Annotated in this window: 58 protein-coding genes, 1 pseudogene and 1 riboswitch (2 of these 60 only partly in view); of the genes and pseudogenes, 30 read left to right on the top strand and 29 right to left on the bottom strand. The window is 70.1% G+C overall.

Features of this window, described 5'->3' with window-relative positions; all coding sequences use genetic code 11:
- Window positions 1–450 carry the 3' portion of a TetR/AcrR family transcriptional regulator gene (locus tag HHX35_RS24095; protein WP_182900993.1) on the top strand. It extends 129 nt beyond the left edge of the window, so only the last 450 of its 579 coding nucleotides appear in the window; the start codon falls outside the window, past its left edge; its stop codon occupies window positions 448–450.
- Between the two features lie 197 nt (window positions 451–647).
- Here the strand turns inward: HHX35_RS24095 and HHX35_RS43715 are convergent, their stop codons facing one another.
- The 3 genes from HHX35_RS43715 to HHX35_RS24080 all read right to left on the bottom strand — a co-directional run bounded on the left by HHX35_RS43715 (window position 648) and on the right by HHX35_RS24080 (window position 2,109).
- A complete protein-coding gene (locus tag HHX35_RS43715) occupies window positions 648–776 on the bottom strand; it encodes a hypothetical protein (protein WP_259405359.1) in 129 nt (42 codons plus the stop codon).
- Between the two features lie 557 nt (window positions 777–1,333).
- The gene (locus tag HHX35_RS24085; RefSeq protein ID WP_182900992.1) at window positions 1,334–1,582 is read right to left on the bottom strand and encodes a hypothetical protein; all 249 of its coding nucleotides are present in this window, start codon (window positions 1,580–1,582) and stop codon (window positions 1,334–1,336) included.
- Between the two features lie 188 nt (window positions 1,583–1,770).
- Complete coding sequence (locus tag HHX35_RS24080; RefSeq protein ID WP_182900991.1) at window positions 1,771–2,109, bottom strand: HAD family hydrolase; 339 nt, start codon at window positions 2,107–2,109, stop codon at window positions 1,771–1,773.
- A 183-nt stretch (window positions 2,110–2,292) separates the two neighbouring features.
- On the opposite strand from HHX35_RS24080, the gene HHX35_RS24075 reads away from it, so the two are divergent.
- Together HHX35_RS24075 and HHX35_RS24070 are read left to right on the top strand one after the other, a co-directional pair.
- Window positions 2,293–2,559, top strand: coding sequence for a Tn3 family transposase (locus HHX35_RS24075; RefSeq protein WP_182900990.1), 267 nt, complete (start codon window positions 2,293–2,295; stop codon window positions 2,557–2,559).
- Window positions 2,556–3,185: a Tn3 family transposase gene (locus HHX35_RS24070; protein ID WP_182900989.1), complete on the top strand. Its 630-nt coding sequence runs from the start codon at window positions 2,556–2,558 to the stop codon at window positions 3,183–3,185. The genes HHX35_RS24075 and HHX35_RS24070 overlap by 4 nt, the downstream gene beginning before the upstream one ends.
- A 51-nt stretch (window positions 3,186–3,236) precedes the next feature.
- Here the strand turns inward: HHX35_RS24070 and HHX35_RS24065 are convergent, their stop codons facing one another.
- Window positions 3,237–3,404: a hypothetical protein gene (locus HHX35_RS24065; protein ID WP_182900988.1), complete on the bottom strand. Its 168-nt coding sequence runs from the start codon at window positions 3,402–3,404 to the stop codon at window positions 3,237–3,239.
- A 38-nt stretch (window positions 3,405–3,442) separates the two neighbouring features.
- Window positions 3,443–3,868 carry a MarR family winged helix-turn-helix transcriptional regulator gene (locus HHX35_RS24060; RefSeq protein WP_182901067.1) on the bottom strand — a complete coding sequence of 142 codons (426 nt, stop codon included), beginning with the start codon at window positions 3,866–3,868 and terminating at the stop codon, window positions 3,443–3,445.
- A 104-nt stretch (window positions 3,869–3,972) separates the two neighbouring features.
- Between HHX35_RS24060 and HHX35_RS24055 the strand changes: the two genes are divergently transcribed.
- Window positions 3,973–4,392: a heme-binding protein gene (locus HHX35_RS24055; protein WP_182900987.1), complete on the top strand. Its 420-nt coding sequence runs from the start codon at window positions 3,973–3,975 to the stop codon at window positions 4,390–4,392.
- Between the two features lie 313 nt (window positions 4,393–4,705).
- Here HHX35_RS24055 and HHX35_RS24050 read toward each other — a convergent pair whose 3' ends face one another.
- Together HHX35_RS24050 and HHX35_RS24045 are read right to left on the bottom strand one after the other, a co-directional pair.
- Window positions 4,706–5,011, bottom strand: a complete 306-nt coding sequence (locus HHX35_RS24050; protein ID WP_182900986.1) for a hypothetical protein — start codon at window positions 5,009–5,011, stop codon at window positions 4,706–4,708.
- A 124-nt stretch (window positions 5,012–5,135) separates the two neighbouring features.
- Window positions 5,136–7,952 (bottom strand): immunoglobulin-like domain-containing protein, encoded by a 2,817-nt coding sequence (locus HHX35_RS24045; protein ID WP_182900985.1) that lies wholly within the window; start codon window positions 7,950–7,952, stop codon window positions 5,136–5,138.
- A gap of 895 nt (window positions 7,953–8,847) precedes the next feature.
- Between HHX35_RS24045 and HHX35_RS24040 the strand changes: the two genes are divergently transcribed.
- Window positions 8,848–9,855 carry an RNA polymerase subunit sigma-70 gene (locus HHX35_RS24040; protein WP_182900984.1) on the top strand — a complete coding sequence of 336 codons (1,008 nt, stop codon included), beginning with the start codon at window positions 8,848–8,850 and terminating at the stop codon, window positions 9,853–9,855.
- A gap of 314 nt (window positions 9,856–10,169) precedes the next feature.
- Here HHX35_RS24040 and HHX35_RS24035 read toward each other — a convergent pair whose 3' ends face one another.
- On the bottom strand, window positions 10,170–10,754 hold the full coding sequence (locus HHX35_RS24035; protein ID WP_182900983.1) for a dihydrofolate reductase family protein: 585 nt from the start codon (window positions 10,752–10,754) through the stop codon (window positions 10,170–10,172).
- A gap of 423 nt (window positions 10,755–11,177) precedes the next feature.
- Window positions 11,178–11,603, bottom strand: coding sequence for a hypothetical protein (locus HHX35_RS24030; protein ID WP_220505781.1), 426 nt, complete (start codon window positions 11,601–11,603; stop codon window positions 11,178–11,180).
- A gap of 334 nt (window positions 11,604–11,937) precedes the next feature.
- Here HHX35_RS24030 and HHX35_RS24025 point away from each other — a divergent pair, with 334 nt between their 5' ends.
- Window positions 11,938–13,293 carry an FAD-binding oxidoreductase gene (locus HHX35_RS24025; protein ID WP_182900982.1) on the top strand — a complete coding sequence of 452 codons (1,356 nt, stop codon included), beginning with the start codon at window positions 11,938–11,940 and terminating at the stop codon, window positions 13,291–13,293.
- A gap of 44 nt (window positions 13,294–13,337) precedes the next feature.
- On the opposite strand, the gene HHX35_RS42715 is transcribed toward HHX35_RS24025, so the two are convergent.
- Window positions 13,338–13,922 (bottom strand): PLP-dependent aminotransferase family protein, encoded by a 585-nt coding sequence (locus HHX35_RS42715; protein ID WP_220505780.1) that lies wholly within the window; start codon window positions 13,920–13,922, stop codon window positions 13,338–13,340.
- Between the two features lie 29 nt (window positions 13,923–13,951).
- Window positions 13,952–14,770 carry a PLP-dependent aminotransferase family protein gene (locus HHX35_RS42710; RefSeq protein WP_220505779.1) on the bottom strand — a complete coding sequence of 273 codons (819 nt, stop codon included), beginning with the start codon at window positions 14,768–14,770 and terminating at the stop codon, window positions 13,952–13,954.
- 841 nt (window positions 14,771–15,611) lie between these two features.
- On the opposite strand from HHX35_RS42710, the gene HHX35_RS24015 reads away from it, so the two are divergent.
- Window positions 15,612–16,031 (top strand): nuclear transport factor 2 family protein, encoded by a 420-nt coding sequence (locus tag HHX35_RS24015; protein ID WP_220505778.1) that lies wholly within the window; start codon window positions 15,612–15,614, stop codon window positions 16,029–16,031.
- 738 nt (window positions 16,032–16,769) lie between these two features.
- On the opposite strand, the gene HHX35_RS24010 is transcribed toward HHX35_RS24015, so the two are convergent.
- Window positions 16,770–17,510: a TetR/AcrR family transcriptional regulator gene (locus tag HHX35_RS24010; RefSeq protein ID WP_182900981.1), complete on the bottom strand. Its 741-nt coding sequence runs from the start codon at window positions 17,508–17,510 to the stop codon at window positions 16,770–16,772.
- A 101-nt stretch (window positions 17,511–17,611) separates the two neighbouring features.
- Here HHX35_RS24010 and HHX35_RS24005 point away from each other — a divergent pair, with 101 nt between their 5' ends.
- Entirely contained in the window at window positions 17,612–18,331 is a 720-nt protein-coding gene (locus HHX35_RS24005; RefSeq protein WP_182900980.1) for a DUF2306 domain-containing protein, read from the top strand.
- A gap of 342 nt (window positions 18,332–18,673) precedes the next feature.
- Here the strand turns inward: HHX35_RS24005 and HHX35_RS24000 are convergent, their stop codons facing one another.
- Both HHX35_RS24000 and sigJ read right to left on the bottom strand, forming a co-directional pair.
- Window positions 18,674–19,957: a serine hydrolase gene (locus tag HHX35_RS24000; protein WP_182900979.1), complete on the bottom strand. Its 1,284-nt coding sequence runs from the start codon at window positions 19,955–19,957 to the stop codon at window positions 18,674–18,676.
- A 145-nt stretch (window positions 19,958–20,102) separates the two neighbouring features.
- Complete coding sequence (sigJ, locus tag HHX35_RS23995) at window positions 20,103–21,041, bottom strand: RNA polymerase sigma factor SigJ (protein WP_182900978.1); 939 nt, start codon at window positions 21,039–21,041, stop codon at window positions 20,103–20,105.
- A gap of 170 nt (window positions 21,042–21,211) precedes the next feature.
- Between sigJ and HHX35_RS23990 the strand changes: the two genes are divergently transcribed.
- From HHX35_RS23990 to HHX35_RS23975, 4 genes are all read left to right on the top strand, one after another.
- The gene (locus HHX35_RS23990; protein ID WP_259405313.1) at window positions 21,212–21,829 is read left to right on the top strand and encodes a lactate utilization protein; all 618 of its coding nucleotides are present in this window, start codon (window positions 21,212–21,214) and stop codon (window positions 21,827–21,829) included.
- 263 nt (window positions 21,830–22,092) lie between these two features.
- The gene (locus HHX35_RS23985) at window positions 22,093–22,542 is read left to right on the top strand and encodes a helix-turn-helix transcriptional regulator (RefSeq protein ID WP_182900977.1); all 450 of its coding nucleotides are present in this window, start codon (window positions 22,093–22,095) and stop codon (window positions 22,540–22,542) included.
- 5 nt (window positions 22,543–22,547) lie between these two features.
- On the top strand, window positions 22,548–22,958 hold the full coding sequence (locus HHX35_RS23980; RefSeq protein WP_182900976.1) for a VOC family protein: 411 nt from the start codon (window positions 22,548–22,550) through the stop codon (window positions 22,956–22,958).
- A 148-nt stretch (window positions 22,959–23,106) separates the two neighbouring features.
- Entirely contained in the window at window positions 23,107–25,491 is a 2,385-nt protein-coding gene (locus HHX35_RS23975; RefSeq protein ID WP_220505777.1) for an excinuclease ABC subunit UvrA, read from the top strand.
- On the opposite strand, the gene HHX35_RS42705 is transcribed toward HHX35_RS23975, so the two are convergent.
- Window positions 25,476–25,733: a hypothetical protein gene (locus HHX35_RS42705; RefSeq protein ID WP_220505776.1), complete on the bottom strand. Its 258-nt coding sequence runs from the start codon at window positions 25,731–25,733 to the stop codon at window positions 25,476–25,478. The genes HHX35_RS23975 and HHX35_RS42705 overlap by 16 nt on opposite strands.
- A gap of 92 nt (window positions 25,734–25,825) precedes the next feature.
- Between HHX35_RS42705 and HHX35_RS23970 the strand changes: the two are divergent.
- Window positions 25,826–26,398, top strand: a pseudogene (locus HHX35_RS23970) (pyridoxal phosphate-dependent decarboxylase family protein); the annotation flags it as partial.
- A 55-nt stretch (window positions 26,399–26,453) separates the two neighbouring features.
- On the opposite strand, the gene HHX35_RS23965 reads toward HHX35_RS23970, so the two are convergent.
- The 4 genes from HHX35_RS23965 to HHX35_RS23950 all read right to left on the bottom strand — a co-directional run bounded on the left by HHX35_RS23965 (window position 26,454) and on the right by HHX35_RS23950 (window position 29,776).
- The gene (locus HHX35_RS23965) at window positions 26,454–26,801 is read right to left on the bottom strand and encodes a helix-turn-helix transcriptional regulator (protein WP_182900975.1); all 348 of its coding nucleotides are present in this window, start codon (window positions 26,799–26,801) and stop codon (window positions 26,454–26,456) included.
- Window positions 26,802–26,915: 114 nt separating this feature from the next.
- Entirely contained in the window at window positions 26,916–27,602 is a 687-nt protein-coding gene (locus HHX35_RS23960) for a CHAP domain-containing protein (protein ID WP_182900974.1), read from the bottom strand.
- Window positions 27,603–27,616: 14 nt separating this feature from the next.
- A riboswitch (cyclic di-AMP (ydaO/yuaA leader) is annotated at window positions 27,617–27,750 on the bottom strand.
- Between the two features lie 206 nt (window positions 27,751–27,956).
- The gene (locus HHX35_RS23955) at window positions 27,957–29,126 is read right to left on the bottom strand and encodes a HAMP domain-containing sensor histidine kinase (RefSeq protein WP_310739265.1); all 1,170 of its coding nucleotides are present in this window, start codon (window positions 29,124–29,126) and stop codon (window positions 27,957–27,959) included.
- Window positions 29,123–29,776 (bottom strand): response regulator transcription factor, encoded by a 654-nt coding sequence (locus HHX35_RS23950; protein ID WP_139572543.1) that lies wholly within the window; start codon window positions 29,774–29,776, stop codon window positions 29,123–29,125. Before HHX35_RS23950 ends, HHX35_RS23955 begins: the two co-directional genes overlap by 4 nt.
- Window positions 29,777–29,931: 155 nt before the next feature.
- On the opposite strand from HHX35_RS23950, the gene HHX35_RS23945 reads away from it, so the two are divergent.
- The 4 genes from HHX35_RS23945 to HHX35_RS23930 are packed head-to-tail and all read left to right on the top strand — an operon-like array spanning window position 29,932 to window position 33,519.
- Window positions 29,932–30,477, top strand: a complete 546-nt coding sequence (locus HHX35_RS23945) for a hypothetical protein (RefSeq protein ID WP_182900973.1) — start codon at window positions 29,932–29,934, stop codon at window positions 30,475–30,477.
- Entirely contained in the window at window positions 30,474–31,538 is a 1,065-nt protein-coding gene (locus HHX35_RS23940) for a peptidoglycan-binding protein (protein WP_310739264.1), read from the top strand. The genes HHX35_RS23945 and HHX35_RS23940 overlap by 4 nt, the downstream gene beginning before the upstream one ends.
- Window positions 31,535–32,326 carry an ABC transporter ATP-binding protein gene (locus HHX35_RS23935; protein ID WP_182900972.1) on the top strand — a complete coding sequence of 264 codons (792 nt, stop codon included), beginning with the start codon at window positions 31,535–31,537 and terminating at the stop codon, window positions 32,324–32,326. The genes HHX35_RS23940 and HHX35_RS23935 overlap by 4 nt, the downstream gene beginning before the upstream one ends.
- Window positions 32,323–33,519: an ABC transporter permease gene (locus HHX35_RS23930; RefSeq protein ID WP_182900971.1), complete on the top strand. Its 1,197-nt coding sequence runs from the start codon at window positions 32,323–32,325 to the stop codon at window positions 33,517–33,519. The genes HHX35_RS23935 and HHX35_RS23930 overlap by 4 nt, the downstream gene beginning before the upstream one ends.
- Window positions 33,520–33,523: 4 nt before the next feature.
- Here the strand turns inward: HHX35_RS23930 and HHX35_RS23925 are convergent, their stop codons facing one another.
- From HHX35_RS23925 to HHX35_RS23915, 3 genes are all read right to left on the bottom strand, one after another.
- Complete coding sequence (locus HHX35_RS23925) at window positions 33,524–34,876, bottom strand: serine hydrolase (protein ID WP_182900970.1); 1,353 nt, start codon at window positions 34,874–34,876, stop codon at window positions 33,524–33,526.
- Window positions 34,877–34,992: 116 nt separating this feature from the next.
- A complete protein-coding gene (add, locus tag HHX35_RS23920; protein WP_182900969.1) occupies window positions 34,993–35,940 on the bottom strand; it encodes an adenosine deaminase in 948 nt (315 codons plus the stop codon).
- Window positions 35,941–36,075: 135 nt separating this feature from the next.
- Window positions 36,076–36,639 (bottom strand): TetR/AcrR family transcriptional regulator, encoded by a 564-nt coding sequence (locus HHX35_RS23915; RefSeq protein ID WP_182900968.1) that lies wholly within the window; start codon window positions 36,637–36,639, stop codon window positions 36,076–36,078.
- Window positions 36,640–36,715: 76 nt separating this feature from the next.
- Between HHX35_RS23915 and HHX35_RS23910 the strand changes: the two genes are divergently transcribed.
- The gene (locus HHX35_RS23910; protein WP_182900967.1) at window positions 36,716–37,981 is read left to right on the top strand and encodes an MFS transporter; all 1,266 of its coding nucleotides are present in this window, start codon (window positions 36,716–36,718) and stop codon (window positions 37,979–37,981) included.
- A gap of 33 nt (window positions 37,982–38,014) precedes the next feature.
- On the opposite strand, the gene HHX35_RS23905 is transcribed toward HHX35_RS23910, so the two are convergent.
- A complete protein-coding gene (locus HHX35_RS23905) occupies window positions 38,015–38,866 on the bottom strand; it encodes an alpha/beta fold hydrolase (RefSeq protein WP_182900966.1) in 852 nt (283 codons plus the stop codon).
- The gene (locus tag HHX35_RS23900; RefSeq protein WP_182900965.1) at window positions 38,863–39,300 is read right to left on the bottom strand and encodes a MarR family winged helix-turn-helix transcriptional regulator; all 438 of its coding nucleotides are present in this window, start codon (window positions 39,298–39,300) and stop codon (window positions 38,863–38,865) included. Before HHX35_RS23900 ends, HHX35_RS23905 begins: the two co-directional genes overlap by 4 nt.
- Window positions 39,301–39,336: 36 nt before the next feature.
- On the opposite strand from HHX35_RS23900, the gene HHX35_RS23895 reads away from it, so the two are divergent.
- Together HHX35_RS23895 and HHX35_RS23890 are read left to right on the top strand one after the other, a co-directional pair.
- On the top strand, window positions 39,337–40,299 hold the full coding sequence (locus tag HHX35_RS23895) for a helix-turn-helix domain-containing protein (RefSeq protein ID WP_220505775.1): 963 nt from the start codon (window positions 39,337–39,339) through the stop codon (window positions 40,297–40,299).
- A gap of 73 nt (window positions 40,300–40,372) precedes the next feature.
- Entirely contained in the window at window positions 40,373–40,984 is a 612-nt protein-coding gene (locus HHX35_RS23890; protein ID WP_182900964.1) for a dihydrofolate reductase family protein, read from the top strand.
- Here HHX35_RS23890 and HHX35_RS23885 read toward each other — a convergent pair.
- Complete coding sequence (locus HHX35_RS23885; protein ID WP_259405348.1) at window positions 40,981–41,463, bottom strand: helix-turn-helix domain-containing protein; 483 nt, start codon at window positions 41,461–41,463, stop codon at window positions 40,981–40,983. The two genes, HHX35_RS23890 and HHX35_RS23885, sit on opposite strands and share 4 nt — an antisense overlap.
- A gap of 90 nt (window positions 41,464–41,553) precedes the next feature.
- On the opposite strand from HHX35_RS23885, the gene HHX35_RS23880 reads away from it, so the two are divergent.
- Both HHX35_RS23880 and HHX35_RS23875 read left to right on the top strand, forming a co-directional pair.
- Window positions 41,554–42,255 (top strand): SDR family oxidoreductase, encoded by a 702-nt coding sequence (locus HHX35_RS23880; protein WP_182900962.1) that lies wholly within the window; start codon window positions 41,554–41,556, stop codon window positions 42,253–42,255.
- A 36-nt stretch (window positions 42,256–42,291) separates the two neighbouring features.
- Window positions 42,292–42,717 (top strand): tautomerase family protein, encoded by a 426-nt coding sequence (locus tag HHX35_RS23875; RefSeq protein ID WP_182900961.1) that lies wholly within the window; start codon window positions 42,292–42,294, stop codon window positions 42,715–42,717.
- 98 nt (window positions 42,718–42,815) lie between these two features.
- Here HHX35_RS23875 and HHX35_RS23870 read toward each other — a convergent pair whose 3' ends face one another.
- Together HHX35_RS23870 and HHX35_RS23865 are read right to left on the bottom strand one after the other, a co-directional pair.
- On the bottom strand, window positions 42,816–43,760 hold the full coding sequence (locus HHX35_RS23870; protein ID WP_220505774.1) for a chlorophyllase/cutinase-like alpha/beta fold protein: 945 nt from the start codon (window positions 43,758–43,760) through the stop codon (window positions 42,816–42,818).
- A gap of 15 nt (window positions 43,761–43,775) precedes the next feature.
- Window positions 43,776–44,621, bottom strand: coding sequence for an LLM class flavin-dependent oxidoreductase (locus HHX35_RS23865; RefSeq protein WP_259405312.1), 846 nt, complete (start codon window positions 44,619–44,621; stop codon window positions 43,776–43,778).
- A gap of 245 nt (window positions 44,622–44,866) precedes the next feature.
- Between HHX35_RS23865 and HHX35_RS23860 the strand changes: the two genes are divergently transcribed.
- Both HHX35_RS23860 and HHX35_RS23855 read left to right on the top strand, forming a co-directional pair.
- Complete coding sequence (locus HHX35_RS23860) at window positions 44,867–45,457, top strand: TetR/AcrR family transcriptional regulator (RefSeq protein ID WP_182900959.1); 591 nt, start codon at window positions 44,867–44,869, stop codon at window positions 45,455–45,457.
- Between the two features lie 89 nt (window positions 45,458–45,546).
- A complete protein-coding gene (locus HHX35_RS23855) occupies window positions 45,547–47,808 on the top strand; it encodes an ATP-dependent RecD-like DNA helicase (protein WP_182900958.1) in 2,262 nt (753 codons plus the stop codon).
- Between the two features lie 43 nt (window positions 47,809–47,851).
- Here HHX35_RS23855 and HHX35_RS23850 read toward each other — a convergent pair whose 3' ends face one another.
- Complete coding sequence (locus tag HHX35_RS23850) at window positions 47,852–48,946, bottom strand: hypothetical protein (protein WP_182900957.1); 1,095 nt, start codon at window positions 48,944–48,946, stop codon at window positions 47,852–47,854.
- A 320-nt stretch (window positions 48,947–49,266) separates the two neighbouring features.
- Between HHX35_RS23850 and HHX35_RS23845 the strand changes: the two genes are divergently transcribed.
- The 5 genes from HHX35_RS23845 (at window position 49,267) to HHX35_RS23825 (ending at window position 53,852) form a co-directional block, all read left to right on the top strand.
- Window positions 49,267–50,289: a cytochrome P450 gene (locus HHX35_RS23845; protein ID WP_182900956.1), complete on the top strand. Its 1,023-nt coding sequence runs from the start codon at window positions 49,267–49,269 to the stop codon at window positions 50,287–50,289.
- Entirely contained in the window at window positions 50,286–51,095 is an 810-nt protein-coding gene (locus tag HHX35_RS23840; protein ID WP_182900955.1) for an isocitrate lyase/phosphoenolpyruvate mutase family protein, read from the top strand. Before HHX35_RS23845 ends, HHX35_RS23840 begins: the two co-directional genes overlap by 4 nt.
- A gap of 187 nt (window positions 51,096–51,282) precedes the next feature.
- Window positions 51,283–52,437, top strand: a complete 1,155-nt coding sequence (locus tag HHX35_RS23835; protein WP_310739262.1) for an Ig-like domain-containing protein — start codon at window positions 51,283–51,285, stop codon at window positions 52,435–52,437.
- A 58-nt stretch (window positions 52,438–52,495) separates the two neighbouring features.
- Entirely contained in the window at window positions 52,496–52,828 is a 333-nt protein-coding gene (locus HHX35_RS23830) for a helix-turn-helix transcriptional regulator (protein WP_182900954.1), read from the top strand.
- A 106-nt stretch (window positions 52,829–52,934) separates the two neighbouring features.
- Complete coding sequence (locus HHX35_RS23825) at window positions 52,935–53,852, top strand: TIGR03620 family F420-dependent LLM class oxidoreductase (RefSeq protein WP_182900953.1); 918 nt, start codon at window positions 52,935–52,937, stop codon at window positions 53,850–53,852.
- A 15-nt stretch (window positions 53,853–53,867) separates the two neighbouring features.
- Here the strand turns inward: HHX35_RS23825 and HHX35_RS23820 are convergent, their stop codons facing one another.
- Complete coding sequence (locus tag HHX35_RS23820; protein WP_182900952.1) at window positions 53,868–54,047, bottom strand: hypothetical protein; 180 nt, start codon at window positions 54,045–54,047, stop codon at window positions 53,868–53,870.
- Between the two features lie 132 nt (window positions 54,048–54,179).
- Here HHX35_RS23820 and HHX35_RS23815 point away from each other — a divergent pair, with 132 nt between their 5' ends.
- Window positions 54,180–54,276 carry the 5' portion of a helix-turn-helix domain-containing protein gene (locus tag HHX35_RS23815; protein ID WP_182900951.1) on the top strand. Its footprint extends 335 nt past the window's final position, so only the first 97 of its 432 coding nucleotides appear in the window; its start codon is at window positions 54,180–54,182; the stop codon falls past the right edge of the window.

Here is a 54,276-nt window from a genome sequence, read left to right as displayed (position 1 = left end):
AAAGCGGCCTTGTACCGGCGCTGGTCCACCCCGGCCGAACTCGTCCTCGCCGCGCTGAGCGACCCCGCGACCGGCTTCGGCGACCCGCCGGCGCCGCCCGGCACGGGCACACTGCGCGATGACCTGATCGCCCTGCTCGAGCACCTCGTACGGGCGCTCGACGAGCCGCGCGGCCGCGCACTGCTCCCGCTCATCGCCCACCGCCACCGCCACCCCGAGCTGTTCGAGCAGGTCCACCGGCTGGTGATCCGCCCGCACCAGGAAGTACTGCTGTCCGTCCTGCGCCAGGCGGTCGAACGCGGCGAAGCCTCACCCCGCAGCCTCACCCCGCGCATTGTCTCAGTCGGGCCACGCCTGATCCTCCTCCAGGCATGGGAAGGCGGTCTCGTGGACTCCGGCGAGATCGCCTCCACCGTCGATGAGGTGCTCATTCCGCTGGTCAGGCCATGACCCGCTGGCCTGCATCCCGCAGGGCGGCAGCGCGAGACGAAAGGTGCACGTTGTGGGTGGATCACACCTCCACGAAACTCGGCGCGGTTCAAGTTGCTCGTGCACAACGGCGCCGGCAAGCGCCCGAAGATGCTCGAAGAGTGCGCCGGCTACCTGCGGCACCGCTGGGAGCAGGGCTGCACCAACGCCGAGCAGCTCTACCAGGAGATCACGGCCATGGGCTTCCGCGGCACACGCAGGTCCGTGCGCGAGTACGTCCAGCCCTGGAGGTCCAAGACCACCATCGCCCTGCCGCCGCCATCACCGCCTACCGTCCGCCAGGTCACGGGCTGGTTCCTCCGCCACCCCGACAGCCTCGACGCCGACGAACACCAGCACCTGCAGGCCTTACAGCTCAGGCAAGGTCGAAGGCCACGTCAACCGCGTCAAGATGCTCAAGCGGCAGATGTATGGCCGAGCCAACCCCGACCTCCTGCGCAAACGCATCCTCCTCGCCGACTGAGACGGGTCAACGCACGAAATCAGTGCCAGAGCACTATCGGGAGTCCGTTGACACCGGGCTGCTCGTAGAACTCTGCCGACCAGAAAACGACCCCATCCGGCATCACGACGGAACCGTCAGCGTCCCTACAAGGGGAGCTGGGGTGTCGGTAAGGCTGCTGGCACCAGGTACACGCGGTCGCATCGGGCCTGGTCAGCGGTTCCTCCTGCCGACCGGGCAGACTCGGCAAGGTGGCTGCGCCATCCGGTATCGCCATGGCTGCCACCTGTACTGACGCGATCGCGTGTGCCTGGTGACGTGAGTCTTACCGACACCCCGAACACGAGCGGCCCGGCGCGCAGGTCGCGGCCCGTTTCCTCAGGGCCATGCGGACGGCCCTGGTCAGTTCACGTACGCCCACAGGTCGTAGGTGGGGTTCCAGGGGTCGTTCTGCGGCTGATGCGTGCTGCACCACCAGGTGCCCCACTGGCCGTTCTGGTAGCCCGACTGTCCCCACGTGATGCACAGCGAGTAGGGCAGGCTGGAGTAGACGCGCTGGAGGGTCGAGGCGCTCGCGGGGGCGGCCGAGGCCATGGCCGGGACGACGACGGCCGTGGCGAGGATCAGCAGGGCTGCGAGTCGGTGACGCACGTGATCTCCTCTGAAGAAGGTCGTGATCAGACACTCGCATTGCACGTTGCGGAGGAACGCCTGGCAACCCCCCGCGCGCCGGCGGCCGGCATGCAGCGCCGATGCCGGACGCCGTGGCACGCGACGTGTAACTTTCACCCGGCGGAGCCCGCGGAGACCGGCCTGCCCGCCCCGGGCCCGGAACCGCGTCAGCGGGCCGCGCGGTCGGCCGGGGTGGTGAGGCGGGCGACGGCGGCGACGACCTCGGAGGGGTTGGATAGGTCGGGCAGCACGATGTCGGCGCCCACCTCCTGCAACTCGGCTGACGTCGACCTGCCCGACGCGACGGCGATCATCGCCGCTTGGACGTCGCGGGTGGAGTCGCCGATCAGCACGGTGTTGCCGGCGGTGAAGACGGCGCCGTACCGGGCCTTGGCCCGCCCCTGGGCCACCTGGAGCAGGGTGGCCTTCGGGTACACCTCCTCGCCGTAGCCGCCCACCTCAACGTCGATCCACTTGTCCAGCCCGAACGCCTTGAGCTTGTGCACGGCGTTGCTCTTACGAGTTGGCCGGGGAGATCATCGGCTACCTGGCGGCCCAGCCCCGCGGCTGAGCCGATGACGGAGCGGCATCTGCGGCTCGTCCGCCCCGACGACGGCGGGCCGTTGCCCGGCCTGGCCGAGTACCTCGATGCTCCACTATCCCTTTCTCCCGTACTTGGTCTGCCCCCCATGAACGTCGGGTACCGGCCGATCGCCAAGCAGGGTGTGCCCGCGTTGGAGCGGTCGCGGCTGTCTCGCGTGTTCCAGAACTACTTCCGGCCCGAGACTCTCGCCCCGGCTAACCTTCCCCTGGTCGCCCGCCAGGCCGGGCTCCCGCTGGCGCAGGTGTGGGGCGGCGGGATGGTCGCCGCGGTCGACGGGATGCGGTTCATCGTCCCGGTCCCTGCCGCCTTCGCCCGCCCCAACAGGAAGTTCTTCGGATGGGGCGCGGCATGACCTGGCTGAACGCCGTTAACGACCAAGGAATCGGGCGGGGCGCGAAGGTCATCTCCGGGACGATCCGCGGCTCGCTGCACATGGTCGACGTCATCTTCGGCCTGGACGGCGGGGAGCTGCCCGAGATCGTGGTCACCGATACCGGCTCCTACTCCGACGTGGTGTTCGGGCCGCTGGAACTGCTGGGCATCTCCTACCGGCCCGCGCTGGCCGACCTGCCCGACCAGAAGGGCTGGCGGATCAACACCGACGAGACCTACCGCCGCGACATCAAGCACATCCGCAACCTGCAGGAAGGCCGCCACGCCCTGGCCCGCAAGATCTGCCACGGCAAGAAGGGTGAGCTGTACCACCGCTATGAGCGGGGCCTGGAGAACCAGCTCGGCGTGCTCGGCCTGGTCCTGAACTGCGTCGTGCTGTGGACCACCGTCTACCTGGACGCCGCCGTCCGACAGCTCAAGGCCCAAGGCTGCCCGGTCCGCGACGAGGACATGGCCCGCTTGTCACCATTCGTGAACCGGCACCTGGGGGTCCACGGCGCCTACAGCTTCGTCCTGCCCGAGCTGGCGCCCGGCATCATCCGCGACCTGCGCGACCCCGACGCCGCCGAGGACGACGACCTTTGACACCTGGCAGGCGCCGGGAGCGCATCGGGGCAGGTCAGGTCGCTGGGCTGGTCACCAGCTCGATCTCGATGGCCAGCACGCCGAGGGCGTCCTTCTCCGGCCCGAAGATGCGGCGGCTGTTGGCGAGCTGCTGGTCGCGGGGCTGGCCGGGTTGACCTTCTCCAGGCCCTTGGTGTCCAGGAGTTCCTCGAACGAGCCGTACTGGGCGACCCTCTTCACGGATGTTGATCTGCCGATCTCCCGAGAGGAGGCGAAGGCTAGCCGAGGATACGGGTGAGCAGGCTGGTGAGCGTGTCGCGCTCGGCGGCCGACAGGGCGTCCAAGATGTCGTGTTGAACCCCCGTGAGTGTCGTATCCAGGTCTTCGAGCCGTCGTCGCCCGGCGGCGGTCAGGGTGATCAGGTTGCGGCGCCGGTCGGCGGGGTCTGGGGTGCGCGCGACGTGGCCTTGTTCTACCAGCTCATTGAGCATCGTGTGCATGTCACTCTGGTCGATTCCGCATCGTTGGCCGATCTGCACCTGGCTGTCCGGGCCGAACTCGTCCAGTGCGGCGAGGATCGCGAAGTGATAGGCGTGCCCACCGGCAGCGGCCATCGTTTCTTTTATGAGTCGATGCGCCCGAGCGGAAGCCCTGTTGATCAGCCAGCTGGGTTTGCAGCGCAGACGGGCCGGCGCTCCGTTCATCTCCACGCACGAAGTTTAAGCCAATCCCTTGGTCCATCCAACGAATCCGGTGTACTCTTGGCCCGACCAAGATTGGTCGACCCAAGAGATTGAAGGTAGGAACGATGTCGCTCACCTTGGACGAAGCTCGGGCCGTCAGCGACCGCGTGCGCGAGCACGCTGCCGCAATCGGCGCGACAGTTACGGTCGCAATCGTCGACGGCGGCGGGCACCTGCAGGTTCTCGATCGCATGGACGGCGCGTCTCCGATGTCGGCCCGTATCGCCCCGGCGAAAGCATCCAGCGTTGCGCTGTTTCGTCGCGACGACAGTGACCTGATGGGCCTGCAGCAGGCCTACCCGGCGGTGTTCGCGCAGATAGTTGACGTGGCGGGAACACCCATCGTGGCCGGCAGGGCCGCTCGGCTGATCCGGCGCGGCGATGTCGTCGTCGGTGCGATCGCGATCGCCGGAGGGACGCTCGAACAGGATGACCAGTGCGCCGATGTCGGGGTCCGCTCCCTGTCACCCTCCGCGTCAGCATAAGCCTGTCCACCTGGTTAGGAGCTCCGCGTAGCCGCGCCTCTCGTCGGAGCCCCTTTGCTGGCGGCCGGGACCGACCCCCAGGCCGCATGCCCGGCCGCCGAGCGGGCGCAGGGCCGTGAGGCGGCGCGCAACGCCGCCATTGATCTCCTACGAGCGCAATTCGGCGGGGGACGCTCAAAAATCTAACCAGACAGAAACTTCATTCCTTCGAATATGAGCTGTTGCCGGATCTGGAGGCCGGAACCTTGCGGCTTGCCCGATTGCCAGCTGCAGGCTTGCCTGCGGCCGCCGCTGCGGCGGGATCGAGCGTCCGCTATGCGGCCTTTCGATACCTCCGCGTAGGCAGGGCGCCGTCGAGGCGCTGCGCCAGATCGAGGGCGACGACCAGGCCCGCGCCTGGCTCGAAGGTATACGGGCGAATGAGCCCACTGTGCTCTTTAGCTTCGCGGCCATCGTTGACGCCGTAGCCGCCGGCGAGCTCGCCGAGGTCGGCTTCGGCAGCCACTACTGTCTCGACGACCTGCACCTCGACGGCGAGGCCACCAGCGTCGCGGCCGGGTTCTACCCCGGTGATCCGGTTGGACCTCTCCAGGTCACCGGTCGGCATCATCGACAGCACCGGCAACGAAGCCGGGGCCGATGCCTTACAACTGGGCGGGCGGACGAGGGTGAGCTCACCGACCCATACAGGCCGCTCGTGGCGGGCCGGACGAGGATGAGCTCGCCGGCCCGCCACCTGTCGGCTACCGCACCGTCAACTTCTGGTAGTTGGCGGCGTGGGGCTGGTAGGTCGGGTTGCCGGAGTAGGCAACGTGGACCGTGTACGCCCCGGGCTGCAGATCGGCAGTCTGCAGTGTGACGACGGCCTCACCGTCCGCCAGTGGCACGACCTGTACGGTGCCGCCGAAGGTGATGGTGACCTCGCCGGTCGGGGTCGGAGCGGCCTGCTTCTGCCCGCGCGCCGGCCCAACAGTCACGTTCAGCTTGAACGTGTCCCCGCGGACAACCGACGCCGGCGCGGTTTTCGCATGGACCTTGACGGCGTCCGGGCCGGAGGGAACCTCGAACGACGCCGTACCTTCCGACGCCTTCAGGTAGTCGAAGCCGAGGTACTCGGCCTCGACCGTCCGGGTACCCGCGGGCAGACCCGTCGGCAGCGTGACCGTGGCCGCGCCGTCCTTCAGGTAGGCGAGCTTCGACCACGAGCCGATGCTGAACCGCACCTGACCGCCGGTCTCGAACCCGTCGGCAGCCTTGACCGTGGCGGTGGCCGTGGTCGCCTGGGCCCCGCTCGCGTACGGCTCGGCGGCCACCTCAGTGGTGGTCGTGACGTCGCTGTTCGGGATCTTGCGGATGTCGTTCCACTCGCGGAGGGTGATCGGGGTCACGGTGCCGTGACGCGGACGGACGACGCCCGCGTTGGTCATCGTGATCGCCTTGGCGTTCCAGGTCGGAGCCTCGATGTTCTCGTGGCATGCGGCCTGGTATCCACCACCGTTCGTGTACCGGTCGGCCCAGAGGTAGAACTGGCCGGGGCAGGAGGTGTCACCGGGGTTGGCCTTGAAGATGATCGGACCCTCGTACCCCTGGTTGGCGACCCACGTCGTGCGCCCCAGAGCCGGAGCGACCAACGTCCAGTTGTTGACGTTGCTGTCCAGGAAGTCGGTGTGCTTCTCCGAGAAGATGTCCGAGCCCTGGTTGCCGGCCTCGTTCTTGGTCACGCGGTAGTAGTAGTCACCGACCCGGATCGCGGTCGTGTCGATCCGCGACAGAGGGGCCGGGTTCTGCCAGACCTTGGGAGCGGAGAACGTCTGGAAGTCGCGCGTGGTCGTGTACCACAACTGCGCGTTCCCCTGACCGGTGCGGTTCACGGGGTCGTTCCACAGCGACTGTGCCCAGAACACCGCGTAGGCGCCGATCTCCTTGACCCACAGCGACTCAGGGGCGAAGGCGTTGCCCGCGTTGTCGGGCGCGACTTTCACGTGCCGCTGAGGAGTCCAGTGCACGAGGTCGTGCGACTCGAACACCTCGATGTACTGGGTGTCGTTGATGGCGTATCCGCCCTGGTCGTACCAGTTCAGGTCGGTGGCGATCATGTAGAACGTGTCGCCGTCGGGCGAGCGGACGATGTGCGGGTCACGAAGGCCCTGGTCGCCCAGCTGGGAGATGAGCGACGGCCGGCCTCCGGTCAGACCGGTCCAGTCCAGAGCGGTGTTTCCGTTGGACGTCGCGAACATGATCTGCTCGCCGTCGGCGATCCCCTCGCCCTTGAAGTACCCCAGGAAGTACCGCTCGTACTCCTCAGAACGGGGCATGGCGGTGATGGTCACCGGGAACGACTTCGTCTTCGAGGCCGAACCCTTGGTGATGGTCGCCGTCAGGACGGCGTCGACATCCGGACGGCCGAAGGCCGGGCGGGTCACCTCACCCGTCGGGGTGACGAGGTCGCTGGTCGACTTCCAGGTGATCGTGGATCCGAACTCGCCGGTTGCGGGGAGGTCGATGTTTCCGCGCACGTGGTCGGTGGCGTGCAGGGTCAGGTCGAACGTGTCCCGGTCGACCGCCTGCGCGTCGTCGAACTCGGCCTTCACCACGATGGGGATCTCGCGTGTGGTGACCTCTTGTCCGCCCTTGCGGACGGTCGCGGTGAGCGTGGCCGTCGCGTCGGGCTGCCCCTTCGCGGGTCGGGTGATCCTGCCGGTCACCGCGACCTTGCGTGCGCTGGGCACGGCCGGTGGGGTGTAGACGTCGACGACCGACGGGTCCGAACTCGTCCACGTGATGGTCGAGCCCGCCACGGAGCCCACCTTGGGCAGGACGATGTCGCGTACGACCGCATTGGTCAGGCCGAGGTCGATGGCGTCGGCGTCGGCGCGAACGCCGCTCGAGACGGTCTTCTTCGCCAGGGCGAGCGTCTCGTCGACGCTCACTGCCCGGTCGTAGACCCGGAAGTCCCGGATCGTTCCGCGGAACGAGTAGTGGCCCGACGTCTGCGAGCGAGCGAGGAAGTTGCAGTTGGTCCCCGCAGCGTTCACCGACGGCGCCGTGGTCAGGTTCGTCGACGTCGCGTGCAGCATGCCGTCGAGGTAAAGCCTGCCGGTCCAGCTCGTACCGTTCGCGTTCAGCGACTGGGTGTAGGTGACGTGCGTCCACGCTCCCTCGGGCATGCGGACCCGGTTCTGCTGGAGGTTCGCCGAACCCACGGCGATACGGAACCGCTGGGTGTTCGACGCGAAGATGGAGCCCTGGGCGCCGGTGTCGGCGTCGCACGAGCCGGACTTCGCGCCGAAGCTCCACATCTGGTGCTCGCCGACGTTCGCCGGGTCGATCCACACGTCATAGTCGATGGTGAGGTTCGACATGCCGGCGGTGATGTTGTTCGGCAGCGCCACGTACGCACCGTCGAGGGCGCTCTCGTAGGAGCCGGGGTTGAACCTGACTCCATCGCCGGTCAAGGTCGCCTTCTCCGGATGCACGAGCGCGGCGTTCGCCGCCGAGCCCGCGCTACCCGAGTTGACCAGCGTTGTCCCACTGGTCTCATCGAGGGCGAAGTGGTGCACCAGACCCTCGTTCAGCGTCTCCTCGGCAGCCTGCGAGGGCGTCGCCGCGAACGAGACCGAGAGAAGCGCACCCAGTACCAGGCCCGCGACACCTCTACCCTTACGACTCAGCCTGCGGCGTGACCTTGGCTGTCGCACTCTCAATCGATCCTCCATGATGCGGTCGCTGTGGACACGTGAGGCACGGCCCCGTTCGGGGCGGGGCCGACCGCACGCGCGGGAGAGGCGAAGCCCGAAAGGGTGGTCAGCGTGCCGGCGAGGCCCAGCGTGATCAGGCCTTGTTGAGCGCTCCGACGAGACGAGGGCAAAGGTTCACCTCGCTGTGAGATGTGGGGGACGGCGTGAGCTTGGGGGATGGGGCCATATGTCGCAGGTGTCCGGGTCTTGAATGCAGACACTAACCTCCAGCCTCAGCGAAAGGTAGCGTCAATAGAAGCAAGCTTTGTGAGTCAATCGATGAAAGCTACGCTGGACCTGGATAAAGGTCTCACCCGATGCTGGTTGCTGGCTGCCTGCTGCTCGCCGCATCACCTGCTTAGGCCGACGCATACGGCTGGAGCGACGAGTGGAGCGACGTCGGACGGGTCACGGTAAGCATGACCGCCGGCACATCGAGGTATGCCATCTCCGCCGCGACGACGTGACGTTTCACGTCAAGTACGCCACAGATAACCCCTTTACCAAGGACCAGCCATATCCGCCCGATCTTTTCCCCAGTACTACGGGGACCCCACCTCGACATCGAGGGTGTGCCCGACCCGAACACGTTCCCTGGATCGACCCGGCCCATCCGGCCTGACGAACGGCCCGGTGTCAGCGGCTTCACCGCTCAGAAATCCTCCGTAACGTCGTCAGTTCTGGTGGCCCCTCGCCACCTGCGGAAGGATTGACGACCATGACCGACGCCAGACTGCTGGGCGACGACGAGGCCGCGTTCATCGCGGCGGCCCGCTCAAATGACGCAGCGCAGTTCGCGCTCATCACGGAGCGCTACCGGCGTGAGCTGCAGGTGCACTGCTACCGGATGCTCGCGAACTACGAGGACGCCCAGGACATGACGCAGGAGACGTTCCTGCGGGCGTGGAACAAGCGGGAGTCGTTCAAGGGCCACGCTGCACTGCGGACCTGGCTGTACCGGATCGCGACGAACGCCTGCCTCGACTTCCTGGAGAAGCGCAACGACCGCACACCCGTGCCTGCCGAGCTGCCGGGCGCGGGCTCGGAAGTGCACTACCTGCAGCCCTACCCGGACCGGATGCTCCCGGAGGACCCGCAGGAATCGGTGGTGGCGCGGGAGACGATCGAGCTGGCGTTCATCGTCGCCGTCCAGCACCTGCCGCCGCGGCAGCGGGCGGTGTTCATCTTGCGCGACGTCCTCGGCTGGCCGGCGTCGAAGGCCGCCAACGCCCTCGAGCTGACCGTCGCATCGGTGACCAGCGCACTGCAGCGGGCGCGCGTGACGATGCGCGAGCAGCTGCCCGACCGCCGCCTCGATTGGCGGAGCCCTGCCACGCACGAGCTGTCGGATGACGAGCGCGGCGTGGTGAAGTCGTATATGGACGCCCATGAGCGCAACGACCTCGACGGGCTGATGGCCCTGCTGCGCGACGACCTGCGCTTCGCGATGCTGCCCGAGCCGGGCACCTTGATCGTCACGGCCAAGGACGCGGTGGACGGCTGGGTCTCCGGTGGGCTCTTCCAGCGCGGCTACGACGACTGGCGCTGCATCGCCACGACGGTCAACCGCATGCCTGCCGCCGTGCTGTACCTCCGCACCCCCGACGACCCGGAACACCGGCTATTCAACATCGCGGTCCTGCACATCGTCGACGGGAAGCTCGCCGAGCTCACCGGATTCGACGCGACCGACAAACCATGGCTGGGCCTGCCCGCGACGCTGTGATCAGACAAAGGCCCCATCGTCGACGAGTCCAGGGCACGGGCCGCCGTCACCGAAGTCACCGCCGAATGAGCACCCCGACCAGCTGAACACCACCGCGGTAACGCGAACACCACCGCCCCGCCGGCGTTGCCGGCGGGGCATCTTCATGCGCGAAGATCATCGTCACGATCGACGACGCCGTCGCCCTCATCTCCACTGCTCACTTGGAACGCGAGGAGGGGCCCGGGGAAGGGTCCCCTCATCGCGGAGGATCACGGTGAGCACGCCAGGAAGGATTTCGACCTGGTCTTACGAGCCGAGGATTCGGCCCGTGCTCATCGCCTCGTCTCGTATCGGGTCAGCACCACGCCGCCGGGAAATGTCCGCGTCTCGACCAGGTTCAGGTTCACCCAGCTGTCCAGCGCGGTGAAGAACGGCGTGCCGCCGCCCACCAGGACCGGCACGGTGACCAGCGCGTACTCGTCGATCAGCCCGGCCCGCATGGCCGCCCCGGCGAGGGTCGCGCCGCCGATGTTCATCGGGCCGCCGTCTACGGTCTTGAGCCGGGTGATCTCGGCGACCGCGTCGCCGGTGACCAGGCGGGTGTTCCAGTCGACCTTGTCGATCGTCGATGAGAACACCACCTTCGGCGTGTCCCGCCAGTTCCGCGCGAACTCGATTTCCGCCGGGGTGACGTTGGGCTGCTGGTCGCCGGTCGGCCAGTAGGAGCTCATCGTCTCCCACAGCTTGCGCCCGTACAGCGACATCTCGCTCGCCCGCTCCTGGTCGAGCCACCACTGGAACAGCTCGGCGCTCGGCGATGAGTCCGGTCCCTCCCCCCCACTCCAGCCGATGTCGTCGCCGATCGCGGCGATGTAGCCGTCCAGGGTCACGTTCATGCCGAAGATCAGTTTCCGCATCGTGCCAGCCTCCTGTGAGTCGATCTCACACGTACAGACGGGCGCGGCGCGGAAACCTAATCGGTGCGCGATCTGCGTCCGCAGGTAGGCCTCGCGTTCCGGACTCAGCACGGCGTACTCGGCGGGCTCGAGCACCACCGGCCCGATCTCGGTTTCATCCTCGCAAGCGCCTGGTCACCCAGCTGCAGCGCCGGGCCCTCTCACCGCGCTGGAGATCGCCGAGCAGTTCCCGACGCTGGGCATCTCGCTCGGCGACCAGCGGCCGCACGTACGCCGCGAGATTCGCGAGTACCTACCTCTCTACCAGCGCCGACGCAGCTAAGCGTTGCTTTCGGCGCCTGCTACTGAAGGGCCAGTGGGGTCCAGCACCTTTCGCAGGGCCGCCACTGGGCCGCCACTGGGTCACCGCGAAGTCCGGCCCGGTCATCGCCGGCCACCAGCTCCGCGCCCGGCACGGTCGCGTTCGGCCTGCCACCGGCCGAGCGCCTCGGCCGACACCTGGGCGTACTTGGCCAGTGATCGCACCGAGGTGTGCCCGGACAGCATCGGTGTGGAGGCGCCGTCCTCGGGCGGGCGCCGCCCTTTCGGGTCACCACCGCCCGCCGGTCCGCGGTGTCCAGGTCCGGCACGTTCCGCAGCAGTACCTCCTCGGCGCGGGCGGTGGGCTCGTACAGCAGCGTCCACAGCACCCGCTCCCCGCATCGGCACGTACAGTTCGAGCACCGTGGCCACCTGCGGGCGGGTCAGCGCCTTGCTGTTGTCCGGCGGCATCGGCCGGTGCCGCAGCCGCACCAACGGATCCCCGGCCAGCCACTCCTGCTGGCGCCAGAAGCCGCACGCCGAGCCCATGCGGTCAGCCGGGTGTTGAACGTCTTCGCCGAGCAGCCGCCCTATGCGAAGCTGAACCAGCCCGCCACCCGGTCCAGGTCCCCGCAGCGATGCTGAGCACATCGGTGGTGCCGCGCCTACCTGGGGGTTTGAAGCCACCCTCTGATCCTGGCTGCAAGATCGATTGTTACAAGCGTGTTCGCCTCCGGAGGCCATGAGGCGATCTTCGAAGGGCACATGCACGCCCAGAGTGCGAAGTCGATGAGCAGATCTCGACCGGCCTCCGAATTGGTCCTAAATAAGACCACAGAATCGGACCTCATCGAGTGTACCGATTCCTGTCAGGCTGAGTGGCATGACAACGACAGCGACCCGCTTCGACGGCCGGCTCCTCACGCCTGGCGACGTCGGCTACGACACCGCCCGCACCGTCTGGAACGCCATGGTCGACCGGCGTCCACGCATGATCGCCCGCGCGGTGGGCGTCTCCGATGTGGTCGCCGCCGTCCGGATGGCCCGGGAACTGGACCTGGAGATCGGCGTGCGCTGCGGCGGGCACAACGTCGCCGGCTTCGCCGTGCCCGACGGTGGGCTCATGATCGATCTGACGCTCATGGGGGGCGTGCGGATCGACCCGGCCCGTCGCCGGGCTCGGGTGCAGGGCGGCGCGCTGCTCGGCGCGCTGGACCGGGCGTCCCAGGCGTACGGCCTGGCGACCACCGCGGGCAACGTCTCGCACACCGGCGTCGGCGGGCTCACGCTCGGCGGCGGCATGGGCTGGCTGGCCCGCCAGTACGGACTGGCCTGCGACAACGTCGTCTCCTACACGGTGGTCACCGCCGAGGGGGACGTGGTGACCGCGAGCCGCGCCGAGAACCCCGACCTGTTCTGGGGCCTGCGCGGCGGTGGTGGCAACTTCGGCATCGTCACCGAGTTCGAGTTCCAGTTGCATCGCATCGGCACGCGGACGCTGGTCGCCGAGTTCGACTTCCGCGCCGAGGACGCCGTCCCGGTCATCGAGGGCTGGCGGGACTTGAACGCCGTCGCGCCCCGGCAGGCGACGTTCACCGCCAGTGTCGGCAGCGGTCCCGCCGGCCCGATCGCCACGCTGGGGTTCGTGTGGGTCGGCGACCCGGACGAGGGCCGCCGGCTGCTCCCCGCGATGCGGGCGCTCGGGCGCCCCGTCGCCTCCCGCGTCACCACGCCGTCGTACGTCGAACTTCAGCGACGTGACGACTCCACCGGCGGTCACGCCTACCGCCGCTATTCCAAGGGGCACTACCTGCGGAGCTTCCCCACCGCGGCGATCGAGGCGTTTCTGCTGCGCGGCGCCGCCGACCTGAGCGCGAGCCCGGACCTGCCGGGCGTCGGCCTGCAGGCGCACGGCGGCGCGATCGACGACGTCCCGGAAACGGACGCGGCGTTCAGTCACCGCGGCACGATGTTCGAGTTCGGTGCCGGCTCCCGCTGGAGCGACCCGGCCGAGGACGACGCCAGGATGGGCGCCGCCCGCGCCGCCGGTGCGTCGCTCGAGCCGTACGCCAGTGGGGTGTACGTCAACTCGTTGACGGCCGACGAGCTGGCCGATGGGCAGCGCGGCGTACGGCGGGCGTATTCGGCCGCGAAGCTGGCCCGGCTGATGGCGGTGAAGACCGCGTACGACCCGGCCAACGTGTTCCATCTGAACCAGAACATCCGCCCGGCATGCTGATGCGCATGTCCTGGATGTGCCGCCGGAGGAGCGTCTGCGCGGGATCAGGGTCCCCGTACGTCCCGGATGGCCGTCGCCAGCAGCGCGACCCCCTCGGTGATGGCGGCCTCTCCGAGAGTGGCGTAGCCAAAGATGAGGCCACCCGGTCCGGTGTCGGTGATCCGGTATGGGCCGACGCCGTGGATGGCGAGCCCGTGCCGGGCGGCGGCCGTCACCACCGCCGCCTCGTCGAGGTCGGGCGGGAGCCAGGCGACCACATGCTGCCCGGCGGCGATTCCGGCCGGTTTAAGATCGGGCAGGTGGGTGCGCAGGGCGCCCAGCAGCGCGTCGCGGCGGCGGCGGTACAGCGGACGCATCCGGCGCAGGTGGCGGTCGAACTCGCCGCGTGCGAGGAAGTCGGCGAACGTCAACTGGTCGATGACCGGCGAACCGCGGTCGGCGAGAACCTTTGCCGCGGCGACGTCGGCGACCAGCCGGGGAGGCACGACCAGCCAGCCGAGCCGCAGCCCCGGCGCGAGCGTCTTGCTGGCCGTACCGCAGTAGACGACATGATCGGGCGCCAGGCCCTGCATGGCGCCCACCGGCGACCGGTCGTAGCGGTACTCCGCGTCGTAATCGTCCTCGACCACGATCGCACCGCGGCCTTTCGCCCAGCGGATCACCTCGGCCCGCGCCGCGGCCGACAGCACCCCCCGGTGGGCCACTGGTGCGACGGGGTGAGCACGACCGCATCGGCGTCGGCCCGATGGAGCGCATCGACCTGAACGCCGTCCGGTCCCACCGGGATGCCGACCACGTCCAGACCGGCGGCGCCGGCCAGGACTCGGGCATCGTCGTTGGACGACGGGTCTTCCAGGGCGATCCGCCTGGCGCCGTGCTGAACGAGCACCTGGATCAGCAGCGAGATGCCCTGCCCATAGCCGTTGCAGATCACCACGTTGCCGGGGAGGGCCGATGTGCCGCGCACCCGATTGAGGTAGTCGCACAGGGTCTCGTGCAGTTCCGGCACGCCACGCCCGTCGAGGTAGGCGAACCGGTCGTTGGGCGTGGTGGTGAGCACGGTTCGGACCGAGCGCAGCCATGCGGCCCGCGGGAACTGCGAAACGTCGGTGCGCCCGTACCCGAAGTCGACCCTGAAGCCGACACTGCGCGCGGTCGGCTGCGCCGTCGAGGCCGCGGAGCCCGCGGCGGCGGGCGGCATCGACGCGGCGACCTGGGTGTAACCGCCCGATCGGCTGACGAGGTAGCCCTCGGCGACGAGCTGCTGATAGGCCTCCACCACGACCCCGCGGGAAACCCCGAGGCCTGTCGCGAGGGTGCGGGTGGGTGGTAGCGACGCGCCCGCTCGCATCAGGCCAGCCCGGATGCCCGCGCGGATGGACGTCTCGATCTGCCGGTGCAGCGGCACCCCGGCGTCGCGGTCCAGCTTGATGAGCAGGTCCTCGGCCGGCCCGGAATTGGTTCTCAATCGCCCCACAGGATCGGACGTTACCGGCGTGTACCAATTCCTGCCAGGCTGAGTGACCTGCCCGGTTCCTCAGGACACCGCCATGGGCGCATGGAAGGACGGCGCCCGCAGCACCTCCAAGGGGGGCCTACCGGCTGATGACGCCGATGCTGCGCCTGGTGCCCGCACCGCTCTGGCGTAAGGGCATCTCGCCTGATGGAACTCCACCTGGGGATGGCAGCCTCCGCGATTGACCTGACTCCTGTTACGGGGGCCAGGCATCACACCGCGGGGCGCCGAAGGCACGGGCAGGTGGTCAGGACCCGGTGACGGCGCGGCCGTGGTCGGCCGCGTACGCGGTGAGCCCGAGGGTGGCGACCATGACAAGCGACAGGTAGATGGAATCGAGCAGCTCCGGCTCCTGCGACAGTCCGGAACCAGGTGGAAAGGGAACGCCTCTGGCATGTGGGGCCAGTAGACGATGGCCCAGCCCAGGATGATGATGAAGGCCCACATGCCGACCACCGTCACCATGGCGAAGGTCGTAAGCCCGCCCGGCATATTCATCCCTCCCCGCGGCCCTCAATGCAACCGTCCCGACCGCTGAAATATGGTCGATCACCGGTTCCGCGGATGCCGGGGAAGGGCCACTCCGACGGCGGCTGAATGCGCCGGTATGCCCCGCCTCGCGGAAATCATGCTGGTGCCGTTCCAGCACATCAACGCGGGGCGGAGGCCCTGTTCGACCACACCGTACCGGCCCGAAAGCCGGGCCGGGCGCTCCGAGCAGGGCATTTTTAGATACGGGTCGAACAATTTGGCTCGTAGGCTTTCCGTATCCATGGCAGGGAGCATTCCGAGGAGTAGCCGGATGACGAACCAGTACGCCGATGCGACTGTTGAGCACGTTTTCCAGGCGTGGGATGAGGCGTTGGGGGCCAAGGACCTGGATGCGGCGATGGCCCTTTACCACGAGGACGCCACCCTGGAGAGCCCGCTGGTGTGTTATCTGCTCGGCGTTGAGGAGGGGGTGATCCGGGGTCGTGACGAGCTCCGTCAGTTCGTCGAGCGGGTCTTCGCCCACCACCCGCCACAGCGACGCCGATTCCGCACCGGCTTCCTGTCGGACGGGACGACCTTGACCTGGGAGTATCCTCGCCAGACGCCTGATGGCGAGCAGATGGACATCTTGGAGGTCATGGAAATCCGCGGCGGGCTGATCCAGCACCACCGGGTGTATTGGGGGTGGTTCGGCGTCAATATGATCATAAATGGCGCGCTTCCCCGTTAGCAGGGTATTCAGTCCCGGATAGCCCGGAACCTTGTTGGGGTGACGGTAAGAAATGTGTCATGAGCCCCAAACGAGCATGATCGCCGTTCGTCGCGGTCCTCGCCGAGGCGGTCGCCCTGCAGGCGGCCAATATGGGGTTTCTAAGGAGGGCGAGCAGCAACCGACCGGCCAGTGGCGTTAGCGAGCCGTCGGGGCTCGGGTTGTCGCCACCGGCGGTTCCAGTGCTGCTTCGCCTTGACTGGCCCGAACGGCTCCAGCCACCACCCCGACGTGCCCTGAGCTGAACTGTGCGTTCAGTCCAGCAGTTCCTGCGAGCGTTCCCACAGGCGGTGGGCGGCCGGCGTCGGCGGCGGTGCGGGGGCGAGGGCGGCAAGTTCTGTCTGGTCGCTCCTCGGGCTCGCAGCCGGCGGATTCGGCGGCGGGAGTTCCATGCGACCCAAGCGATGAAGCGGTGCTGTCACCGCGCTCTTCGCTCAGGAAGTCGCGAGCAACAAGGCCATGGTGTTCCGGTGACCACGGCCAGCACCACGGGCGCCACGGCGTGGGAGCGGTGGCGCCGGTGTGCAAAGTCGCGGGCGCGGAGATGGAATCCCACTGCGCCGATCAACAGCAGCGTGAGACCGGCCGCGGCTGCGCCGCCTTCGCAGCGGGTCCGCGCTGCCGGTCCACCACGTCGAACTGCTGCCCGAGCTGAAGGTCCGTGCCTCCTGCGGCGCCGCGCCGTCCGGCTGACCCGGCTCAGGCCCGAGCGGCGCGTTCGATCGCCACTCCCACCCCGTCGAGCAGGTGGTCCAGGCCGGCGCGGAAGTCGTCGTCCGGACCGGCCCCCGTGTGGGGGGCGAACACCCCGGCTTCGACGGCGCGGGACAGCGCCGGGAACCGGCCGGGGTCGGCGAGCTCGGTGAGCAGGGCGGCGTACGCCTCGTCGGCCATTTCCTCTGGCTCTGCGGTCGCGGACGTCCGGAGCTGGGCCGCGCCGCGCACGTAGTGCAGCACCAGCATGACCACCGAGAACCGGGCCCGCCAATCCAGTGGGGTGCCGCCGAGGGAGCGCAGCGCGGCGTCCAGCCAGGCGAGCTGGCCTGGGTCCATCGGCGGGGAGCTCACCAGCTGGACGATCCACGGATGCCGCAGGTAGACGCCGAACAGCTCGACGGCCCAGCGGGTGAGTGAGCCGCGCCAGTCGGCCGGCGCCGTGCCGAACTCCGGCGGCGGGCCGGGCGCGGCGTCCAGCATGAACAGCTGCAGGTCGTCCTTGCCTGCCACGTGCCGGTACAGCGACATGGGTGCGCAGCCGAGCCGTTCGGCGAGCCGGGCCATGGACAGCGCGGCCAGGCCCTCCTCGTCGGCGAGGGCGATGGCCGCCGCCACGATCCGCTCCAGGCTGAGCGCGGGCGTGCGTCCCCGCCCCTTCGGCTTGGCCCGCCCCCACAGCACGTTCAGCGCGTGCGGCAGCTCGTCTCCGATGTCGTCCGGCATTCCAGGGAGCTTACCAGTTTGCGTATGGCCTACGCGTTGCGTATATGGTACGCATTAAGCGTATGGCATACGCATCTACTCGACCGCCCCCTGGAGCCGTCATGCACACGACGATCGACAGTCCTCCGCCGATATCCGCCCGCCGGCGTCCGTGGTGGCGGCGCCGCTGGACGGTGCCGCTCGGCCTGGTCACGGCCGGGTTCCTCGCGTTCTCGCTGCCGCCGTACCTGACCGGGGACCCGTCGCTGTCCCGGGTGCCGCAGCCAGAGGGGTTCGGCCTGCACTACCCGCTGCTTGTGGCGCACGTGCTGTTCGCCTCGGTCGCCATGGTCACCGGGTTCTTCCAGGTGTGGCCGTGGTTCCGCCGAAGGCACCCGGTGGGGCACCGGCGCGCCGGGCGGGTCTACGTGTTCGCCGGGGTGCTGCCGGCCGGGCTGACCGGCGTGGTCATCGGGGCGCGCAGCCCGTTCGGGCTGTTCCTCGCGGTCAGCGACGTGCTCCTCGCCTTGCTGTGGCTCGCCTTCACCGTGGCGGGCTGGCGCGCCGCCCGCGCGCGCCGGTACGCAGACCACCGGCGCTGGATGCTGCGCAGTGCCGTGCTGACCTACTCCATCATCACCAACCGGGTGTGGACCGGGATCCTGATCATCGCCCTGCCCCCGCTGCAGGACACCGTCTTCCACGGCGACCCCGACCTGATGGCGTGGACGATCTCCGGGCTGTCCGGCTGGCTCGGCTGGACCATCCCGCTGCTGACCGTGGAGTGGTACCTGGAGCGCGAGGTGGCCCGCCGCGGCCGCCGCACCGCACTCGCGACCTGATCCCGGAGGCCGATCCCGGAACGACCGCCCGCCCCGAAACCGCCGCCGCCGGTTCCGGGGCGTTCGCGTTCGCGGAGAGCCTGAACTGCGCACAGGTTGGCCGACCAGTACGCCGGACGGCAGCTACTCGACCCTGAGGTTCTCGCCCGCCGGCGGTGCTGTGCGTCGACAGCACCGCCGGCCTCGGTCGCCCAGGCCGAGGAGCCGGCCCGGCGGCTGGAGAAACACACCCGATCTCCGCGCCGACGGTGATCAGCGCGGGCGCGTGCACGAGGTCAACACGTACCTGCTCGACGGGACGGTCCCCGCCAAGGGCACACGCTGCGGCTGATCAGGCGAGGGTCACAGGCCGTAGGAGGGGAAGAGGTCCGTGGTCGGCCAATCGGTGATCTTGTTGGCCACCACGTGCAACGGGTAGTCGATGTCATCGGTGAAGCTCCGCTCAGTGGCGTCGTTCCACCGATTGAAGAGCACGACCCAGCTCAGCCCGTCATACCGCCGGACCATGAGGGTGGAGGTGCCGGGATACGTCCCGTCGTGCCAGGTGTTCAGGGCGCCGTTGGTGGGACGGACCGACCAGCCCTTGCCGTAGTACCACTCGCTCCAGGGGACATTGGCGGGGGGCGGGGCGAACATCTGCCCGATCGTCGACGAGGTGAGCAGGCCGGGAGCATCGAAGATCGTGGTGAACTTCGCCATGTCGACGGCCGAGGAGAGCCAGGCGCCGTGCGCGGCCATGTTCTCGAGGTTGAACGTCCCGTACGGCATCGGCACCTGGGCCCCGGAGTTGTCCAGCACGGTCGTGTCGCTGTAGTCCGAGTAGTAGGTGATCTCCGTGGACCGCCGCAGGTTCTGCGCCGTGCGGCCCTGCACCATGCGGGTGATCTTCGCCGGGGCGAGCACGTTCTGCTGGACGTAGGTCGCGTACGGCAGGCCGGTGACCTTCTCGATGACCTTGCCGAGCAGCATGTAACCGTAGTTCGAGTAGACGTACTTCGAGCCGGGGTCGAAGTCCAGCACGCGCGCCGACATGAAGTCCATGATGTTCGCCTGCGTCACCGGCAGCGGCACGTGGAGTGTGCCGCTGATGGTGAAATCCGCCCGGTACATCGGATCGATCCTGGATGCGTCGCGATCCCAGCCGCCGAGGTGGTGCAGCAGGTGGAGCACGGTGACGTTACCGAGGCGGGAGTCGGCGGCCGTGCTGAGCCCCAGCATCGGCGCCACCGCGGCCGACAGGCTGAGCCTGCCGTCCTGGACCAGCTTCATGATCGCGGTGGCCGTGACCGGCTTGCTCACGCTGGCCAGGCGGAACAACGTCGTCGGCTGGGCCAGGGCGGGGCCCGACGTGGAGTTGTATCCCCGCGCGAGCATCAGCTTGCCGTTCCGCACCACGGCGAGCGAGGCGTACGAGATCTTCTGCGCCTCCATGACACTTCTCATCAGGTCGTCGAAGCCCTGTAGCGACGACGAACTCGAACCGGTGACCGTCCAGGGAGGAGGAGTGTCGGTCGCGGTCGCCGAGCGGGCGGGCAGTACGGCGGCGGCCGCCTGCCGGGTGGGCAGTGCGGCGGCTCCCACGACAGCGCCCGCGAGCAGGCGCAGCGAATCCCTGCGAGTCAGCATCAGTCGATCCCCGTTCTCCGGTCAGATGACAATGTGGACGAAAATAAAGACCGAAGATCGGGCTTAAGTGTGACATCCACATCACTTGAAGGTGTTCCGCTGCTGGGTGGCGGCTGTGAGCGGACCGGTGGTATCAAAACGCGCGTCAGCCCGTCGTCCAGCGACGGAGTTTCTCGGGGTTGCGTACGGCCCAGATGTGCTTGATCCGATCGCCCGCGACGTCGAACGCGTACACCGTCACGGTGACGCCGTCTTGCTGAGCCACCAGGCCGGGCTGACCGTTGACCGTACGCTCCAGGAACGTCATGTTGCCGGGCCTCCGGCGGGCGATTTCGACCCAGGCGTGCGCGATCCGCTCGCCGCCTTCGATGGGATGCAGGAAGGTGGTGGCGAGGCCGCCACCGTCGGCGACCGCCGTGGCGTCGGGGTCGAGCAGGCCGATGAGGGCGTGGATGTCTTTGGCTTCCCACGCCTGCTTGAAGTCCCTGACGATGCCCGCGCGCTGGGCTGCCGGAGTCGCGGAAAGCCGCGAGGCCCGGATGCGGCGGCGGGCCGAGGAGGCCAGCTGGCGGCATGCGGCCGGGGTGCGGCCGACGATCTCGGCCACTTCGGCGAAGGAGTGGCAGAAGACGTCGTGCAGGATGAACGCGACGCGCTCGGCCGGGGTCATCGATTCGAGCACGACGAGGAAGGCCAGATTGACCGACTCGTCCAGGGTGACACGGTCGGCCGGGTCGACGGTGGTGCCGCCCGGCCGCCCGGTGCTCCGCTCCGTATGTTCGGGTAGCGGCTCGGGGATCCATTCGCCCACGTAGGTCTCTCGCCGGGCCCGGGCGGAGCCGAGCAGGTTGAGACAGATACGGCTGGCCACCGTCGTCAGCCAGGCGCCGGGGGATTCGATGGCGTCCTGCTGCTGCGGGGACATGGCATACCAGCGGGCGTAGGTCTCCTGGACGGCGTCCTCGGCCTCGGCCAGGGAGCCCAGGAGCCGGTAGGCGATATTGATCAGCTGGTGCCGCTCGCTCGTGATCGCGTCCAGGCCGGGATCGGGCCGGCCGTGTCCTGGCCGGAATCGGGTGGTCATGGTGCCGACGGCTCCCTTGGTCGCATCTGCCCTCACCAGCTCGACAAGACAGCCCCCCGGAATGTGAGGCGACGCACCGGCCTCACATTCCGGGGGGCTGTGTGGTCGAACCGCTGAGACGAACACGACATCCAGCGAACAGGAAGCTCACAGACATCATGACTACCTCAATGCCGACGACGCCGTTCGCCGACCCGGCGCCCGCGCAGCGCCTGGAGCGGGCGGCGGCCGCGCTGACCGCACACGGTTTCACCGTCGAGATCCTGGACGACACCGCCGCCGCGCGTACCCGCGTCAAAGAGCTGATACCGAAGGGTGCCACCGTGTTCACCGGGGCCAGCGAGACCCTCCGCCTGTCCGGCATCGATGAGGACATCAACAGCAGCGGGCGATACGAGTCCGTCAAGGCACGCAGCAGGACCATGGACCGCGCCACCCAATCGGCCGAGATCTGGCGGATGATCGCCTGCCCCGACGTCATTGTGGGCAGCGTCGCCGCGGTCACCGAGACCGGAGCCCTCGTGGCCGCCTCGGCCGTCGGAAGCCAACTGGCCGGCTACTCGGGCGCCGCGGCCCGAGCGATCTGGATCGTCGGGGCGCAGAAGGTGGTACCCGACCTGGGCACCGCGCTGCGGCGCGTCGAAGACCACTGTCTTCCGCTGGAAAACGAGCGCGCCATGAAGGCCTACGGGCAGCCCAGTGCCCTCAACCGCCTTCTCATCCTCAACGCAGAACCCCACCCCGGGCGCGGCACCGTCCTGCTGCTCCGCGAAGCCGTCGGATACTGAATCACCAGCGTTCCTCGCCGCTTCCGACATCGTCGATGCCCAGTGGGTCGCCGAGCGGCGCGGCCTGGAACGGTTCCGCACAGAGCAGCCGCCCTGCTCGATCCTCACCGCGGACGCGAGGTCCTGCCACTCGCGCAACACCACGGGATGGGCACAGGCCTGAGGGCGCGGCGTCACGGTGATCCGGCCGCGCCGCAGGTCAGGCGGCAGGTGTGGGTTGCCCGGCACGCCGAATTGTCGGTGGCGCGACGTACGATTCTCGCGTGAGCAGCAAACCCGCCTCGGAACAGCATCTGCGCGATCTCGCGCTGCTGCGCCGAGTCCGTGACCGGATCGACCGGGAGTACGCCCAGCCGCTGGACGTCGAGGCGCTCGCCCGCGGCGTGAACATGTCCGCCGGGCACCTCAGCCGCCAGTTCCGGCTCGCCTACGGGGAGTCGCCCTACAGCTATCTGATGACGCGGCGGATCGAGCGCGCGATGGCGCTGCTGCGTCGTGGTGACATGAGCGTCACCGAGGTCTGCTTCGCGGTCGGCTGCTCGTCGCTCGGCACCTTCAGCACCCGCTTCACCGAGCTGGTCGGTGTGCCGCCCAGCACCTACCGGCGCCAGGCGGCGAGCGCGACGGCCGGAATGCCACCGTGTGTCGCGAAACAGGTGACCCGGCCTGTCAGGAATCGAGAAGCACGAGTCACCGAGCCGCAGCTAGCGTGACTGCCATGGACGTCACCATTCACTCGACCTTCCTCCCGCACGACGACCCCGACACGGCCCTGGCCTTCTACCGCGACGTCCTCGGGTTCGAGGTCCGTAACGACGTCGGTTACGGCGGGATGCGCTGGATCACGGTCGGCCCCGTCAACCAGCCCGGCACGTCCATCGTCCTGTACCCGCCCGGTGGCAACCCCGGCGTCACCGACGACGAGCGCCGCACCATCGCCGAGATGATGGCCAAGGGCACCTACGCCATGATCACCCTGGCCGTCGACGACCTCGACGGCCTCTTCGAGCGGCTGCAGGCCGGCGGCGCCGAGGTCGTGCAGGAGCCGATCGAGCAGCCTTACGGGGTGCGCGACTGTGCCGTCCGCGATCCCGCCGGCAACATGATCCGTATCAACGAACTGCGCTGAACCGGCCGCGCCGCACCGCTGGTTCCTCATCTCCCGCCCCGGCGAAGAGAACCAGACGTACCGCTCGAAGCTGGTTAGATCGAGCCCGGCGACGCCGACGGAGACCGCGAAGGCGGCCCCGCCTGACCACATGGAGAACACGATAAGCATGGCCACGAGGACGGACGCGCAGTCCCCTGCGCTGCACGTTGCCGACACCCACGACCTGATCCGCGTCTACGGCGCGCGCGAGAACAACCTCAAGGACGTCAGCATCGAGATCCCGAAGCGCCGGCTCACGGTGTTCACCGGTGTCTCCGGCTCGGGCAAGAGCTCGCTGGTGTTCAGCACGATCGCCGCCGAATCGCAGCGGCTGATCAACGAGACCTACTCCGCGTTCGTGCAGGGTTTCATGCCGACGCTGTCTCGTCCCGAGGTCGACGTGCTCGACGGGCTGACTACCGCGATCGTCGTCGATCAGGAGCGGATGGGCCCCAACCCCCGCTCCACGGTCGGCACCGTCACCGATGCCAACGCGATGCTGCGCATCCTGTTCAGCCGGCTCGGCAAGCCGCACATCGGCTCGCCCCAGGCGTTCTCCTTCAACGTCGCCTCGATCAGCGGGGCGGGCGCGGTGAAGTTCGAGCGCGACGGCAAGACCGTGAAGGAGCGGCGCGAGTTCAGCATCACCGGCGGCATGTGCCCGCGCTGCGAAGGCCTGGGCCGGACCTCCGACATCGACCTGTCCCAGCTGTACGACGACTCCAAGTCCCTGAACGAGGGCGCGCTCACGATCCCCGGCTACAGCGTCGACGGCTGGTACGGCCGCATCTTCAGCGGCTGCGGTTTCTTCGACCCGGACAAGCCGATCCGCAAGTTCACCAAGGCCGAGCTCCACGACCTGCTCTACAAGGAGCCGACCAAGATCAAGGTCGACAACATCAACCTCACCTACGAGGGTCTGATTCCGCGCATCCAGAAGTCGATGCTGTCCAAGGACAAGGAGGCGTTGCAGCCGCACGTCCGTGCGTTCGTGGAGCGGGCGGTGAAGTTCACCACCTGCCCCGAGTGCGGCGGCACCCGGCTCAGCGAGGCCGCCCGGTCATCCAAGATCAAGGAGATCAGCATCGCCGACGCCTGCGCGATGCAGATCAGCGACCTGGCCGACTGGGTCCGCGGCCTCGACGAGCCGTCGGTCGCGCCGCTGCTCACCACGTTGCAGCAGCTCCTCGACTCGTTCGTGGAGATCGGGCTGGGCTACCTGTCGCTGGACCGCGCGTCGGGCACACTGTCGGGCGGTGAGGCGCAGCGCGTCAAGATGATCCGCCACCTCGGCTCCTCGCTGACCGACGTCACCTACGTCTTCGACGAGCCCACGACCGGCCTGCACCCTCACGACATCCAGCGGATGAACGATCTGCTGCTGCGGCTGCGGGACAAGGGCAACACGGTGCTGGTCGTGGAGCACAAGCCGGAGATGATCGCGATCGCCGACCACGTCGTCGACCTCGGCCCCGGCGCCGGCACGGCGGGCGGCATGGTCTGCTTCGAGGGCACCGTCGAGGGACTGCGGACCAGCGGCACCATCACCGGCCGCCATTTCGACGATCGGGCCTCTCTCAAGGAGACGGTGCGCAAGCCCACCGGCACGCTGGAGATCCGCGGCGCGACGGCGAACAACCTGCGCGACGTCGACGTCGACATCCCGCTCGGGGTGCTCGTCGTCGTCACCGGAGTCGCCGGGTCGGGCAAGAGCTCGCTCATCCACGGGTCGGTCCCCGCCGGCGCGGATGTGGTGTCGGTCGACCAGGGCGGGATCCGCGGCTCGCGGCGGAGCAACCCGGCGACGTACACCGGACTGCTCGACCCGATCCGCAAGGCGTTCGCCAAGGCCAACGGCGTGAAGCCGGCACTGTTCAGCGCCAACTCCGAGGGCGCCTGCCCCACCTGCAACGGCGCCGGCGTCATCTACACCGACCTGGCGATGATGGCGGGGGTCTCCACCACCTGCGAGGAGTGCGAGGGGAAGCGGTTCCAGGCGGCGGTGCTGGAGCACAAGCTCGGCGGGCGGGACATCAGCGAGGTGCTCGCGATGCCGGTGGCCGAGGCCCAGGAGTTCTTCGGCTCCGGTGATGCGCGCACGCCCGCCGCGCGCGCCATCCTCGACCGCCTCGCCGACGTCGGGCTCGGCTACCTCACCCTCGGCCAGCCGCTCACCACGCTGTCCGGCGGCGAGCGGCAGCGGCTCAAGCTGGCCACCCACATGGCCGACAAGGGCGGCGTCTACGTCCTCGACGAGCCGACCGCCGGCCTCCACCTCGCCGACGTCGAGCAACTGCTCGGGCTGCTCGACCGGCTGGTCGACTCCGGCAAGTCGGTCATCGTGATCGAGCACCACCAGGCGGTCATGGCGCACGCCGACTGGATCATCGACCTCGGTCCCGGCGCCGGTCACGACGGCGGCCGGATCGTCTTCGAGGGCACGCCGGCCGACCTCGTCGCCGCCCGCTCCACCCTCACCGGCCAGCACCTCGCGGCCTACGTCGGCGCCTGAGCCAGGTCGTCGAGGAGGCCGGGGACGTGGGCCGGCTGCGGCGGGCGTACGGGCCGGTGCGGGCCGGAGCAGGTCCTGGCGGACCTGCTCGCCGCGGCCGAGCCCGGCCTGGTCGCGAGCGCCGGCCCGCGATACTTCGGGTTCGTGGTCGGCGGCGCGACACCGGCCGCGACCGCGGCCGACATCCTCGCGGCCGGTTGGGACCAGATCGCGACCAACTCCGTCACGTCGCCGGCGGCCATGGCGGCCGAGGCCGCCGCCGGCGCCTGGCTGAAGGAGCTGCTGGGGATCCCGCCGTCGGCGTCGGCCGGGTTTCGTCACGGGCGGCCAAGCGGCCAACACCGTCGGGCTCGCCGCCGCCCGGCACCAGGTGCTGTCGGACGCGGGCTGGGACGTGGAACGGCGCGGACTGCTCGGAGCGCCGCCGATCCGGGTGATCGCGGGGGAGGAGCGGCACGGGACCATCGACCGGTCGCTGCGCCTGCTCGGGCTCGGGACGGACGTGGTGGAGCCGGTGCCCACCGGGCCGAGCGGCGCCATCGACCCCGGGGCGCTGCGGGATGTGCTGCGAGGCGGCTCCCCGGGCCCCGCCATCGTGTGTCTCCAGGCCGGCAACGTGAACACCGGCGCCTTCGACCGGCTGCGGGAGGCGTGCGAACTGGTTCGCCGGCACGGTGGGTGGGTGCACGTCGACGGGGCGTTCGGGCTGTGGGCCGCGGCGAGCCCTGCGACCCGGCATCTGGTGAACGGGCTGGAGCTGGCCGACTCCTGGGCCTGCGACGGCCACAAATGGCTGAACCTCCCGTACGACTCGGGCTTCGCGTTCTGCGCCCGGCCCGCCGTGCACGCGGCGGCGATGTCCTACGCCGCCCCTTACCTGGTCGGTTCGGGCACCCAGGCACCGTGATCGCGGTGACCCCGCACCGGCGGGCTGGTACGGCCATGCGTCAGGTGCGCACGATTCACGGACGGGAGTCGTCCCGCAGGCGGCGCTCCCGCCTGCCGCGGGCGAGTTCGGTGCCCAGGGCGTCCAGGCGCTGGTTCCAGAAGCGGCGGAAGTGGTCGAGCCAGATGTCGACCTCGCGCAGCGGCGCGGGGTCGACGGCGTACAGGCGCCGGGTGCCCTCGGCCCGGACCGTCGCGAAGCCGCTTTCCCGCAGCACGCGCAGGTGCTGGGACACCCCGGGCTGGGAGATCCCGAACTCCTCCTGCACGATCGCGCCGATCTCCCCGGCGGGGCGCTCTCCCTCGGCGAGCAGTTCCAGGATCCGGCGGCGCACCGGATCACCGAGGACGTCGAACGCGTGCATGCCGCCAGGCTCGCAGCTCACGCTTATATAGGTCAATTTGGAGGGAGCCGGACGCTCTCGGTGGGGACGGCGAAGCGCGCCGGGATCACCGGCGCGCTTCGGGGCGGTCGTCCGTCAGGAGGAGGCGGATGCGGATGCGGATGCGTCCCCGGGATACATCGGGTAGCCATATCCGGCCACCTGCCAGGTGGGACGGGTGCGGGCCTCGACGGCACCGCCGTCGCCGGTGTTGCCCTCGATTGTCCGGATCGTGCCGTCGCCGTTGTCCTTGACGACGAACCCGACGTGCTCGACGTCGTCGATGTCCTTGCTGCCGTTCCAGTTGAAGAACACCACCGCGCCCGGCTTGGGCGTGCGGCCCCAGCGGCCGTGGTCGGCGAACCAGCGGGCGTGCTCCACGGTGTAGGCGTCGGAGCCCATGACCGGACCGATGCCGAGCTGCTGTCCCACCCACGAGACGAACATGTCGCACCAGGCCGCGTTGAGGTAGCCCTTGAGCGTGCCGCCGTCGCGGGCGAGCGTCTCGCGGGCGCGGGGAGTGGACATGTACCACTGCTGGAACTTGGTCCCGCCGCCGTTGGCGTTCTCGCTGATCCCGACCTGGCTCCTGGCCAGGGTCAGCACGTCGGTCGCGCTGACCTTGGGCAGCGTGGAGGCGATCTCGGACATGGACTTCGCGGCCGCCGCGCCCTTGCCGGTGGCCGGGTTGTCCGCGTGCGCTGCCGGCGACGCGATCAGCACCGCCGAGGCCAGTGCCCCGCCCGCGAGGGCAGCGCGAAGACAGGTGTTGAGGACGTGCATGGTGGGGCGTACTCCCTTACTTCCATGCCGCCTACCGGGTTAGCTGACGGGTTCGGGCTGGAAGTCGCCCTACGGCACGCATGCCGATTCACCCCAGGAGAGGTGGGTCCCCGGCTCCGCGCGGACGCGGACTCGGCGGCCGGGCGGCAGGCCGGGTCGGCCGGCCGCGTCGGTCTGAGGAGGGCTTCTTGACCATTGAGATGAGCAAGTGCGCCCTGAGATGCCTAAAACGTAATAGACCAGGTCAAACCGGTCAAGTTAGAACAACTCAGATTTTACTGGGCAGTAGGCAGCAAACCTGGCGCGGACGGGTAGCGGGCGCGCCGCGATCACCGGCGGCAGGAGAATCCGGGCTCACCCGGGCAGGCGTACGGTCACCGTCAGGCCGCCCTCCGGCCGGGCGAGCGCCTCCACCTCGCCGCCGTGCGCCACGGCGATGGCCCGGACGATGGACAGGCCCAGCCCCGCCCCCCGGGCGGAGCGGACGCGGTCGCCGCCGAGCCGGCGGAACGGCTCGAACAGGTCGTCCACCTCGTATGGCGGGACCAGGGGCCCGGTGTTCTCCACCGTCACGCTCACCCCGGCCTCCTCCTCCCGCAACCGGACCCAGACCTCCCCGTCCCGCACGTTGTACTTGATCGCGTTCTCCAGCAGGTTGACCAGGCAGCGTTCGAGGAACAGCGGGTCGCCGTGCGCGACCGCCGGGCACAGGTCCTCGTGGACGACCACCTTCCTGCGGCGCGGCTGCAGGTCGATCTGCTCCATCGCCATGCGGACGACCTGCCGCAGGTCGACCGGCTTGCGGGCCGCCAGCTCCTGCTCCGACTGCGCCAGCATGAGCAGGCCCTCGATCAGCCGCTCGTACCTCGCGTTGGTGCCGAGCAGCGTGCGGGCCAGCGCCTTGAGGTCCTCCGACGCCGCCGGCTCCTCCAGCGACACCTCCAGGACCGTACGGTTGACCGCCAGCGGGGTGCGCAGCTCGTGGGAGGCGTTGGCGATGAACCTGCGCTGGGCGTCGAACACCCCGTGCAGCCGGTCGAGCATCGCGTCGAAGGTGTCGGCGAGCCGCTTGACCTCGTCCTGCGGCCCGCGCAGCTCGATCCGCTCGTGCAGCGTGCTCTCCGACAGCCGCTGCGCGGTCTCGGTCACCCGGTCCAGCGGGCGCAGGGCACGGTCGGCCACCAGGTAGCCCAGCACCACCGCGACGACCCCCACCAGGACCATGACGATCACCGACGACCTGAGCACGTCGGTCAGCACGTCGGCCGCCCCCTGCTCGACGTTGGTGCGCACCCGCTGCGCGAGCATGTCGCTGTCGGGCAACCTGCCCCCGAACACGGTTTGGGGGGTACCGGTCACCTTCGACGCCACCGCCACCACGAACCGCTGGTTGAGCGCCCGCGCGGTGAGCAGGTGGGTGAACCACAGCAGCACCGACCCCGCCAGGAAGAACAGCCCGCCGTACAGCAGGGTGAGCCGCATGCGCAGGCCGAGCCTGCTCCACGGGGACAGGACGCGGGTCACAGCCGGTACCCCCGGCCCGGCACGTTCTCGATAACCGCGGGCTCGCCCAGCTTGCGGCGCAGCGAGGTGATCGTGACGCGCAGCACGCCCGTGCCGGCGTCGGCGTGCTCGTCCCACACGCTCGCGCGCAGCCGGGCCGAGGTCACCAGCCCTCCGCCGGCGCACATGAGCTCGCGCAGCACGTCGAACTCCTTGCGGCCCAGCGCCACCTCACGCCCGTCGCGCACCACCGTACGGCGGGCGGGGTCGAGCCGGATCCCGGCCCGCTCCAGCACGGGCGGCACCACCCGGGGCGAGCGCCGGGCCAGCGCCCGGATCCGGGCCACCAGCTCGGCGAACGCGAAGGGCTTGACCAGGTAGTCGTCGGCGCCCAGGGACAGACCCCCGACCCGGTCCCGCACCCGCCCGGCCGCCGTCAGCATGAGGATGCGGCCGGTCCCGCTGGCCGTGACCAGTTCCCGGCACACCTCGTCGCCGTGCACCTCGGGCAGGTCGCGGTCGAGCACGACCACGTCGTAGTCGACGTAGGCGGCCAGCTCAAGCGCCTCCTGACCGTCGTAGGCCACGTCCACCGCGATCGCGTGCAGCCGCAGCCCCCGTGCGACGGCCTCGGCCAGCTGTTCCTCGTCCTCGACCACGAGCACCCGCATCCCAACCTCCCGCTCGCTCCGAGAGTGGCGCAGGCGGTGTTAGCCGCGGATAAGCGGATCTCGCTTATCCGCGTTTAGCACCGCCTCCGCTGGAGTTGGGCCCCGTCCCGGGTGAACGCCCCGGATGAGAAGGAACGACAGAGGAGGAACGACCCATGCGCATACGACAACTGCGCGCGCTGGGCCCGGCACTGGGGCTCACACTGGGGCTCGCACTGGCACTGGCCGGCTGCGGCGCGGCCCCCGCGGACGACGGGATCGCCAGCGCGGGCGGCGCCAGGCCGGGCACGGCGGGCGGCGCGACGGCCAGGCCGTCGGCGTCGGCCACGGTTGACCGCCAGGAGGCCCAGCTCAAGTTCGCCCAGTGCATGCGCGAGCACGGAGTGGACGTGCCCGACCCCGGTCCCGACGGCCGCGTCCGAATCATGGGCAAGAAGGGCGACGAGGCCTCGATGCAGAAGGCCATGCAGGCCTGCCAGCACTTCATGAAGGACGCGGTCGGCGACAAGCTCGGCGGCGACGACCCCGAGGCGCGCGACCGGATGGTCAAGTTCGCCCAGTGCATGCGCGAGCACGGCATCGACATCGCCGACCCGGCCCCCGGGCAGGGGATCCAGATCAAGCTCAAGCCGGGCCAGGAGAAGGCGATGGAAGAGGCGCAGAAGGCCTGCGAGGAGTTCGCGCCGGGGAGGAAGCCGTGAGGAAGGGCCTGGTGATCGCGGGCGCCGGCGTCCTCGCTCTGGCCGCCGCGGGAACGGCCGTCGCCGTGGCGGGCGGCGACGGCGCAGGCGCGGCCGAGCCCTCCCCGCCCCCGGTCCCCGCCACCGCGTCGATCACCCGTCAGGACCTCGTCGACACCAAGACCGTGGAGGGGTCGCTGACCTACTCCGGCGAGCGGCAGGTGAGCACCGACGCCTCCGGCACCGTGACCTGGGCCCCCGCCGAGGGCGCGGTCGTCCGGCGCGGCCGTCCGCTGCTCAGGGTCGACCGCAGGCCGGTGGTCCTCATGTACGGATCACTGCCGATGTACCGCCCGCTGCGACAGGGCGTCGACGACGGCCCGGACGTCGAGCAGCTCGAACGCAACCTCAAGGTCCTCGGCTACGGCGACGACCTGACCGTGGACGACCACTTCAGCTACGCCACCTACGTGGCCGTCAAGGAGTGGCAGGACGACGCCGGGCTGCCCGAGACCGGGCAGGTGGACGCCTCCCAGGTGATCTTCCTGCCCGCCGCCGCCCGGGTGACCGACGCCAAGGTCGAGGTCGGCGACAGGACCACGCCCGGACGTCCGGCCCTCACCGTGTCGGGCGTACGGCGGCTGGTGCACGTCGACCTGTCCACAGACGACCAAACGCTGGCCAGGAAGGGCGCCAAGGTCACCGTGGAACTGCCCGGCGGCGAGCGGGTCACCGGGAAGATCACCGCGGTCGGCACGGTGGCCGAGGCCGTCTCCTCCGGGCAGGGCCAGGACGAGGGCAGCACCATCGACGTCGACATCACCCTGAGCAAGACCCCGAAGACCCGCCTCGACAAGGCCCCGGTCGAGGTGGAGCTGGTCAGCGAGCGGCGCGAGAACGTGCTGGCCGTGCCCGTGGAGGCGCTGCTGGCCCTGCGCGAGGGCGGCTTCGGCGTCGAGGTGGCCGAGGGCGCGTCCACCCGCGTGGTCCCGGTCGAGCTCGGCGCCTTCGGCAGCGGCATGGTCGAGATCACCGGCGCCGGGCTCGCCGAGGGCATGAAGGTCGGGGTGCCCGCCACATGAGCATCCAGCAGCCCGAGGAGCCCTACGTCGTGGAGCTACGCGAGGTGACCAAGGTGTACGGCGGCGGCGTGCGGGCCCTGCGCGGCGTGGACCTGCTGGTCGGACGCGGCGAACTGGTCGCCATCGCCGGGCCGTCCGGCTCCGGGAAGTCGACCCTGCTGCACCTGATCGGGACCCTGGACCGGCCCACCACGGGCACCGTACGGATCGCCGGGCACGACGTGGCCGGGCTTTCCGACCGCGAGCTGTCCGCGTTGCGCGCCCGCCACCTGGGCTTCGTCTTCCAGCAGTTCCACCTCGCGCCCGGAGTGAGCGCGCTGGACAACGTCGCCGACGGTCTGCTCTACACCGGCACGCCGCTGCGGGCGCGGCGGGAACGCGCCGCCGCCGCGCTGGAGCGGGTGGGCCTCGGCCACCGGCTGGGCCACCGCCCCAACCAGTTGTCCGGCGGCGAGCAGCAGCGGGTGGCGGTGGCCCGCGCCGTGGCGGGCGACCCGCCGCTGCTGCTGGCCGACGAGCCGACCGGCAACCTGGACTCCGCGGCGGGCGCCGAGGTGCTGGGGGTCCTGCGCGACCTGCACGCCGCCGGCACCACGATCGCGGTCATCACCCACGACCCCGAGATCGCCGAATGGTGCCCCCGGCAGGTGCGCGTACGCGACGGCAACGTCGTCGCCGACGCCGGGGCGGGCACCGGACGCCGCCCACCCGGGCCCAACCCCAAGCGCACCCCTGAAACGGCGCCGAACGCCGAAACCGCGGGGGCGGCGAAGGGAGCACCACGATGACCCGTCAGCGGCTGACCCCCGCCAGGCTCGGGCCGTCCGACGTCCTGCGGACCGGCGCGGCCGGGCTGCGCACCCGCCCCGCGCGGGTGGTCCTGTCCGCGCTGGGCATCGCCATCGGCATCGCCACCATGATCGCGGTGCTGGGCATCTCGTCCTCCTCCCGCGAGCAGTTGCTGCGCCAGCTCGACCGGCTCGGCACCAACCTGCTCACCGTCGCGCCGGGGCAGACGGTGTTCGGCGAGGAGGCCAAGTTGCCGGTCGAGGCGCTCGGCATGGTCCGGCGCATCGGGCCGGTCCGCACGGCCTCGGCCACCGGCACGGTCGACACCACGATCCGGCGCACCGACCGCATCCCCAAGGCCGTGACCGGCGGCATCGCCGTCCAGGCCACGACCGCCGACCTGCTCACCACCCTGGAGGGCCGGGTGGTCAAGGGGGCCTGGCTGAACGCCGCCACCGAGGCGCGTCCCGCCGTCGTGCTGGGCGCCAAGGCCGCCGAACGGCTCGGCATCTCCAGAACCGGCGTACAGGTCTGGATGGGCGAACGGTGGTTCACCGTCGTCGGGGTCCTCGGCCCGATGCCGCTCGCCCCGGAGATCGAGCGCTCGGCGCTCGTCGGGTTCCCTGCCGCAGAGAAGTACCTGGGCTTCGACGGCCACCCGACGACCGTCTACGAGCGGTCCGCGGAGGAGTCGGTGGAGGCCGTGCGGGCCGTGCTGCCGCGCACGGTCAACCCGGAGAACCCGGAGGAGGTCACGGTCAGCAGGCCCTCCGACGCGCTGGCGGCCCGGGCGGCGGCCGCGAGCGCGTTCACCAACCTGCTGCTCGGCCTCGGCGCGGTCGCGCTGCTGGTCGGCGGGGTCGGCGTGGCCAACACGATGGTGATCTCGGTGCTGGAGCGGCGCAAGGAGATCGGCCTGCGCCGCTCGCTGGGCGCCACCCGCGGGCAGGTGCGCCTGCAGTTCCTCGCCGAGTCGCTGCTGCTGTCGGCGCTCGGCGGGATCGTGGGCGCGGCGCTCGGCGGCCTGGCCACCGCAGGCTACGCGCTGTCGCGTGACTGGCCGCCGGTGGTCCCGGCCTGGGCGTTCGCGGGCGCCGTCGGCGCCACGCTCGTCATCGGCACCCTCGCCGGCCTCTATCCGGCGATGCGCGCGGCCCGCCTGTCGCCGACGGTCGCGCTGGCCACCACCTGACGGGTCATCTCCAGCCGGCCGGATCGACGCCGCCCGGCACCGGGGCCGCCGGGTCGTACGGCTCACGCGTGAAGATGAACGTGTTGAGGTCGAGGTGGGTCACCCCGCCGGGGGAGCGGACCACCCGCAGGGTCTCCCCGGCGTAGTAGCCGTCGAGCCCCACCCAGGTGCCGTCGGCCCGGGCGGCGAACCGGGAGGCGCGGCCCTGCCCGTTCACCGGGGTCAGCGACAGGCCCCGCTGCGGCAGGACCCGGAGCACGTACGCCGTCGGCCCCCAGTACCACGGCCCGGTCAGCGCCAGCAGGTCCTCGTCCACGGGGGAGGGCGACCACTCGGCCGGCAGCGGCGGCTCGTGCTCGGCCAGGATGTCCAGCAGGGCGGTGTCGAGGTTGCGCACGCCCGAGGTGGTGTTGGCCATCCACAGCACCGCCACGCCGTCGGCGGGGTCGGCCCACACGGTGGCGAGGAAGCCGGGCATCGACCCGGTGTGGCCGGCCAGCCGCCGCGGGCCGCCGGGCCCGGTGTGCCGGGTGAGCTGGAGGCCGAGCCCGTAGCCGCGGGTCCAGGTGTCGCCGTCCTCGACGACGGCCGGCTCGCGCATCTCGGCGACCGTGGCCGGGCGCAGCACCTCGCCGGTGTCGCCGCCGATGAAGGCCGCCCACCGGGCCAGGTCGGCGGCCGTGGACCACATCTGCCCTGCGGGGGCCATGGCGGCGTGGTCGTTTTCCGGCTCGGGCAGCAGCGCGTCGGCCCACGGGTGCACGGCGTATCCGGTGGCGTGCGGCGCACGGGGACGCGGGGTGGTGTCGCGCATGCCGAGCGGCTCCAGGACCTCCTCGCGTACGACCTCGTCCCACGGCGCCGACCGCTTGCGCGCGACCAGCTCGCCGAGCAGCGCGAACCCGAGGTTGGAGTAGTGGTAGCGGCGGCCGGGCCGGTGCCGGGCGGACTCGGGGCCGAGCGCGGCGATCAGGTCGCCCACCGGCACACCCGGCGTGCGCTCCCACCACTGGCCGGGCGACTCGGCGGTCAGTCCGCCGCTGTGGGACAGCAGCTGGGCGACCGTGACGTCGCCCAGCGGTGTGCCGGGCACGTGCTTGTCCAGGGGGTCGAGCAGGTCGAGCCGGCCCTCGTCGCGCAGCCGCATGGCGACGGTCGCCACGAGGGTCTTGGTGATGGACCCGATGCGATACTGGGTGTCCCGGGTGGGCGGCTCCCCGCCGACCCGGCCGCGTGCCCCGAACCAGGCGATCTCGCCACCCCGCACGATCGCCGCCACCAGCGACGGCACCCGTGCCTCCGCCTGCTCGGCCGCCAGCCTGCGCAGCAGTGCGCGGGCCGTCCCCTCCAGCACCATTCCGGCGTTCCCCTTTCCGTGATCCGCACCAGGCTAGCGTCCCGCCGCCCACGCGGCCCGGGAGTCGGCCCAGGCAGCGCTTCGTCCCCTGAACGGCGGTGCCGGGACGCGGGCTCTCATCCGCTCAGCCATCGGTCGATCTCGGCGCCGATCCGCGCTTTCGACTCGGCAGGTGCGAAGCTGCCCTCGACCGAGGCACGGGCCAGGTTCGCCAGTTCCGCATCGCTGCATCCGAAGATCTCTCTGGCGCGCTGGTACTCCGCCGCCAGCGACGTCTCCCCGTCAGTGTTCACGGTGACCGTCAGACCGGCCTCGATCAGGCGCGGCAGCGGGTGCTCCGCCAGTGACGGGACCAGTCCGAGCAGGACGTTCGAGGAGGGGCAGACCTCCAGCGGCACTCGGCGTCTCCGCAGTTCGGTCACCAGGTCCGGATCCTCCAGTACGCGGATGCCATGGCCGATCCGCTCCGCCTGCCCCACCGTCAAGGCCTCCCAGACGCTGGCCGGGCCTGCCGTCTCCCCGGCGTGGTGCACCAGGTGCAGCCCCGCCTCGCGGGCGGGCTGGAACACCTCGGCGAACGGCGCCGCCGGGTAGGCCTCGTCTCCCGCGAGGCCGATGCCGATCACCTGGGGGTGCCGGGTGGCCAGCTTGAGGCTGTGCCACAGCCGCTCGACGGGACGGCGGCGGGAGTGGTCGAGGATCACCCGAGTCTGGATGCCGTACCGCTCCGCGCCGGCGGCGAGTCCCTCCAGCACGGCCTCCAGCGGCATGTCCGGATCGCCGAGACGCTCGCCGTGAGCCGCCGCGGTGAAGGTGACCTCCGCGTAGCGAACCCCCTGGGCGGCCTCGTCCTGGCAGAACTCCTCGGCGATGCGACGGAAGTGCTCGTAGTCGCGCAGCAGCGCCCGCACTTCGGCCCGTTGGTCGGCGAACTCCCTGAAATCGGTGAACGGCCGGTCCTGGACCGGCGGCTCGCCTCCCAGCTCGCGGATCGTGGCGGGACGGACGGTGCTTTCCAGGTGGGTGTGCAGATGAGCCTTGGGCAACAGGCGGAGATCTCTCACGGCAGAACCCTAGGCAATCGGCGTGCGCAGCACGCACATGATTTTGACGTGCGGCAACGGCGACCACGCACGGCTGCACTCGGCGCTGACCCGCACGGCCGAGGACGGCGCGCGTCCGGGCGGGAGAGCGCCCGGTCAGCGGGGACGGAGACCGTCGAGGGCGACCTCGATGTACCGCCGCCAATCGCCGGCGGCGTTGCGGATGACCGCCGCCAGGCCGCAGATGATCATGTTGACGTCTTCGGTCGTCACCTCATGCCCGACCGTGCCGCGCGCCTGCGCCCGGTCGATCAGCTCCGCGGCGATGGCGAGCAGCGCCTCTCGGGTCTCTTCCCGCGGTTCGCTCGTGCCCATGGCCTTCTCGACGACCTCCGACATGCCGCGATCGTCCGACAGCACCTCGCCCATGTGGTGCAGGAAACGGGCCAGGCCTTGAGCCGGATCGTCGGCGTCGGTGAGCCGGCGTGCGGCGGCGATGATGTCGGCGGCCCGGTGCTCGGCGATGGCCTCGATCAGGGCCTCCCTGGTCGGGAACTTGCGGTAGAGGGTCCCGATGCCGACGCCCGCCGCCCGTGCGACCTCCGACATCTGCACGTCGTAGCCGGACTCGGCGAACAACGCGCGAGCCGCCTCCAGGACGCGATCTCGATTGCGTTCGGCGTCGCTACGCGTCTTGCGGCGGGCCTGCGGAGTTGACATACCAAACGATCCTCTGCCTAGACTTCGGGGCGGAATACGGATTCCGCATTCCAGATTATGCCTGAGGGGTCGACACATGTCGAAGGAGCGTTTCATCCTGCTCTCGCTGCTCCCGAAGCGGTCGGCAGGGCGTTCCGGACGAGCGCTGCTGGTGTGGGGATTGCTGGTGGTGGCGGCGAACCTACGGCCGAGCTTGACCGGTGTCGGGCCGTTGCTGGATCGTGTGCAGGCCGATCTGGAGCTGGATTCGGCCGTGGCCGGGCTGCTGAGCACGCTGCCCCTGCTGGCGTTCGCGGTGATATCGCCGATGGTTCCGCGACTGGCGGCGCGGTGGGGACCCGAGCGGCTCCTCTGGGGTGCGCTCGTGGTGCTGACCCTCGGGATCGCCATGCGGTGGGCGCCGACGGCGATCGGGCTGTTGGCGGGAACCCTGCTGATCGGGGCGGCGGTCGCTGTGGGCAACGTGCTGCTGCCGAGCCTGATCAAGCGCGAGTTCCCTACCAGAGTGGGCCTGCTGACCAGCGCGTACGCCACGGTGATGGGGGCTGTCGCCGCGGTGGCTTCCGGGGTGGCGGTACCGATGAGCCAGGTCGCCCCTGGTGGTTGGCACACCGCGTTGGGTTGCTGGATCGTGCTCGCGCTGGCGGCTGTCGTGCTGTGGCTGCCGCAGTTGCGCACTTCGCGGCCGACGCGGCCGGCCTCGGAGGCGATTCGCGGACACCGGTTGCCGTGGGGATCGGCGCTGGCGTGGGCGGTCACGGCGTTCATGGGACTGCAGTCGCTCGGCTTCTATGTCGTCGTCACGTGGTTGCCTCAGGTATTCCAGGACAGCGGAGTAAGCGCGGCGGCGGCGGGATGGCTGCTGTTCGTGTTCCAGGCGGTCGCGGTGTCGACCAGCCTGGCGGTGCCCGCCGCGCTGCGGTGGGCACGCGACCAGCGTGCGGTGGCGACGGCGAGCTCGGTGGTCCTGCTCGCCGGCTACCTCGGACTTCTGGTGGTGCCGGGCTGGGCGTTGCTGTGGAGTGTCGTCCTCGGGCTGGGCGGCGGAGCCTGTCTGGTGCTCGCATTGGCCTTCCTCGGCCTGCGCGCCCAGGACGCGACCGTGGCGGGCGCATTGTCGGCGATGGCGCAGTCGATCGGTTACCTGCTGGCGGCCGCAGGACCGGTGATTTTCGGCCTGCTGCACACCATCGGTTCCGGCTGGCAGGCACCGATCATTCTGCTGTGTGTCGCTGCGGCCGGTCAGACGATCGTCGCGATGGTGGCCGGCCGGGGCACGGTGCCGCCGGCCGACGGCCGGGCACCCGACCGCGACGTGGACGTGCACCGGACGGCTCCTTGATTCCGAGCGTGATCCGGCGCCCCAGCGTCCACCTCATCGTCCCAGGAGGAACGGCAGTGACCGTTCGGCCACGATCGGGCCCGCTTTGGGTTCCGTCGGGGACAGATGGCCGAGGCCGTCGATGGTTTCGAGAGTGGCGTCGGGAAGGGTGTCGCGGAGCATGGCGAACTCCGCTCGGTGCTCGGGCTTGGAGCGGCCGCCGACGAGGAGCAGCACGGGGGCGGTGACGTCTTTGAACTCGGCGAGGCGGCCGTACTGGGCGGCGAGCTGCTCGTGCTCGGCCAGGCAGGCTCCCAGAAGGGGCCGCATCCGCTGCCAGGCCTGTCCGCGGAAGGCGATGCGGAAGACCATGCGCAGATACCAGTGCGGCAGTTTGGTCATGAAGTCCGGTGCGCCGCCGGAGCCCTGGATGAAGTGGATGAAAGCGCCGTAGTGGTCGCCGGCGGCCAGCCGTTCGCGGAAGGGGGCCATCCAGGCGGTGGGAACGGGGGAGCAGGGCACTCCGGGCTCGTAGACCGCGATGCGGTCGAACAGCGGGAAGGAGCGTGCGGTCTCCAGGACGACCAGTCCGCCGTAGCTGTGCCCGAAGGCCAGGCGCGCCCCGGTCGCGGCCTGGACGGCGCGTAGGTCCTCCACTTCCTTGGCCAGGGAATACTCGGGTCCCTGGGGGCCGCTGGCGCCGCGTCCGCGCCGGTCGACGACGTGCACGGTGAAGGAGCGGGCCAGTGTGGCGGCGGGCGGCAGGTAGTCGTCCGAGGTGCGAAGGTTGCCGCCGATCACGATGAGAGCGGGGCCCGTGCCCAGCGTCTGGTAGCCGATCACGGTGCCGTCGGCCGAGACGGCCGTGCCCTGGCGTAAGGGCGGGGTGTCGATGTTCCTGCTCACTTGCCCGCCTCCCGCTCCAGCCGGTCGAAGGTGGCCAGCAGCCGCGCGGTGTGCTCGGCGTACTCGGCGTACGGCACGCCGCTCTCGGCGACGACCGAGGCCAGCCGGTCTTCGAACTCCTGCCGGATCGAGGTCACCCGCCGCTTTCCCGCGTCGGTGAGGCTCAGCCGCCGGCGGTTGCCCCCGGCGGGGTCGGGCTGGACGTCGAGAAGGCCGTCGGCGGCCAGGACGCCGGTCATGCGGCTCACCGACGGCTCGGTCACGCCGAGGTATTCGGCGAGGGTCCGCTGCGTCGATGCTCCCAGCTCTCCCACCAGGGTCAGCGCCAGGAACCGGCTGTAGGAGATGCCGTGCTCGGCCCGGAGAATCCGGTCGGCTGCCCGGTCCAGCCGGGCGGTGAGAACGTGCAGGTTGAGGCTGAGGTTTTGCTCCATGCCAGTAACTTAGCATCCTAACTTAGCCAAGGCAATATGCTGGCGACGGCGACTGTCGGTGCGGCGCGGCCGCGCCGAGGAGCAGACCGGCGGCGGGCGTGGCGCGCTGGTACGGCTTTTCGCGCGAGATCGAATCTCGTCGGCCACACTGAGTCCATGGAATACGTCGGCCGGGTGCCCGCGCCGCCGCTCGACCGGTTCATCGATGACATCTACTGCCTGACCGGGGTGCCGCGACACCGCCGGATGAACGTCCCCCCGATGCCGTCGGCACACCTGTTCGTCAACCTGGGCGGACCTGCCCGCCTGTGGGATTCCGACCCTTCGGTGCCGCCGGAAGTGTTCACCGATGGCTGGTTCATGGGCGTATGGACCAGGCGTTTCCTCTTCGAGTACCCCACACGGGTGCGGCTCGTCGGGGTGCACTTCAAGCCGTGGGGGATGTCACCGTTCGTCGACGTGCCGGCGACAGAGCTGCGAGACCGGTGGGTGCCGGTCGACGCTGTCTGGCGACGATCGGTGGACCGGATTCGCAACCGGCTCGGCGACATCGCCTCGGCCGGCGAGACGCTGCGGGTAGTGGAGGAGGAGCTGCGATCGCGATTTGCCGAGGCATCGTCGCGCGGTCTCGACCTGGTCCGGCACACAAGCGGGCGTCTGGAGACCTCTCACGGCGCCGTCCCGGTCGGTGCGCTGGCCGATGCGGCCGGGGTGAGCGGCAATCACCTGGCCACACAGTTCAAGTCTCATGTCGGGGTCACCCCGAAGCGGGTGGCGCGGATCTACCGCTTCGCGCGGCTGATCCTGTCCGTGGACGCCCTGCGTCCGGTCGACTGGTCGGAGCTCGCCCAAACGGCGGGCTACTTCGACCAGGCCCACTTCAGCAGGGAGTTCAAGGACTTCACCGGCCACACCCCGACGGAATACCTGGCCCTGCGGCGCCGATTCCCCGCCGAGCCGGGGTTCCCGCCGGACAGCGGTCCGATGCCCGCCGATTGATTTTTTACAAGCCTGCTCGCCCCCAGGGCGGCCAAGATCGGGGTGAATGCGCAAGGCGACCCGAGGAGAACCGGTGGGCACAGTGATCATGCACAACGCGGTGTCGGTGGACGGGTTCATCGCCGACGAGAACGACGACGTCGGGCCACTCCACGATTGGTACTTCAAGGGGGACACTCCGATCACAGAAGGCGGCGACCAGCAGTACGACCATTCCGGCGTCGGAAGCGGCTTCAAGCTCTCCCGTGCATCGGCGGAGTACGTCCGGCCGATATGGGAGGCGATCGGCGCGATCGTGATGGGCCGCAACCTGTTCGACCTCGTGAACGGCTGGGAGGGCCGGCCGCCCGCGGGTGACCACGTGATCGTGGTGTCCCACCGGCCCAAGCCCGAGGGCTGGCACCCCGAGGCGTCGTACCACTTCGTCGACGACGTGACGGCTGCGATCGACAAGGCCCAGGAGCTCGCCGGGGAGCGGATCGTCAGCGTGAACGCCGGCGAAGTGGGCAGCCAGATCCTCGCGGCCGGTCTCGTGGACGAGGTGGCGATGGACGTGGTGCCGGTGGTGTTCGGGTCGGGCAAACGCTACTTCGGCGGCATCGACGGGCAGCATCTGCTGGAGGATCCCCACGTGGTCATCCAGGGCGACGGCGTGCTGCACCTGAGGTTCAGGGTGCGCCGCTAGCCGCGCCTCCAGGCGGGGTTCAGCCGGATCTCGATGTCGTCGCACGCCGTCTCCGGCGCCGGCTCGGCGACGACGCGGACCTGTATCGAACGGCCGGTGCCGGCCTCGACGAACGACAGGGGCGGGCGGCCGTCCTGCAGGTGCTTGTCGCCCCACTGCATCAGCGACAGGAACACCGGCAGCAGGTCCTCACCGGCCTCGGTCAGCCGGTATTCGTCGCGGGCCCGGCTCCCCGGCTCCCGATAGACGACGGGCGCGACGACACCCGCGGCCTTCAGCTGTTTGAGTGCCCGCGACACCGCGGGCGCCGAGGCCCCGATCCGCGTCACGAAGTCGTCGAACCTTGTTGTGCCATAGAAGCATTCGCGGACCACCAGGAACACCGTCTTGGTGCTGAGCAGGTCCAGCACACGTCCCGCCGAGCATCCGTCGCCGATCGACCACGCATCCCGGTCGGACAGCCGTTCCTCGAACTTCATCGCCACCCCGCCATTGTAGCTAACGCTTGCGTTAGTCAGCATGGTGTGATGCAATCTCGCTAACGAGGTCGTTACTCAGGGGGAGATGTCATGGTCGCGGTGGCGGGCAGGGTGGTTGTGGTGACCGGGGGCCGGCGTGGACTCGGCGCTGCGCTGGTCGACGAGGTGCTGGCGCGCGGGGCGCGAAAGGTGTACTCGACCGCGCGCTCGGCGTACATCGACGACCGTCCGGGGGTGGTCGCCGCCGAGCTGGAGGTCCGCTCGGCGGCGTCGGTCGCCGCCCTCGCGGAGGTCGCCGCCGACGCCGAGATCGTGTTCAACAACGCCGGGATCCTGCTGCCGGCCCCGCTGCTGACGGGTGACTTCGAGCGCGCCACCGTGACGTTCGACGTCAACGTCTTCGGGCCACTGCGGATGGCGCGGGCGTTCGCACCGATCCTGGCCGCGAACGGCGGGGGCGCATTGGTCAACATGCACTCCGTGCTGTCCTGGCTGGCCGGCAGCGGCGCCTACGGGGCGTCCAAGGCGGCGGCGTGGTCCCTCACGAACTCGCTCCGGCTCGAACTGGCGCGCCAGAACACCCAGGTCGTCGGTGTGCACGCAGGGTTCATCGACACCGAGATGGTCTCCGCCGTCGAGCTGCCGAAGGCGACGCCGGCCGACGTGGCCGCGCGGATCGTCGACGGCCTGGAGTCCGGGGCCACGGAGGTGCTCGCCGACGACGTCACAGTCGCCGCCAAGGCGGCGCTGTCCGGCCCCGTGGAGGGCCTGACCTTCTCGGCCGCCCGTTGAGATCGCATCTCAGCACTCAAGGAGTACCGAACCGCCATGCCACTGTGGACCATTCATCACACGCCCGGAATCTTCACCGATGAGGAGAAGCACCAGCTCGCCTCCCGTATCGCCGACCACTACGAACAGGTCGGGCTGCCGCGGTTCTACGTGGTCACGCTGTTCCACCAGACCCGGCCCGAGGATTTCTACGTCGGTGGGGAGCCCACCCCGGCCGGGGTCCGCATCGCCATCGACCACATCGCCCGCAGCAACCCCGATCGGGAGAGCCGGCGCCGCACCGCCCGGTGGATCAGGGGCATGCTGCAGCCCCACCTCGAAGGGCACGCAGCGCTGCACTGGGAGTTCCACATCGACGAGACCAGTGACGACCTCTGGATGATCAACGGGATCGCGCCGCCCCCGGCAGGCTCCGACGCCGAGAAGCGCTGGGCTGCGAGCAACTCGGCGTCCCCCTACTGACCGCGCCGCCGCTACGTCGCTTCGGCCGGTGAGCGACCGCGCGCCCCCACGCCGGTGACGAGGCGGTGAAAGGGGCGCGCAGTGCGCTCGTCAGGGATTCATCTGGATTCGATCCGGCCCAGCGGGTCGCCGGCCTGCGCCAGAGTGGCACGCGCCGCCGGCCAGGTGGAATCCCCGAGGCCGAGCGCGGTGCGAAGGTAGGCCCACGTGAGCCGCCGGACGAGGGCGACCCGCTCGGGGTTCTCGTCCGTCGTCTCCGTGACGTTGTATCCGGAGATCCCGCCGAGCGAGTGTTCCGCCCCGAAAAGCGTGAGCAGGCTCTTGCCGCCGGGGCTCAAGAAGTACGCGTCGGTGAACCAGTCGGGCCCCCGGACCGACAACAGGGACTGGTCGCGATCTCCCGCGACCACGAGAGCCGGTGTGGTCATCTCCGCGAAGCCCGGGTTCATGAACGGGAAGTGCTCGGCGGCGAACGGAGTCAGGTCCGCTCCGCCCGTGCCGGGGAGCGCGAGCAGCACACCCGCCTTGATCCGCGGGTCGGACATGTCATCTCCCGGCTCGCCCGCGGAATCGAGGACCCGCGCGCCCAGGAGCATGCTCGCCGTCTGGGCGCCCCAGGAGTGTCCGGCCACGGCGACGCGGCTTCGGTCGAGACGCCCGCCGAGGCCGGGAACGGCGGCCTCGACGAACTCCAGCCCGTCGAGGACGCGCTTCAGGTCCTCGACGCGGAAACGCCAGATCAGCGGCGTACGGGGGTCGTCGGGAGCAAGGTTCAGCGTCCTCGAGTCGAGATGGGTGGGCTGAAGCACCGCGAAGCCGTGGGCGGTCCAGAAGTCGACCAGCGGGCCGTAGCCGTCCATCGACTCCCCGAAGCCGTGCGAGAAGACGATGACCGGCAGCTCGTCTCCGGTCGCCGGCGCGGACACGCGTACGCGCAGATCCTCGCCACGGCCGGGGGCCGGCAGCACCACCGGCTTCACCGAGATGACCGGAGTGGGCGCGCCGATGGTCACGTCCGTGGTCGCCACACCTGCGTCGTTCATGGGTTGGTCTTCCTCTCAGTTGTTTCGCGAGGTGATGAGTTCGTCGGTGACCCACCGGGCGACGCCGGCGGGGTAGGGCGACGGCAGTCCGAGGACGATGTGCCGGAAGCCGGCGTCGATCGCCTCGCCGATCGCGTCCCGGGTGGGGCCGGGCCGGTCGTAGGAGACGGGCAGGTGGATGGAGCGGGTGATGGAGGCGGGGTCGCGGCCGATCTCGGCGCAGTAGCGGTCCAGCAACGCGCTGCGGCGGACGACGTCGTCGATGTCGCCGCCGGGGATGTTCCACAGGTCGGCGTGCTCGGCGACCACGCGCAGCGTCGGGGACGAGCGTCCGCCGATGAGGATCGGCGGATGGGGGCGCTGGACGGGTTTGGGGTTGCAGAACGCTCCGGTGAGCCGGACGTGGGTGCCGTGGAAGTCGAACGGTTCGGTGTCGGTCCACAACCGCCGGATCACCGTGCAGGCTTCGGCGAGGCTTCCCACAGCGTGCGCGGCGTCGTGGAAGGGCAGGCCGTGTGCCTCGTACTCACGCCGGGCCAGAGGGTGGCCGGGCCGTGAGCCGACGCCGATGCCGAAGTCGAGGCGTCCGCCGCAGATCTCGTCGACGGTCGCGGCGATCTTGGCGAGCATCGCGGGCGGCCGGAACCGGTTGCTGGTCACCAGCACGCCGAGCCGCAGTCGCCGGGTCTGCGCGGCGAGGGCCGCGAGCAGCGTCCAGCCTTCGTAGGCCGGCCCGTCCGGGTCTCCGCCGATCGGCATGAGGTGGTCGAAGAGCCACGCGTGCTCGATCTCCGGGATCGAGTCCGCCTCGCGCCAGACCCGCAGGACGTCGTGGTAGGCGACCTGTTGCGGGGCGGTCATGATCCCGAAACTGGGGCGGAGGGAGTGCGGCATTGGGATCGTCGATCCTTTCGACACCGGCAGCGCCGGAGTGGGGTGCGCCACCGGCGTTCAACCGGGAGGGGAATGGGGGATGCGTGGTGGCGTCGCATGGCTTGGTCGCCGGCCCGCTGATCTGGCATGATGAGCAACCGGGACCGTGTTCCGTTTTGACGATACGGAACCATGTCCCGTTTAGCAAGTCCGGTGACGGAGGGAGCCGCGCGATGAACGACAGCGACCGGGGTGCGGGGCGGGCGGCCCGGCCCAAACGGGCGGACGCACGGCGCAACGAGAAGACCCTGCTCGACGCGGCCGCCGCGGTCTTCGTCGCCTCAGGCGTGGACGCGCCCGTACGCGACATCGCGGCCAAGGCCGGCGTCGGGACGGCGACGATCTACCGCCACTTCCCGACGCGAGCGGATCTCATCATCGCCGTCTACCGGCACCAGGTCGAGGCCTGCGCCGAGGCCGGACCAGCCCTGCTGGAGACCAGCGCGACCCCCTACGCCGCGCTGGAGCGATGGATCGGCCTCTTCGTCGACTTCCTGGTCACCAAGCACGGACTCGCCGCCGTGCTGCGGTCGGACGACGCCGGCTTCGACGCCCTGCACGCCTACTTCCTCGACCGTCTCGTGCCCGTGTGCACCCGGCTGCTCGACGCCGCGGCCGCCGCCGGCGAGATCCGCTCCGACATCCCGGCCATCGAACTCATGCGCGGCGTGGGGAACCTCTGCATCGGCGCCGAGCACGATCCCCACTACGACGCACGCCGGCTGGCCGGACTGCTCATCGCAGGACTGCGCCTGCCGCGCTAGGGAGTGCCCGAACGCCGGGTGCGGTGTCCATCCCCGGCGGCGCCGGTTCCGGTCAGGCGGGTCCCGCCATGTGGGAGACAATGCGACCCATGACGAATCCTCCCGGAGGCGCCGCGGGCAGGCCGCCCGGCGTGCAGCTCGACGCCGTGCTGGAGCGGATCACCTACGCCAACGAGGAGACCGGCTACACGATCGCCAGGGTCGCCACCGAACGGTCCGGCACCGAGCTGCTGACCGTCGTCGGTCCGCTGCTCGGGGCGCAGGTGGGCGAGTCGCTGCGGCTCACCGGCCGCTGGGGCTCCCACCCCAAGTACGGCAGGCAGTTCGAGGTCTGGTCGTACTCCACCGTCCTGCCGGCGACGATCCAGGGCATCCAGCGCTACCTGGGCTCCGGGCTGATCAAGGGCATCGGCCCGAAGATGGCCGAGCGGATCGTGGACCACTTCGGCACCGACACGCTGCGGGTCATCGAGGAGGAGCCCAAGCGCCTGGTCGAGGTCCCCGGCCTCGGGCCCAAGCGGACCAAGTTGATCGCCGCCGCCTGGGAGGAACAGAAGATCATCAAGGAGGTGATGATCTTCCTGCAGGGCGTCGGGGTGTCCACCTCCATCGCCGTGCGCATCTTCAAGCAGTACGGCGAGGACTCCATCGACGTGGTCCGCAAGGAGCCCTACCGGCTCGCCGACGACGTGTGGGGCATCGGGTTCAAGACGGCAGACACCATCGCGCAGGCCGTGGGCATCCCGCACGACAGTCCCGAGCGGGTCAAGGCCGGCCTGCGCTACACGCTCTCGCAGGCCGCCGACGACGGCCACTGCTTCCTGCCCGCCCCCAACCTGGTCGCCGACGCCGTCAAGATCCTTGAGGTGCCGCCCGACCTGACCACCACCTGCCTCGAAGAGCTCGTCGCCGAGGAGGGCGTGGTCCGCGAGGAGGTCCCGGCCAGGGGGAACGGCGAGAACGGCCAAGGCGAGGAGAACGGCGACAGCACCGTCCCCGCGATCTACCTCGTCCCGTTCCACCGCGCCGAGCTGTCGCTGGCCGGCACGCTGCGCACCCTGCTGACCTCCGGCCACGACCGGCTCGGGGCGTTCACGGACGTGGACTGGCCGGCCGCCTTCGACTGGCTGCGCGGCCGGACCGGCGCCGACCTCGCGCCCGAGCAGGCCCAGGCCGTACGGCTCGCGCTGACGGAGAAGGTCGCCGTCCTGACGGGCGGCCCCGGCTGCGGCAAGAGCTTCACCGTGCGCTCGGTGGTGACCCTCGCCCGTGCGAAGCGGGCCAAGGTCATCCTCGCCGCCCCGACCGGCCGGGCGGCCAAGCGGCTGGCGGAGCTGACCGGCCACGAGGCCACCACCGTGCACCGGCTGCTCCAGCTGCGCCCCGGCGGGGACGCCACCTTCGACCGCGACAATCCCCTCGACGCCGACCTGGTCGTGGTGGACGAGGCGTCCATGCTCGACCTGCTGCTGGCCAACAAGCTCGCCAAGGCGGTCGCCCCGGGCGCGCACCTGCTGTTCGTCGGCGACGTCGACCAGCTTCCCTCGGTCGGCGCGGGAGAGGTGCTGCGCGACCTGCTGGCCGCCCCCGGCATCCCCCGGGTGCGGCTGACGCAGATCTTCCGCCAGGCGCAGGAGTCCGGCGTGGTCGTCAACGCCCACCGCGTCAACACCGGCCAGCACCCCCTGGTCCGGGAGTTCCCCGACTTCTTCCTGTTCTCCTGCGAGGAACCCGAGGAGATCGCCGCCCTGACCGTGGACGTGGTCGCCCGGCGCATTCCCAGGAAGTTCGGGCTCAACCCGCGCAGGGACGTACAGGTGCTGGCGCCCATGCACCGCGGCCCGGCCGGCGCGGGAGCGCTCAACATCGCCCTGCAGGAGGCGCTGACCCCCGCCCGCGAGGGCATGCCGGAACGCCGGTACGGCGGGCGGGTCTTCCGCGTCGGCGACAAGGTGACCCAGCTGCGCAACAACTACGACAAGGGCGCGGCCGGGGTGTTCAACGGCACGGTCGGCGTCGTCACCGCCATCACCCCAGAGGAGAGCAAGCTGACCGTGCTGACCGACGAGGACGAGAACGTCGACTACTCCTTCGACGAGCTCGACGAACTCGCCCACGCCTACGCGGTCAGCATCCATCGCTCCCAGGGCAGCGAGTATCCGGCCGTGGTCATCCCGCTGGCCACCAGCGCCTGGATGATGCTGCAGCGCAACCTGCTCTACACCGCCATCACCCGGGCCAAGAAGCTCGTGGTCATCGTCGGGTCGCGGCGGGCGCTCGGCCAGGCCGTGCGCACGCGGGGGGCGGGCCGCCGCCACACCGGGCTGACCCACCGCCTCCGCATGCCCTGATCTTTCATGTCCTGGCCGGCGCGCCCGCCCCTGCCATCCGTCGTCAGTACTTGGAGACGTAGGTCACGAACGACGGCTGGTCGACCTTGGTGGTGCCCTTGTAGCAGACCACGTCACGCACGTAGACATCCGAACCCGAGGTCGTCCACAGCGTGAGCAGGTTGCAGTACTCCGGCCCGGGACCGTACGCCGTCACCTGGACATTGTTGGGCGTCGCCCCGACCCTGGGGAAGTACACCAGGCGCATGCCGGTCCCGGCCGTCCGCACAGTGTTGACCCCGCTCTGGGAGTTGTAGTTGATCCCGGTGGGGACCGGCGCGTACGGCCCGGGGTTGGCCGGGGTGTTGTCGAAGGTGTAGGCGAACAGCTTCGGCGGCGCGAACGCCCCGGTAATCGCCCGCTCACGCTGGTAGGTGAGGGTCCAGCCGGTGTCGTACGGCTTGTCGGCCACATCGTGGCACAGCACCTGGATCTTCTGCCCCGACGCCGCCCAGCTCCAGGCGCCCACCTTGCACCGCGCCGGCTTGCTCGAGTCGACCGCGGTGACCTGGATGTTCCCAGCCTGCACGGCGGAGCCGAGCCCGGGCAGCCAGACGGTCCAGTCGCCGGTCGTGTTGGGGAAGACGGCGTTCACGCCGAGCGAGGAGTTGTAGTCGGAGGCGATGGACGTGCCGTCCCAGTAGACGTAGCCGTACGCCTGCGTCGCCGAGGCCAGCGCCCCGCTGCTGCTGGCGAAGACGATCGAGAAGCGCGCGTTGACGGGGGTTCCGCCGAACCGGTAGCACCGCACCGCCACGATCTCGTCGGAGCCGGCCTGCCCCCACTTCTCGATCTGGCACCACTCGGCCGACTGCGAGATCGCGGTCACGTGCGCGATCCCGCCCTTGGGGATGCCGATCTTCGGGAATCGCACGAAGTACTCGCCGGAGCCGCCGGGCGTGACGCTGACCGTCGGCCCGGGCGCCCAGCTGCCCGCCTGGTAGGCCAGGTTCGGCACCCCGGAGGTGACGTCGACGTAGGCGAACCCCCATACGTCGGGAACCGCCGCGTTCGCGGCCCCCGCCCCGGCGGTGGCGCCCGCGGCGACCAACGCACACAACAACAGTAATCGAGTGACCACGGTTCGTAACAGGCGCATGCCGTCCTCCATCGCGGTGGTGCCCAGCGGGCGTACGAGATGTCGACGCCGGGGCGGGCCCGGCGCGTGGTGCCCAGTCGTGGAGCCGTGGAACGTTCTAGAGGGGCGCGGGGATCACAATCGCCCTCCCGCCCTGTGATAACCCGCGCGCCGATCGTTGAGAAGGCCCAAAGGCCCACACGCCGCGCATCGCACATTTAGGCGTGAAACGTTCATCTTTCGACGGATGCCGAAGGATCTCGGCCCTAGCCTGCCGGGGAGGCGATGACCACCCAGGGAAGGGGGGGAAGGGGGCCGCCTCCGCGCGCCCCCGGCCACCGATGACAGCAGATCCGCCCACCGGAGAAGACCGGCGGCTCACCCGGCACGCGGACGTGCGCGCCGTGCTCGCCGATCCCCGCTTTCTCGTCCCCGCCGCCCCCGCAGCGCAACCGGGAACGGGAATGGCGTGGCTGCGGGGAGCGGTCAGCAGGTTCGGCAACGGAGCCGAGCACGCCCGCCGTCGCGCGCGCGTGATGGGGTTGCTCGACGCCCTCGACCCCATAGGGCTGCGCCGCGAGGCCCGCGAGCGGACCGGCGCCGAACTGGCGGGCGGCGCCCGTGTGGACCTGATGGCCAGGATCGCCCGCCGCGTCCCGGTCGGTGTCCTCGCCACGCGGCTCGGCGTCCCGGAGGACCGGCGGGAGGAGGTGGTCGCCGCGGTGACGGCCATGGCCGCGGCGTATCACGCTCCCGGTGCGGCGCCCGCGGGGGACGCGGCGGTGGGCGTGCTGGCGGCGGCGCTGGGCCAAGGGGAGGAGCCCGAACCCGGCCTGCTCGCCGCGGTGGCGGGGGCGCTGGTCCAGGCGTGCGACGCCACCGCCGGCCTGGTGGGTAACACCCTCGCCGTCGTGGCCCGCCTGCCCGCCGACCTGTCCGTGCGGTGGCCGGTCGAGGCGCTGATCGCCGAGACCCTGCGGTGGGATCCGCCCGTACGGCTCACGCGCCGGGTGGCGGCCGAGGACGCCACGGCCGGGGGAGTCCCCGTGCCCGCGGGGGCCGTCCTCGTGCTGGACCTGGCGGCGGCCAACAGGGACCCCGACGTCTTCCCCGATCCGCACCGTTTCGACCCTGCCCGTTTCCGGCAGGGCCACCGCGGGGGCGGCGGGCATCTGGGTTTCGGCAGCGGGATCAGGCCCTGCCCGGGGGAACGGACCGCGCTCGCCTTGACGGCGGGCGTCGTGGAGGCCGCTCTCGGGCATCGCCTCGCCGACCCCGAGATCCCGTACGAGCCGTCGCCGAACCTGCGGGTGCCCGCCCGCCTCCACCTTGAGTGCGCCGAGACAACGGGAGGACCCCGATGAGCATCCACGCCACGACGTTCCGGGCTCTGCATCATGCACGGCGGCCGCTGGTGCTGCCCAACGCCTGGGACCACGCGTCGGCGGCCGTCCTGGCCGCCGCCGGGTTCGCCGCGATCGGGACCACGAGCCTCGGCGTCGCCGCGGCGGCGGGCAAACCCGACGCGACCGGCGACACCGCGGCGGAGACGCTGGCGCTGGCCCGGCGGCTGGCCGGGCTGCCGTGCCCGGTGTCGGTGGACATCGAGGGCGGCTTCGCGGACACACCGGAGGGCGTGGCCGAGATCGCCGCCGAACTGGTCGCCCTCGGCGTGGCCGGCGTCAACATCGAGGACGGCCGGCCGGACGGGACGCTGGCGGACCTCGGCGAGCGATGCGAGACGATCGCGGCGGTCAAGGCGCGGGCGCCGGAGCTGTTCGTCAACGCCCGCACCGACACCTACTGGCTGGAGGCCGGGGACCTGGGCACGACGACCGCCAGGCTGCGGGCCTTCGCCGAGGCCGGGGCCGACGGGGTGTTCGTCCCCGGGGTCGCCGCCGACGACGATGTGCGGGCGCTGGTGGACGCGGTCGATCTGCCGCTCAACGTGCTGTTCCTGCCCGGCCGCCACACGGTCGCGGGTCTGGCCGCGCTCGGCGTCCGCCGGATCAGCACCGGGTCGCTGCTGCTGCGGGCCGCCCTGCACGCGGTGGCCGAGACCGCCCGGGCGGTCGCCACAGGCGGGCAGATCCCCGCGGGCCTTCCGTCGTACACGGACGTGGAGGCCCTCGTCACAGCGGGTGCTGACTCGCCACTTGATCAGCCTTGACGCGCACCTTACCGTCTACAGAGACGAGTCCACCGAAGAAGCGACCGAAATGTGACCTGAGCGCAGGAGAAAATGCCAACATAAGAGGCAACCCCGAATAAGGTCTTATGGTGCCCTTCGCGCTCATGGGGGAGTAGTTGTGCTGAGCACTGGAAGTCGTTCGAGGTGGCCGATCGCCGGAGTCGCTGTGGCATTGGCCGCGGCTCTGTCGGCATGCTCCGGCGGATCGGGGACGCCAGGCTCGGCGGGCGGAGGCTCCGGCGACACCGCGCCCGCCGTCCCGGCCCCCAAGATCACGATCAGTCCGGCGACGGGCAGCGCGAAGGTGCGTCCCGACAAGACCGTGGTCGTCACGGCCGCCGACGGCGAACTGGAGGAGGTCACCGTCCAGGCGGGCGACGAGACGGTCGAGGGCGAGTTCGACTCCACTCACACCAAGTGGACCTCCAAGGAACCGCTCAAGCCCTCCGCCAAGTACACGGTGTCGGCCAAGGCCACCGGCAAGGGCGGCCCGGCGACCGCGACCAGCCGCTTCACCACGCTCAAGCCCAAGGTCGGGCTGGAGGTCGTGGACGTCACCCCCGGCATCAAGGGAGAGACCGTCGGCATCGGCATGCCGATCATGGTGAGGTTCAACGCGCCGGTGCAGGACAAGGCCGCCGTGGAGCAGGCTCTCGAGGTGGACGCGGAGAAGCCGGTCAAGGGCGCCTGGCGCTGGATCGACGACCAGTACGTCATCTACCGGACCGCCAAGTACTGGCCCGCGCACCAGAAGGTGAAGTTCACCGCGCACCTGACGGGCGTGAAGGCCGGGCCGAACACCTACGGCATCGAGGACCACAACACGACCATCAAGATCGGCGCGGCCTGGATCAGCTCGGTCAGCACCAGGACCCACATGATGGTGGTCCGGCGCGACGGCAAGGTCGTGCAGACCATGAAGATCAGCGCCGGCAAGGCGACAACCCGCGAGTACACCACCACCAGCGGCGTCCACCTGACCATGGAACGCGGCAACCCGGTGACGATGATCTCCCCGGGCAAGAAGGAGGGCGACCCCGGCTACTACAAGGAGGTCGTCAACCACGCCGTGCGCATCTCCAACAGCGGCGAGTACGTCCACGGCGCGCCCTGGTCGGTCGGCTCGCAGGGCCGGGCCAACGTGAGCCACGGGTGCGTCAACGCCAGCCCCTCCCAGGCCAAGTGGTTCTACGACAACTTCCACCGGGGCGACGTCGTCAAGATCGTCGGTACCAACCGGATCCTGGAGTGGAACAACGGCTGGGGCTTCTGGCAGATGCCGTTCAGCAAGTGGAAGCAGGGCAGCGCCCTGGAATCGTGATTCCTCGATCACATCGAGGAATTCCGAAACATCGGCGGGGGAGCTGTAGCCTGGGCTCATGGCGGAGACTGCGACCTCACCGGATCCCGGGCTGGTCGACGCGTTGCGTGCGCTGTCGAACCCGGTGCGGTTGCAGCTTCTGATGTGGCTGCGTGAGCCCGAGCGTCACTTCCCGCTGGAGGAGGCGATCGCCGATCCGGCCGAGGTCGGCGTGTGCGTGAGCCACATCCAGGCAAGGGCGGGGCTCGCGCAGTCGACGGTGTCGGCGTACATGGCCGAGCTGCAACGGGCGGGCCTGGTGAAGGCCACACGGGTGGGCAAGTGGACCCACTACAAGCGCGACGAGCAGCGCATCGCCCAGCTCGTCGCCGCCCTGGGGGAGACGCTCTAGAACCACCGACGTCGCACGACGGGCGATCTCGCTCGTTGCGACTCATATCGAAAATCTGCGATACTTCGATATGTAGTGAGCGGAGACGAGCGCGAGGAGATCACCGATGGGCGACCTCGACGGCCTGGATCTGGGCAGGTTCGGGATCTACACCTTCGACTTCGAGCACCAGCCGGCCGCGCGGATGCGCGAGTCGATACAGGAATTGGAGGATCGGGGATGGCCGGCGTTCTGGATCCCCGAGCTGGCGGGGCGTGAGGCGTTCACGCACGCCGGCTACCTGCTTTCCTGCACGCGGCGGATCACCGTCGTCAACGGCATCGCGCAGATCTGGTCGCGCGAGGCCCCCCGGGCGTACGGCGCCGCGCTGCTCCTGGCCGACGCCTACCCCGGGCGGCACGTGTTCGGCCTGGGATTCGGCGGCGTGCCGCGGCCCGGGATCACGCCGCTGGCGGCGATGGCCGGATACCTCGACGAGATGGACGGGCTGAAGACGTCCAACCCGCTGCCGCGGACGCCGATGCGCCGCATCCTCGCGGCGTACGGGCCCAAGATGCTCGAGCTGGCCCGTGACCGCTCCTCCGGCGCTCTCACCTATCACGTCACCGTGGCGCACACCGCACGAGCGCGGGAGATCCTCGGGCCGGACGCGTTCCTGGGCGTCGAGCACGCGGTGCTGTTCGAGTCCGACCCCGCCAGGGCCCGTGCGGTCGCGCGCGAGCACCTGCACCCCTACCTGAACACGCCGTACAACATCGCGAAGTTCCGGCGGCTGGGCTACGCGGACGAGGAGATCACGGGCGGCGGCAGCGACCGCCTCGTCGACGACCTGGTGTTCTGGGGCGACCTCGACACCATCGTGGCCAAGCTCCGCGCCCACCTCGACGCCGGCGCCGACCACGTCGCGATCCAGGTCATCGGGATCGAGCCGGGGCGGTCCGCGATGCCGTACTGGCGGATGCTCGGCGACGCGCTGCTGCCCTGTGACGCGTACCAGGGCGCGAGCGTCCGGCCCACGACATGAGGGAAGGCCGCGGTCCTACTGGACGCCCCACTTCATGAGGGCGAAGGCGCCCAGGATCTTCAGCGCGACGAGCGCGATGATCACGCAGAACACGATCAGCGCGGGGCGGTGCTCGAAGTGCTTGCCCTCCTTCAGCGGAGGCCGCTTGGCGACGCGCTCGGCGATGCGCTCTTCGATGGATTTGCGATGGAACATGCACGCAGACTACTGCCCGCGTCGCTCGGTCCCTCTGACGACCGTGGCCGCCACGATCCCTCACGCCTCCCCAACATTCCCTTCGAGACGGATATATAGGGTGTGTTGGAGAGCTGATCGGAGGGGAGCGGGATGCCGCAGCAGCCGTACTCGGTGGAGCAGGTGGCGAACCTGCTGGGCCTGCACGTGAAGACCGTGCGCAACTACGTGCGCGACGGGCGGCTCAAGG

This window comes from Microbispora sp. H10830 (assembly GCF_014161375.1).
Lineage (GTDB): Bacteria > Actinomycetota > Actinomycetes > Streptosporangiales > Streptosporangiaceae > Microbispora > Microbispora catharanthi.
Note: the sequence above shows the minus strand (reverse complement) of the source record. Positions and strands in the feature narration are given on the sequence as shown.

What these genes read in the sequence shown, in the direction of transcription:
- HHX35_RS24030 (WP_220505781.1), bottom strand. Translation starts at nt 11,603, where the DNA reads ATGGGCTCGGCGTGCGGCTTCTGGCGCCAGCAGGAGTGGCTGGCCGGG.
- HHX35_RS23860 (WP_182900959.1), top strand. Translation starts at nt 44,867, where the DNA reads ATGAACGACAGCGACCGGGGTGCGGGGCGGGCGGCCCGGCCCAAACGG.
- HHX35_RS24075 (WP_182900990.1), top strand. Translation starts at nt 2,293, where the DNA reads ATGAACGTCGGGTACCGGCCGATCGCCAAGCAGGGTGTGCCCGCGTTG.
- HHX35_RS23945 (WP_182900973.1), top strand. Translation starts at nt 29,932, where the DNA reads ATGCGCATACGACAACTGCGCGCGCTGGGCCCGGCACTGGGGCTCACA.
- HHX35_RS24040 (WP_182900984.1), top strand. Translation starts at nt 8,848, where the DNA reads ATGACCGACGCCAGACTGCTGGGCGACGACGAGGCCGCGTTCATCGCG.
- HHX35_RS23990 (WP_259405313.1), top strand. Translation starts at nt 21,212, where the DNA reads ATGCCGACGACGCCGTTCGCCGACCCGGCGCCCGCGCAGCGCCTGGAG.
- HHX35_RS23930 (WP_182900971.1), top strand. Translation starts at nt 32,323, where the DNA reads ATGACCCGTCAGCGGCTGACCCCCGCCAGGCTCGGGCCGTCCGACGTC.
- HHX35_RS23935 (WP_182900972.1), top strand. Translation starts at nt 31,535, where the DNA reads ATGAGCATCCAGCAGCCCGAGGAGCCCTACGTCGTGGAGCTACGCGAG.
- HHX35_RS23980 (WP_182900976.1), top strand. Translation starts at nt 22,548, where the DNA reads ATGGACGTCACCATTCACTCGACCTTCCTCCCGCACGACGACCCCGAC.
- HHX35_RS23910 (WP_182900967.1), top strand. Translation starts at nt 36,716, where the DNA reads ATGTCGAAGGAGCGTTTCATCCTGCTCTCGCTGCTCCCGAAGCGGTCG.
- HHX35_RS24035 (WP_182900983.1), bottom strand. Translation starts at nt 10,754, where the DNA reads ATGCGGAAACTGATCTTCGGCATGAACGTGACCCTGGACGGCTACATC.
- HHX35_RS23830 (WP_182900954.1), top strand. Translation starts at nt 52,496, where the DNA reads ATGGCGGAGACTGCGACCTCACCGGATCCCGGGCTGGTCGACGCGTTG.
- HHX35_RS23875 (WP_182900961.1), top strand. Translation starts at nt 42,292, where the DNA reads ATGCCACTGTGGACCATTCATCACACGCCCGGAATCTTCACCGATGAG.
- HHX35_RS23915 (WP_182900968.1), bottom strand. Translation starts at nt 36,639, where the DNA reads ATGTCAACTCCGCAGGCCCGCCGCAAGACGCGTAGCGACGCCGAACGC.
- HHX35_RS23825 (WP_182900953.1), top strand. Translation starts at nt 52,935, where the DNA reads ATGGGCGACCTCGACGGCCTGGATCTGGGCAGGTTCGGGATCTACACC.
- HHX35_RS24015 (WP_220505778.1), top strand. Translation starts at nt 15,612, where the DNA reads ATGACGAACCAGTACGCCGATGCGACTGTTGAGCACGTTTTCCAGGCG.
- HHX35_RS24005 (WP_182900980.1), top strand. Translation starts at nt 17,612, where the DNA reads ATGCACACGACGATCGACAGTCCTCCGCCGATATCCGCCCGCCGGCGT.
- HHX35_RS24010 (WP_182900981.1), bottom strand. Translation starts at nt 17,510, where the DNA reads ATGCCGGACGACATCGGAGACGAGCTGCCGCACGCGCTGAACGTGCTG.
- sigJ (WP_182900978.1), bottom strand. Translation starts at nt 21,041, where the DNA reads ATGACCACCCGATTCCGGCCAGGACACGGCCGGCCCGATCCCGGCCTG.
- HHX35_RS24000 (WP_182900979.1), bottom strand. Translation starts at nt 19,957, where the DNA reads ATGCTGACTCGCAGGGATTCGCTGCGCCTGCTCGCGGGCGCTGTCGTG.
- HHX35_RS42705 (WP_220505776.1), bottom strand. Translation starts at nt 25,733, where the DNA reads ATGGCCGCCGGCGACGTGACGGAGTTGGTCGCGATCTGGTCCCAACCG.
- HHX35_RS24025 (WP_182900982.1), top strand. Translation starts at nt 11,938, where the DNA reads ATGACAACGACAGCGACCCGCTTCGACGGCCGGCTCCTCACGCCTGGC.
- HHX35_RS24070 (WP_182900989.1), top strand. Translation starts at nt 2,556, where the DNA reads ATGACCTGGCTGAACGCCGTTAACGACCAAGGAATCGGGCGGGGCGCG.
- HHX35_RS23840 (WP_182900955.1), top strand. Translation starts at nt 50,286, where the DNA reads ATGAGCATCCACGCCACGACGTTCCGGGCTCTGCATCATGCACGGCGG.
- HHX35_RS23895 (WP_220505775.1), top strand. Translation starts at nt 39,337, where the DNA reads ATGCTGGCGACGGCGACTGTCGGTGCGGCGCGGCCGCGCCGAGGAGCA.
- HHX35_RS23975 (WP_220505777.1), top strand. Translation starts at nt 23,107, where the DNA reads ATGGCCACGAGGACGGACGCGCAGTCCCCTGCGCTGCACGTTGCCGAC.
- HHX35_RS23845 (WP_182900956.1), top strand. Translation starts at nt 49,267, where the DNA reads ATGACAGCAGATCCGCCCACCGGAGAAGACCGGCGGCTCACCCGGCAC.
- HHX35_RS23820 (WP_182900952.1), bottom strand. Translation starts at nt 54,047, where the DNA reads ATGTTCCATCGCAAATCCATCGAAGAGCGCATCGCCGAGCGCGTCGCC.
- HHX35_RS23865 (WP_259405312.1), bottom strand. Translation starts at nt 44,621, where the DNA reads ATGACCGCCCCGCAACAGGTCGCCTACCACGACGTCCTGCGGGTCTGG.
- HHX35_RS24055 (WP_182900987.1), top strand. Translation starts at nt 3,973, where the DNA reads ATGTCGCTCACCTTGGACGAAGCTCGGGCCGTCAGCGACCGCGTGCGC.
- HHX35_RS23850 (WP_182900957.1), bottom strand. Translation starts at nt 48,946, where the DNA reads ATGCGCCTGTTACGAACCGTGGTCACTCGATTACTGTTGTTGTGTGCG.
- HHX35_RS23855 (WP_182900958.1), top strand. Translation starts at nt 45,547, where the DNA reads ATGACGAATCCTCCCGGAGGCGCCGCGGGCAGGCCGCCCGGCGTGCAG.
- HHX35_RS23960 (WP_182900974.1), bottom strand. Translation starts at nt 27,602, where the DNA reads ATGCACGTCCTCAACACCTGTCTTCGCGCTGCCCTCGCGGGCGGGGCA.
- HHX35_RS23870 (WP_220505774.1), bottom strand. Translation starts at nt 43,760, where the DNA reads ATGAACGACGCAGGTGTGGCGACCACGGACGTGACCATCGGCGCGCCC.
- HHX35_RS23925 (WP_182900970.1), bottom strand. Translation starts at nt 34,876, where the DNA reads ATGGTGCTGGAGGGGACGGCCCGCGCACTGCTGCGCAGGCTGGCGGCC.
- HHX35_RS23880 (WP_182900962.1), top strand. Translation starts at nt 41,554, where the DNA reads ATGGTCGCGGTGGCGGGCAGGGTGGTTGTGGTGACCGGGGGCCGGCGT.
- HHX35_RS23900 (WP_182900965.1), bottom strand. Translation starts at nt 39,300, where the DNA reads ATGGAGCAAAACCTCAGCCTCAACCTGCACGTTCTCACCGCCCGGCTG.
- HHX35_RS23885 (WP_259405348.1), bottom strand. Translation starts at nt 41,463, where the DNA reads ATGAAGTTCGAGGAACGGCTGTCCGACCGGGATGCGTGGTCGATCGGC.
- HHX35_RS24060 (WP_182901067.1), bottom strand. Translation starts at nt 3,868, where the DNA reads ATGAACGGAGCGCCGGCCCGTCTGCGCTGCAAACCCAGCTGGCTGATC.
- HHX35_RS23950 (WP_139572543.1), bottom strand. Translation starts at nt 29,776, where the DNA reads ATGCGGGTGCTCGTGGTCGAGGACGAGGAACAGCTGGCCGAGGCCGTC.
- HHX35_RS23965 (WP_182900975.1), bottom strand. Translation starts at nt 26,801, where the DNA reads ATGCACGCGTTCGACGTCCTCGGTGATCCGGTGCGCCGCCGGATCCTG.